The following is a 55774-nucleotide window of genomic DNA, read 5'->3' on the forward strand; positions in this document are numbered from 1 at the left end:
CGCTGCCGCGTCCACCGCAAGCCCGGCTCGCGAAATTGACGACCGCAAGATCGCCCCTCCTGGATGAGCCGGGATGGGCGACACATACGCCAAAACCGAATTTCGGTAAAGTGGAATATTTTCAGGTGAAGGGATTGACAGAGACCGACACAGGGAAACTCCATCACCGTCACCCTGAGGTGCTCGCCTCTTCGGCGAGCCTCGAAGGGCGACGGCCCGGCTGCATCGGGGCCGTTCATCCTTCGAGGCTCCCCATGCGCCGCGCTGCGTCGCATGTCTCGCGCCTCAGGATGACGGAACTGGCGAGGGTCGCTTTCATTGTTCGACGAAGCAAGGTGGCCAGGACGAGCCTCACCCCTTTCGCAACACCGGCGCGCCATCCGCCATTGTCGTCACGCCCTTCCGCTCGACGATCATCCCATAGGCATGCGGCTGGCGGTGGACGTCGAAATTGAAGGTGGTGCGCTTGTAGGAATTGCAGAGGTCGAGATCGCAGCGGGCGAGCGCCAGCTCGTCGCCCTTGGTCGTGCATCGCGCGATGATCTCGCCCGAGGGCGCGATGATGCAGCTGCCGCCGATGTGGTCGACGCCCTCCTCGACGCCGGCCTTGGCGACGCCGACCACGAAGGTGCCGTTCTGATAGGCGCCGGACTGCATGACGAGATGATTGTGAAACAGCGAGAGATCGTCATGCTCGGGCGCGGGCGGATTGTGCACCGGCGTGTTGTAGCCGATCATCACCATCTCGACGCCCTGCAGGCCCATCACACGATAGGTCTCGCTCCAGCGGCGGTCGTTGCAGATCGCCATGCCCATCACGCCGCCGAAGGCGCTGGCGACGCCGAAGCCGCGGCCCGGCTCGAAATAGCGCTTCTCCAGATGCTGAAATTTCCGCCACGGCTCGTGCTCGGCATGACCGGGCAGATGGACCTTGCGGTATTTCGAGACGATCGTGCCGCTCTTGTCGACGAGAATGGACGTGTTGTAGCGCCGGACAAGTCCGGCCTCGACCGTCAGCTCGGCATAGCCGAGGGTGAAGCCGATGTTGAACTCGCGGGCGAGATCGAACAGGCCTCGCGTCTCCGGACCCGGCATCTCGCGCTCGAAGAAACTGTCGATCTCGGCCTGATCCTCGAAATACCAGCGCGGGAAGAACGTCGTCAGCGCGAGCTCGGGATAGACGATCAGGTCGCAGCCGCAAGCCTTCGCCTCGCGCATCAAGGCCATCAGCCGGGCCACAACCTGGGTCCTGCTCTCGGTCCGGGCGATCGGGCCAAGCTGGCCGGCCGCAACATTCACAAATCTCGCCACGCGTCATTCCTTCGTTGTCCGGAGTGCCTCGAGCCCGAGCCTATCGAGCGGCGCGCCGCGCGCACAGGTCGGCTCGCCCGATCGTCGTGACGGGACACAATCAAATTCCGTGCCTGCGGGTATCATCGTGCGGACCCGCCCGGTCATTCCCGAAGATCCGGGAACTAGTTGCGGATATGCAACGGTTCCCCGCGATCTGAAGCCGGACAAAACAAACTCCCATTCCGGCCACGAACCGCTCTCACAAGACCGTGAGACGATCAGGGGAACGACGATGCGTGCACAACGCGTTTGGAAAGTGAATGGAGATGCCAGCATCGGGCGCCTCCAATCGAGATTGGACGAACTGAACAAGCGCCTGGGTCAGCTTGAAAGCCAGCATCCGGACAGCTGGAAGATCGAAGAGCTGAAAGCGAGCGCGCTCAGCCTGTCGCGCGAGATCGACGACATCCGCTGCGCCGAGGCGACGGCGGCCTTGAGCGAGCTGCTGCGGAAGTAATCGGGCCTTTCGCGATTCGCGTCCCTCGCAAGGGAACCAAGCTCCACCGCCGCCATTTCCCTGAGAGCATGGAGCACGATCACGGCCAGGCACCCGACGCGGGCCGATCTCGCACGCGGGGGGGCCGGCGCGGTATCCACGCTGGTCCTGTGCGCGACGGCGGCGCTCGCCCCCGCACGCCACTTTGCACCGTGAGTTGCACCATGAGGTCTTAGCCCCGCGAGGGATTTCGCATGACGACCGAGCCCGAGGAGCAGGTGCGGCTGCAAGGCTTTGGCGAGATGACGTTGCGCACGGCGGTCGCGACGCTGATGCAGCTCGCACCGCGCGAGCGCGCGGAGGCCGCGATCTTCCGCGTCCGCGACGGCGTGCGACTGGCGGAAAGCGAAGTCGCCGAGCTCGCCTCAAACTGGGGCATCGAACCGGCGCCGAAGGTGCGGTCGCCGCGACTGGTCCCCGAGCAGCACTGGCCCGACATGGTCCGCGGCATGGTGCGCGAGGCGCCGCTGCCGGCGCTGATGGTGGCGTTTCTGGTGGGGGTGCTGGTGGCGAGAAGGTAGCGATTGCCCCAGAGGCCGTCACGAAAAGTGCGGGCTCAGCTTGAGACGTTGACCATGGATTATTTGTAGATACAGAATCATCCATGAAGATGAACCGAACCGCCGCTAAGAAGCGCTACACCGCGAGCGATATGCGCGCGGTGAGCAATAATCCGGAGTGGACCGAGAGTGAGGTGGCGAAGGCCAAACCGTTCGACGAAGTCTTCCCTGGGATGCGCAGGGGCCGTGGCCCCAACAAGGCACCGACAAAAAAGCTGGTGTCGCTGCGATTGAGCCCCGTCGTGCTGGAGCATTTCAAGGCTTCCGGGCGCGGATGGCAGAGCCGGATTGACGAGACGCTGCTTAAGGTCGTCAAGAAGGCGCAGAAGTCGATCTAGCGCCCAAGACTAGGGCGTTACTAATCTTGGCACTCAAGCGTCGGCACAAGCGCGCTGACGATAAGAACTCATCAATGGCAAAAGCGACGATTGCTGATCTGGAGGGCGGCGCAGCATTGTGCGCCTGGTTCGAAGGCGTTCCCTCGTTTCACGATGCAACGTTGTTGCAGCTGGAGCTTCGCCAGGGCGCGTCAAGCCGGCTTGTCGCCCGCGCATTCCAGATGACGTCAGAGGTCGACGCACGCGGCCATTTCGTGCTGACCAAGCATGTCGACGTCACATTCACCATCTTCGAGTTGATCGACGTCCAGCTGTCAGACTTCACGGAAGCCGGGATCATGTTCGGGCTCGACATCGAGATCGATCCCGACGGCATGACACTAAGCTTCGAGTCCAGCTATGGCGTGCACGGCCGGATCAAGGCCAAGCGGGTCGTGGTCTCGTTTGAGCCCCGGCCGGCCGGGGCATCCTGAACCTTACAAGCCATGCCACGCGCTCACGCCCCCCTGCCCGGCCAAATCGGCCGTGGACCCGATCCCGAAATCGTTGCAGAAAGGCGTTCCGAGGCGCTGGCGGCCGGTCTGCCAAGCCTCTGGAGAACGTCGACTTTTGGAAGAATGGTCGGAGTGGCAGGATTCGAACCTGCGACCCCTGCGTCCCGAACGCAGTGCTCTACCGGGCTGAGCCACACTCCGACAAGAAGGCGGCTTATAGCGTCGGGTTTGACGCACCGCAAGCGGCCGAGATGAGGAATTTTGTCCCTGTGAAAACGGGCCTTGAAACGCTGATTTTACCGGCCGGCGCGGCCGGCGCGGAGGCTGCCGCTCGGGCCTTGGCCGCCGGCGGGCTGGTCGCGTTTCCGACCGAGACGGTCTACGGGCTCGGAGCGGACGCCGCCAACGCCACCGCGATCGCCCACCTCTACGCCGCCAAGGGGCGGCCGGCGTTCAATCCGCTGATCGCGCATCTCGCCGATATCCCGGCTGCGCGGCGGATCGGGCGGTTCGACGCGCGCGCGTTGAAGCTGGCGGAGGCGTTCTGGCCGGGGCCGCTGACGCTGGTGGTGCCGAAGATCGAGGGCTGCCCGGTGGCGGATCTCGCCACCGCCGGCCTCGACACCGTCGCGATTCGCATTCCCGCCCACCCCGTCGCGCAGGCGATCCTGCGCGCCTTCGGCGGAGCCGTGGTGGCGCCGTCCGCCAACATCTCCGGCCATGTCTCGCCGACGCTGGCTGCCCATGTCGAGAGCGACCTGGCGGGGCGGATCGACCTGATCATCGACGGCGGGCCTGTGTCGGTCGGCGTCGAATCGACCATCGTCGGCTGCTTCGAGACGGCGATGCTGCTGCGGCCCGGCGGATTGTCGCGCGAGCGGATCGAGGCGGTGCTCGGGGCACCGCTGGCGCGCCCGCCGCTGGACGCCGAAAGCGACGACAGCCAGCCGCTGGCGCCGGGCATGCTGGCCTCGCATTACGCGCCGCGCGCTCCTGTGCGGCTCGATGCGCGCGAGGTGACACCGGGCGAGGCGCTGCTGGCGTTCGGCTCCGCGCGCCTGCCTGGCGTCGATACCGCGTCGGCCGTCATGAATTTGTCGCCCACGGCTGATCTCGATGAAGCCGCCGCCAATCTGTTCGGCTATCTTCGCAGCCTGGATGCGAAGAGCCCGCGGGCGATTGCGGTGATGGCAATTCCCGAGCAAGACCTTGGCGAGGCGATCAACGATCGGCTGCGCCGGGCTGCCGTGGCGCGATAAGAAGCTTGAGAAGAGACACGAGAATGAACGTCAATACACCCGCCGTCCCTCCGCTTGCGCCCGAGCTGATCGAGCAATTCCGCAGGATCGTCGGCGAGCGTCACGCCATCACCGATGCGAACGACATCGCGCCTTACGTCACCGAGGAGCGAAACCTGTTCCACGGCCGCTCGCCGCTGGTGCTGCGCCCGGGCTCGACGGCCGAGGTCTCTGAAATCTGCAAGCTCGCCTCCGCGCACAGAATCGCGCTGGTGCCACAGGGCGGCAATACCGGCCTCGTCGGCGGCCAGACGCCGCACAATGGCGAGGTCGTGGTGTCGCTGCGGCGGCTCGACAAGATCCGCGAGGTCGACACCGCTTCCAACACCATGACGGTCGAAGCCGGCGTGGTGCTGCAGGTCGCGCAAGCCAAGGCCGCCGAGGTGGACCGGCTGTTTCCGCTGTCGCTGGGCGCCGAAGGCAGCTGCACCATCGGCGGCAATCTCTCCACCAATGCCGGCGGCACCGCCGCGCTCGCCTATGGCGTCGCGCGCGAGATGGCGCTGGGACTCGAGGTGGTGCTCGCCGACGGGCGCGTGCTCAATGTGCTGTCGAAGCTGAAGAAGGACAACACCGGCTACAATCTGCACAATCTCTTCATCGGCGCCGAAGGCACGCTCGGCATCATCACGGCGGCGACCTTAAAACTGTTTCCGAAGCCGCGGGCGGTCGAGACCGCCTATGTCGGCCTGAAATCGCCGGACGCGGCCTTGAAGCTGCTGACGATCGCGCAGAGCGAAGCCGCCAACGCGCTGACGAGCTTCGAGCTGCTGTCGCAGATGGCGGTGGACTTCTCGGTCCGCCACGGCATCGACGTGCGCGATCCGCTCGCAGAAAAACATCCCTGGTACGTGCTGATGGAATTGTCCGCAGCCAGCGACGACGCCCGCACGCCGCTGGAGACGATCCTCGGCCGTGCCATGGAGGAGGAGATCGTCGACGACGCCGTGATCGCGTCGAGCCTTGCCCAGCGCAACAATTTCTGGAAGCTGCGCGAGGAGATGTCGGCGGCGCAGAAGCCGGAGGGCGGCTCGATCAAGCACGACATCTCCGTTCCCGTCGCCGCCGTGCCCGCCTTCATCGCCGAGGCCGACGCCGCGGTGGTGAAGCTGATCCCGGGCGCGCGGCCGGTGCCGTTCGGCCATCTCGGCGACGGCAATCTGCACTACAATGTCAGCCAGCCGATCGGCGCCAACACGGCTGATTACCTCGCGCGCTGGCATGAGGTGAACGCGGTGGTGTTCGAGATCGTGCTGCGCATGGGCGGCTCGATCTCCGCTGAGCACGGCATCGGCGTGCTCAAGCGCGACGAGCTGCCCGACGTCAAGGACAAGACCGCGATCGAGCTGATGCGCGCGATCAAGGCGATGCTCGACCCGCTCGGCATCATGAACCCGGGGAAGGTGCTGTGAGCGCGCTTGCGATCGACACCATCACCGATGCCGATGTCGAGCCGGTCGTCGCACTGTGGCAGCGCTGCGGCCTGACGCGGCCCTGGAACGATCCCCATGCCGACATCGCCTTAGCGCGGCGGCGCGACAATTCCACCGTGCTGATCGGCCGCGACAACGGCGCGATCACAGCAACAATCATGGTCGGCCATGACGGCCATCGCGGCTGGGTCTATTACGTCGCGGTCGATCCCGACTGCCAGAAGCGCGGCTTCGGCCGCCTCATCATGGCCGCGGCCGAGGACTGGCTGCGCGCGGCCGGAATCCCGAAGCTACAGCTCCTGGTCCGGCGCGAGAATGCCGAGGCCCATGCGTTCTACGGCTCGCTCGGCTTCGAGCTATCGACCTCCGTGATGTTCCAGAAGTGGCTCGACGGCCGCGCCACGACGCCAAGCAACTGAGATCCCGCAATGACCATTTCCGACCGCGTCCGCATCAAGGACGTCCGCGTGCTCTCGGACGGCTGGACCACGCTGAAGACCACGACGTTCGAGTACCGGCGCGCCAGCGGCGAATGGCAGACGCAGCATCGCGAGACCTATGAGCGCGACAACGCCGCCGCCGTGCTGCCGTATAATCGCGCACGGCGGACGGTGATCCTGGTGAAGCAATTCCGCCTGCCGGCCTTCATCCGCGGCTACGACGACCTCCTGATCGAGGCGGCCGCCGGCGTCTTGGACAATGCCGAGCCCGAGCAGCGGATCCGCGCCGAGGCCGAGGAGGAAACCGGCTATCGCCTGCACCACGTCCACAAGGTGTTCGAGGCCTACATGAGCCCGGGCGCCATCACCGAGAAGCTGCATTTCTTCGTCGCCGAGTACGAGCCTGAGATGCGGGTCAGCGACGGCGGCGGCCTCGCGCACGAGGGCGAGGACATCGAGGTGCTGGAGCTTTCCATCGACGAGGCCCTGGCGATGATCGCCGACGGCCGCATCATCGACGCCAAGGCGATCATGCTGCTGCAATACGCGGCGCTGCATGTGTTCAGGTAGGTGATTTCTTCGCCTCTCCCCGCGTGCGGGGAGAGGCCGGAATTTGCAAAGCAAATTCCGGGTGAGGGGGAGCCTCCGCGAGTCTCACTGTCAGCGCCCTCGCCGAGACCCCCCTCACCCCAACCCTCTCCCCGCAAGCGGGGCGAGGGAGCGCACCCGTCGCGCGGCGAGCCATCGTGCGCTGCAATCCTGTCCTGCGCCGCTCTGCCCCCCGTTGAGCAACCCCGAAACTATCTCTAGTCTGGCCCGAACCAAGAACCAGGAGACGCGCCCATGTCCGCTCCGCGCGACGACGAATTCGGCTTTGCGCCCGACTATGATTCTCCCGTCCCCTACATGCAGCGCACGCGGGATTATTACGCGGCGATCGGCTACACCACACCGTATCGCTGGGCACACTACACCTCAGCGCCGTTCCGGCCGCTGAATAAGCCGCTGGCAAAGTCGCGCGTCACCATCATCACGACCGCCGCACCCTACGATCCCGCCAAGGGCGACCAGGGGCCGGGCGCGGCGTATAACGGCAGCGCGAAGTTTTACCAGGTCTATGACGGCGACACGTCGAAACAGCACGATTTGCGCATCTCGCACATCGGCTACGACCGCAAGCACACCTCGGCGACCGATAGCGGCACCTGGTTTCCGCTGCCGCAGCTGTTGAAGGCGTCCGCCGCCGGCCGGATCGGCGAAGTGAGCCAGCGCTTCTTCGGCGCGCCGACCAATCGCAGCCACCGCGTCACGCTCGACACCGACGCGCCGGAGATCCTGGAGCGCTGCCTCACTGATGCGGTCGACGCCGCGGTGCTGGTGCCGAACTGCCCGGTCTGCCACCAGACCACGGCGCTGGTGGCGCGGCATCTCGAAGCAGGCGGCATTCCGACCGTGATCATGGGCTGCGCCAAGGACATCATCGAGCACGCCGCAGCGCCGCGCTTCCTGTTCTCCGACTTCCCGCTCGGCAATTCCGCCGGCAAGCCGCACGACGTCGCCTCGCAGGCGCAGACGCTGGAGCTGGCGCTCAAGCTGCTGGAGAGCGCGAGCGGCCCGCAGACGACGATGCAGTCGCCGCTGCGCTGGAGCGAGGATGCATCCTGGAAGCTCGACTACAACAACGTCGCGCAACTTTCGCCGGAGGAGCTGGCGCGCCGCCGCGCCGAATTCGACAAGCAGAAGGAGATCGCGCGCGGCAACCGCGCCGCCTGACGTCCTCCGATAACCAAGACAAAAAGGGAGAGCGACGTGACGCGACCGTTCGAGGGCGTGAAGATCCTGGACTTCACGCAAGTGCTGGCCGGCCCCTATGCCAGCTACCAGCTCGCGCTGCTCGGCGCCGACGTCATCAAGGTCGAGCGGCGCGAGGGCGAGGACATGCGCCGCACGCCGCTCTCGCGGGAATGGGCCGACCGCGGGCTGGCGCCGGCGTTCCAGGCCGTCAACGGCAACAAGCGCAGCCTGACGCTCGATCTGCAGAAGCCGGAGGCGATCGCGATCGTGAAGAAGCTCGCAAGCCGCGTCGACGTCGTCATGGAGAATTTCCGCCCGGGCGTGATGGACAAGCTCGGCATCGGATATGAAGCGCTCTCGGCGATCAACCCCAAGCTGATCTATTGCGCGGTGTCGGGTTTCGGCCAGACCGGCCCGGATCGCCTGCGGCCCGGCTATGACGGCAAGATGCAGGCGCTCTCGGGCATCATGGCGATATCAGGCCATCCCGAGACCGGACCGACGCGCGCCGGCTTTGCGGTCTGCGATGTGCTGTCGGGCGCCACCGCAGCGTTCGGCGTGTCGAGCGCGCTGTATCAGCGCGACCGCACCGGCGTGGGCCAGTTGATCGACGTCTCCATGCTGGAGGCGACGCTGGCGTTTCTGTCGGGCCAGATCGCGGACTGGTCGGTCGCCGGCCATCGCCAGACGTTGTCCGGCAACCAGGCGGTGAGCCGCAGGACCACGGCAAACCTGTTCAAATGCGGCGACGGCCACATCCTGCTCGCGGTCAACAACGAGAAGCAGTACCGCGCGCTGATGGCTGCGCTCGGCCGCGAGGACACGCTCACCGATCCGCGCTTTGCCGACTGGTTTTCGCGCAACGAGAACGAACCTGCGCTGCGCGCCATCATCGAGGCGGCGCTGGCGGCACGGCCGGCGCGCGAATGGGAGACCATTCTGGAAGACGCCGGCGCGCCTTGCGCCAGTATCTGGAAGGTCGAGGAAGTCATCGACCATCCGCAAATCAAGGCGCGCGGCGCGATCCAGGAGCTGGACACGCCCTACGGCAGGCTGCGCTTTGCCGGCAGCGGCTTCAAGCTCGCCCATGGCGGCGGCAAACTCGATCGGATGGCCCCGGAGCTGGGCGCGGATACGGACGCGGTGCTGGGCGAGTTCGGATTCGGTGCGGCGGAGATCGCGGCGTTGAGGGCGAAGGAGGTCGTTTAAAACTCCGCTGCCGTAGGGTGGGCAAAGCGAAGCGTGCCCACCATCGCGCGTTGGAGAGAAAGTTCGTGGGCACGGCGCGTTGCGCCTTTGCCTACCCTACGGCACCGCGGCTTAGAACAACGAGCCCTGCCCGTCATCGGCAGGCCCGGCTGTGGCCTTCCGCCCTGCCTTCTTCGGCTTCGGCGCCTCCGCCTCCATCTCCTCCGCGCTGATCGGCAACAAGAGCTGCTCATCGTCATTGGCGACGCGGTTGACGCGGGTGGAGACCGGGTGCCAGGCGAATTCGCCGCTGCGCGGGGCGGTCATCAGCGGCAGGATCGCGTCGACCTCGTTGCCGCTGACGTCGAGCCAGCGCTCGAAATCGCGCTCGCTGATGGTGACGGGCACGCGGTCATGCAGCGCGGCGAGATCCTCGCCTGCCGCGGCCGTGACGATCGCGACGGTGTCGAGCTCCTCGCCGTTCGGCCCGGCCCAGGTCTCGAACAAAGCGGCGAAACCAAGCGGCGCGCCGTCGGCGCGGTGGATGAAGAAGGGCTGCTTGCGGCCGCCCTCCGTCTTCCACTCATAATAGCCGTCGGACGGGATCAGACCGCGCCGGCGGCGAATCGCATTCTTGAAGGCCGGCTTCTCCAGCACGGTTTCGGAGCGTGCGTTGATCAGCAGCGTAAAGCCGCGGGGATCCTTGACCCAGGTGGGCAACAGACCCCAGCGCATCAAGCGGAAATGCCGCGCGCCGTTCTCGATCAGAACGACCGGAATCGGTTGTGTCGGCGCCACGTTGTACCGGGGCGGGAAATTCGGCTGCTCGACATAGCCGAACAATTGCCGCAAGGCCGCGGGGGCCGAAGTTATGACGAAGCGTCCACACATCCCAGGCTGTCTATATAGGGTCCGTTCAGGTCCTTTTAACCCCGAACGTTAACACTGCGGCGGATGAGCTCAACGGCCTCCCAACCCGCGCGGACGCATGTACAGACGGGCCCCGAGGCCGCCGCCTGGGCCGAGCGGCTGCGCGTGGCCAATATCAACCCGCGGACCGGGCTTGCCACCGACTATCTCAACCATTTCAATGAAGCGGTGATGCTGCTGGAAATGGTTCCGGACATGCCCGAATGCGCGGACGATTTCTTGACCTGGACGCCGCTGTCCTATGCCGAGCATTTCACGGCCTCCAACTTCAAGGCGCGCGACCTCGCCATCGAGGCCTATGAGAAGGCCGATCCCAACGTGCGCGCCCAGTTCGACCACATCACCGATACCATGACCTCGATCCTGACCGCGGTCGGCTCGGCCATGCGCGAGGTCGAAAAAGATACGACCCGAATCCGCCTCGCTGAGCAGGCCGCGCTCTGGGTCAAGCCGCTGATCGCGGCCTGCGGCGGCATCATCCATGGCGGCGCCGAGGCCGACGTCGACACCATCATGGCGAACTGAGCCAGATGCTTTAAGAACAAGGTCCTTTCCCAACAGGTCCTTCAGAAAATGGCTTCGCCCGTTCAGCCCGCCCACCCCCAGCTCGCCGTCAGTGCCGCGATCTTCCGCGACGGCAAGGTGCTGCTGACCCGCCGCGCCCGTTCGCCAGCGAAGGGGTTCTATTCGCTGCCCGGTGGCCGGGTCGAGTTCGGCGAATCGCTGCACCAGGCCCTGAGCCGCGAGGTTGACGAGGAAACCGGGCTCCGAATCGAGATCGTCGGCCTTGCCGGCTGGCGCGAGGTGCTGCCCGCCGCGCCCGGCGCCGGCCATTACCTCATCATGTCCTTTGCGGCCCGCTGGGTGGCCAGGGAGCCTGTCCTGAACGACGAGCTCGACGATCACCGCTGGATCGCCCCGGACGCCCTGGCGAGCCTGGACCGCCTCAAGCTGACCGGGGGGCTGGACGAGGTGATCCAGTCCGCCGCGCGGCTGATCGGGGCCTGACCTAGCGGCGAGCTCGCTGCAACCTCTCCCGCTTGCGGGAGAGGTCGCGCCGGAGGCGCGGGTGAGGGCTTCCTCGTCTAGGGGAATTGTCCCGTTGTGGAGACAACCCTCTCCCCAACCCTCCCCCGCAGGCGGGGGAGGGAGCGCACTGCCGATGCAGCAGCTACCGTACCTTGCTTCTCCAGATGGGAGGGGGCATACACCCCGCCGATGTCCACGCGATTTCTGGCCATTTCTGTCCTGATTCTCGCCTGCGCCTGCGGCCCCACGCGGGCTCAGGACGTGGCGGCGCCGTTCGACGCCGATTTGCAGCGGCTGGCCGAGATCCTCGGCGGCCTGCACTATCTGCGCGGCATCTGCGGGTCCAACGAGGGCAACAAATGGCGCAACGAGATGCAGGCGCTGATCGATGCCGAAACCCCTTCGGGAGAACGCCGCACCCGCATGATCGCCGGCTTCAACCGCGGCTATAACGGCTTTCAGCAGACCTACCGCAGCTGCACGCCGGCCGCGACGGTGGCGATCCGCCGCTACATCGAGGAAGGCTCGAAGATCTCGCGGGATCTGACGGCGCGCTACGCGAACTGATTCTCTCTCTCCGTCATTCCGGGGCGCGACGAAGTCGCGAGCCCGGAATCCATTCATCCATCATCTCTGTGGCGCGATGGATTCCGGGCTCGCGCTGCGCGCGCCCCGGAATGACGAGACAGGATCGGCGAGGCGGGAACGCTGTCATCGACTTTGTTCACAGCCGTTAACCGTTCTTAAAGATGTGGCCTAGCGGTCGTTAACGACCGTGCTAAACCTCTCGCACAGCGCATCGCCGTGGATCGCGCCCCAGCCCTGATCGAGTTTCATGAGCCAGCCGATTTCCTACGCCCCCGCCCGCGCACCGCTGCCCGATCACGAGCAGAAGCAGGCCGCACTGAGCTATCTCAACGAGGCCTGGGCCGAGGCGCGCCATGACGGCGTCGACGGCGACTGCCTGGCACAGGCGAGCCTGTTTGCAGCCTTTGCCGAGCTGGTCGGCACCTATGGCGAGGACGCGGTCGCCAAGTTCGTCGAGGGCTTTCCGGGCCGCATCCGCAACGGCGAGTTTTCGGTCGACATCTGCAGGCAGTAGGTCCTGCCGAAAATGACCCCGCCACGCGGGCGGGGCCAGTCAACGGATGAATGACTTGGCGAACAGCTTCGCGAAGTCTGCAGGCATTGTCGCACGGAAGCCGTTTCCCCCCGACAAGCATTAGTCTCGCAATGGCCGGGAGATGTTCCTGCCGGAGTCGGGAATGCGCTCCCTCCGTCGAAATCGCCGCTCCCGAGTTTTCTCGTCTCGGGCGAGTTAATCCGTCTCGATCGGCAGCGCCGGTTCCCGCGCCCATTCGCCCATCGAGGCGTCGTACAGCGTCAGTCTGTCGTAGCCGAGCCGCGTCAGCAGGAACAGGCCGATCGTCGCCGAGATGCCGCCGCCGCAATAGACAATCACCTTCTTGTCGGGCGTGACGCCCGCAGCAGTGAATTTGGCTTCGGCATCGGCAAGCGTCGTCAAGGTCTTGTCGGCATTGACGAGCGTCGCAGCGGATACGTTGACGCTGCCGGGAACACGGCCAGGCCGGCCGTAGCGGCTCGGCTCGAGGCCGCGATGAAACTGCGGCCCGAGCGCGTTGACGATCACCGTCGAGGGATCGCCGATCCGCGCCTTCACCACTTCCTTGTCGACGAAGAAGCCGGCGCGCGGCGCGGCCTTGAAGGTCGTCGCGGGATAGCCTTTCGGTGCGCCCGTCTCGATCGGCCGTCCCTCTTCCTTCCATTTGTCGAAGCCGCCGTCGAGCACCAGCGCATCGACGCCGAGCGAGCGCAGCATCCACCAGAACCGCGTCGCCCACATCATGGTGCCGATGCTGTAGAGCACGACGGTCTTGTCCGCATCGAGGCCGTGGCGGCCGAAGGCGGCCTCCAGCTGGGCCACACCAGGCATCATGAAGAAGTGTTGCGACGAGGTGTCGGAGAACTCGCCCTGCAGGTCGAGGAAATCGGCCCCCGGAATGTGCCCGGCCGCGAAGGTCTTGTCGCCGGGCACCGCGCGGTAAGGCACGTCGCTGCCGGCGGGCACAGGTTCGTTGTAGGTCGTGCAGTCGTAGAGGCGGAGATTGGGATCGCCGAGGATGGCGGCGAGCTGCGCGGTGGTGATGAGGGCGGCTGGCTGGGACATCGGACTGCTCTCTGTCGAGGGAGTGTGGCTCTCTCCCCTCGTCATTGCGAGCGCAGCGAAGCAATCCAGGGTCTTTCAGTTGAGGGATTCTGGATTGCTTCGTCGCAAGGGCTCCTCGCAATGACGGGGATAGTGGATTCGTCCCCCGAAAGAAGCCCCTCTACGGCTTCAGCGTCTCCAGAAACCGCACCGCCTCGCCCTGCGCGGGCGTCACCAGCTCGCCCTGCCACATCACGCGGCGGCCGCGGATGAAGGTGCCGACGGGCCAGCCGGTGACGCGCAGTCCGTCATAAGGCGTCCAGCCGGCCTTGGACGCGACCCATTTGTTGGTGATGGTCTCGCTGCGCTTGAGGTCGACGATGGTGAAGTCGGCGTCGTAGCCGGCGGCGATGCGGCCCTTGCAGGCCATGTTGTAAAGGCGCGCGGGACCGGCGCTGGTGAGGTCGACGAAGCGCGCCAGAGAGAGCCGGCCCGCGTTGACGTGGTCGAGCATCAGCGGCACCAGCGTCTGCACGCCGGTCATGCCGGAGGGCGAGGCGGGGTAGGTCTTCTGCTTCTCCTCCAGCGTATGCGGGGCATGGTCGGAGCCGAGCACGTCGATGATGCCCTGCTCGATGCCGCGCCAGATGCCGGCGCGGTGATCGGCGCCGCGCACCGGCGGGTTCATCTGCGCCAGCGTGCCGAGGCGCTCATAGCATTCGGGCGCGGCCAGCGTCAGGTGATGCGGCGTCGCCTCGCAGGACGCGACGTCCTTGTGGTCGCGCAGGAATTCGATCTCTTCCTTGGTGGAGATGTGCAGCACGTGAATGCGCCTGCCGGTCTCGTGCGCGAGCTTGACCAGGCGCTGCGTCGCCATCAGCGCCGCGGTTTCGTCGCGCCACACCGGATGCGAGCGGGCATCGCCCTCGATGCGCAGCGATTTGCGGTCGTTGAGGCGGTACTCGTCCTCGGCATGGAAGGCGGCGCGGCGGCGGATCACCTGGAAGATGCGGCGCAGGCTTTCGTCGTCCTCCACCAGCAGCGCGCCGGTCGAGGAGCCGATGAACACCTTGACGCCGGCACAGCCGGGCGCGCGCTCCAGCACCGGCAGGTCCTGCACGTTCTCGCGGGTGCCGCCGATGAAGAAGGCGAAATCGCAATGCATGCGGTGATAAGCGCGCTTCACCTTGTCGGTGAATTCGGTCTCTGTCACCGTCAGCGGCGCGGTGTTCGGCATCTCGAACACGGCGGTAACGCCGCCCATCACGGCGCTGCGCGAACCGGTCTCGAGGTCTTCCTTGTGCGTCAGGCCGGGCTCGCGGAAATGCACCTGCGTGTCCATCACGCCGGGCAGGATGTGCAGGCCCTTGCAGTCGATCACCTCGGCGGCACTGCCTTGCGACAAAGGACCCAGCTCGGCAATACGGCCACCGGTGATGCCGATGTCGCGAACACCCTCGCCGTCCTGGTTGACGACGGTGCCATTCTTGAGGATCACATCGAAGCGCTGGGTCATGGCTGAAGGCCTCTCTCGTCCCCAAGCGCAGGGCTCGAGGTCTTGTCGTTTGTGCCTCGCGGGCTTACGTTCCGGAGCAACATGTCGCAAGAGATTTTCGCATGAAATCAGCGTTTCTTCCCGACCGGGGCGTGGTCAAGGTCGCGGGCGAGGACGCGCGCAACTTCCTCAACGGCCTGGTCACGACCGACCTCGACAAGCTGAAGCCAGGCCTGGGGCGATTCGGCGCGTTGCTGACGCCGCAGGGCAAGATCATCGTCGATTTCCTGATCACCGAGGTGCCCGCGGGCCATGGCGGCGGGTTCCTGATCGACTGCCCGAAAGCGCTGGCAGATAACCTCGCCACCAAGCTGAAATTCTACAAGCTGCGCGCCAAGGTCACGGTGGAAACTCTCGATCTCGGCGTGCTCGCGGCCTGGGACGGCCAGCCCGCGGCGCAGCCGGATCTTGCCTTCACTGATCCGCGCAACGATGCGCTCGGCTATCGCATCCTCGTCCCCGAGGATCTCAAGCAGAAGCTGTCCGACCTGATCGGGGCCGAACTGGTCGATGCCGCCGAATACGAGGCGCACCGCATCGCGCTCGGCGTGCCGCGCGGCGGGCTCGATTTCATGTACGGCGACGCCTTCCCGCACGAGACCAACATGGATCGTCTCGCCGGCGTCGATTTCGACAAGGGCTGCTATGTCGGCCAGGAGGTCGTCTCGCGCATGCAGCACCGCGGCACCGCGCGCACCCGCAGCGTGAAGGTGCTGCTCGACGGCGCCTCGCCCGAAGCCGGCGCGACCATCCTCGCCGGCGACAAGCCGGTCGGCACCATCGGCTCGACGTCCGGCGGCAAGGGCATTGCCCTGGTGCGCATCGACCGTGTCGCAGACGCGCTCGATGCCGGCCAGCCCCTCACCGCGGGCGGGCTCGCCTTGAAACTTGCCGACCCCGACGTCGTGCGCATTCCAACCAAGCCCTCCATCGCATGAGCCGCGCTCCCCGCCTGCATCCCGACGGCCTGACACGTTGCCCCTGGCCGGGCGATGATCCGCTCTATGTCGCCTATCACGACACCGAATGGGGCGTGCCGGAATATGACGACCGCGCGCTGTACGAGAAGCTGATGCTCGACGGTTTTCAGGCCGGCCTGTCCTGGATCACGATCCTGCGCAAGCGCGACAATTTCCGCAAAGCCTTCGACGATTTCCAGCCGGAGAAGATCGCGCGCTACACGCCCAAGAAGGTGCATGCGCTGATGAACGATGCCGGTATCGTTCGCAACAAGGCCAAGATCGACGGCGCGATCCTCAGCGCCAAGTCGTATCTCGACATCATGGAGAAGGGTCCGGGCTTCTCGAAGCTGCTGTGGGACTTCATGGACGGCAAACCCAAGGTCAACCATTTCAAGACCACGGGAAGCGTGCCCGCCTCGACGCCGCTGTCGGTGCAAATCTCGAAGGAGCTGTCCTCGCGCGGCTTCAAGTTCGTCGGCCCGACCATCGTCTATGCCTTCATGCAGGCGACAGGCATGGTCAACGACCATCTCGTCGACTGCCATTGCCACGCGACCTGCGGCAAGACGCAGCGCAAGCCGCGCCTCAGGGCCAAATGACCGCGAAGAAGACCGCGAGCGAAGCGCCGTCCCGCGCCTGGCAGCGCATGCTGTCGGGCCGGCGGCTCGATCTGCTCGATCCCTCCCCGCTCGACATCGAGATCGCCGACATCGCGCACGGGCTGGCGCGCGTCGCGCGCTGGAACGGGCAGACCACCGGCGCGCATATCTTCTCGGTCGCGCAGCATACGCTGCTGGTGGAGGCCGTGCTGCGGCACGAGATGCCGCGCGTCGATCAGCGCATGCGGCTCGCAGCCCTGCTGCACGATGCGCCGGAATATGTGATCGGCGACATGATCTCGCCGTTCAAGGCGGTGCTCGACGGCCACTATAAGGCCGTGGAAAAACGCCTGCTCGGCGCCATCCATATCCGCTTCGGGCTGCCACCGGTACTGCCGGAGGAGACCACGCAGGCCATCAAGGCCGCCGATCGCGGCGCGGCCTATCTGGAAGCGACCGAGCTTGCCGGCTTCAGCGAAAGCGAGGCAAGGCGGCTGTTCGGCAAGGATCCCGGCCTCACCGACAGCGTCCGGCGCGACTACCTGACGCCCTGGACCGCGGCGCGGGCCGAGAAGCAGTTTCTGGAGCGGTTCGGCGCGGTGTTTGCGTAGCTTCATCCCTTGGTAGGGTGGGCAAAGCGAAGCGTGCCCACGAGACCAGGCGGGATGCGCGCAATTGCGAGACGGTGGGCACGGCGCTTTGCGCCTTTGCCCACCCTACGAGCGCTTGTTATAGTCGCGGCAAAAAGGTCCGCCATGATCCACGTCTGCTCCCTCGCCGCGCTTCCCGAAACCGTCCGTCTCACCGGGGCCAGCCATGTGCTGACCGTGATGGCCAATGTCGAGCAGGTGGCGCGGCCGGTCTCCGTGCTGCCGGCCAATCATCTCAAGGTGTCGATGGACGACATCACCGAGGAGCTGGACGGATTCGTCGCACCGTCCGAGGCGCATATCGATCAGGTGCTGAATTTCGTGCGCGGCTGGGACCGCAGCGCACCGCTGGTGGTGCATTGCTATGCCGGCATCAGCCGCTCCACCGCGAGCGCGTTTGCGGCGGTCTGTGCGCTCAATCCAAACCGCGACGAACTCGAGATCGCCAGGAAGATCCGCGCGGCCTCGCCGATCGCCTCGCCGAACCGGCGCATCGTCGGCCTTGCCGACCGAGCCCTCGGCCGCAACGGCCGCATGCTGCGCGCGCTCGACGAGATCGGCCCGGGCGCGATGATGGTCGAGGGCCGTCCCTTCGTGATCGAGCTCGAATGAGAGTTGCCCGCCACAAGGCAGGTGCGCTCCCTCTCCCGCTTGCGGGAGAGGGTCGGGGAGAGGGTGTCTCCGCAGCGGGACAATCCCCTAGAGGAGAAAGCCCTCTCCCGGCGCTACGCGCCGACCTCTCCCGCAAGCGGGAGAGGTTACAGCGAGTCCGCGGCGAGACCATCGCAATCAATCATGCGATCATCGTCGCATGAGCGAGGCGCTCCTGACGCCGATCGAGATCGGCCTGACCGCGGCGATCGTCGCGATCGAGGGCCATGAGCCGCTGATCCTCACCGCGCTCGGCAGTGACGGGCTGGCCGGCCTGCCGTTCGGCCCGTTCGACGCACTCGCGCACCGCACCTTCGAGATCGGCCTGCGCGCCTGGGTCGAGGAACAGGCGGGCTTGCGGCTCGGCTATGTCGAGCAGCTCTACACCTTCGGCGATCGCGGCCGTCATGCCGAGGCCGGCGACACCGGGGCGCATATGGTGTCGATCGGCTATCTCGCGCTGACGCGTGCGGTGGATGGCGAGCTCGCAGCCAACGCGGCGAGCTTCGCGCCATGGTATCGCTTCTTCCCCTGGGAAGACTGGCGCGAGGAGCCGCCGGCGATCATCGCCCGCGACATCATCCCCGCGCTGACCGAGTGGGCCGCGGAGGAGACGCCGGAGACGACTCGCGCGCTGCCGCGCAAGGACCGCGTGCGGTTCTGCTTCGGCCTCGACGGGGCGGCCTGGGACGAAGAGCGCGTGCTCGACCGCTACGAGCTGATGTACGAGGCCGGGCTCGTCGAGGAGGCGCGGCGCGACGGCCGCCCTGCGGCATTAGCGCGCAAGACGCTGCCTCCGCTCGGGACCTCGATGCGGTTCGACCACCGCCGGATTCTCGCCACAGCGATCGCGCGGCTGCGTGCAAAACTGAAGTATCGTCCTGTCGTGTTTGAACTTTTGCCGCCCGAATTCACACTTACCGAACTGCAGCATACGGTGGAGGCGATCTCCGGCCGGCATCTGCACAAGCAGAATTTCCGCCGCCTGGTCGAAATGGAAGCCCTGGTCGAACCGACCGGGGTGATGTCGACACAGACGGGCGGACGGCCGGCGGCGCTCTACCGCTTCCGCCGCGACGTGCTCCAGGAGCGGCCCGCACCGGGCTTGCGCGTACGCTCCCGGCGCTAGATCCTGGGATTTGCGCGATCGGCCCCTGCCCGCCGGTCGCCTGGAGGCTTCATGTTCGACGGCCCGTTTGACGTCTTTGCGCTGATCATCGCGATCGTCGCCTTCCTGATCGCAATCAAGGCCTCCAGCCAGGCGGCCGAGCTGCGCCGGCGACTGAACGGGCTCGAAGAGAGATTCTACGCGCAACGGCCGGTCCAGCCGCCGCCGCTCATGCCGGTGCAGGAGCAGGCGCCCGCCTCCGCGACGATGGCCGCCGAGCCGCCGCCGCTTGCGCCTGAGTCCGAGCCGGCGCCGCCTCCGTCCGTCACCGAACAGGCGTCGCCGCCGCCGCTCGCAGCGAGCGTCTCCGCCGATGCACCGCCTCCCCTGCCTGCGTCCGCGCCTGATAGTCGAGAACCCGGCTTCGAGGAGCAGCTCGGCACGCGCTGGGTGGTGTGGATCGGCGGCCTTGCGCTCGCGCTCGGCGGCTTCTTCATGGTGCGCTATTCGATCGAGGCCGGCCTGCTCGGCCCCGGCGTACGCGTGTTCCTGGGCGGCCTGTTCGCAGCCGCGCTGCTGGGCGCCGGCGAATGGACCCGGCGCAAGGAGAGCATCTCCAACATCGCGGCGCTGCCGATCGCCAACATCCCCGCGATCCTCACCGCGGCCGGTACGGCTGTGGCGTTCGCCACCATCTATGCCGCCTACGCGCTCTACGGCTTCCTCGTGCCCGCCACCGCCTTCGTGCTGCTCGGCATCGTGGCGATGTGCACGCTCGCTGCCGCGCTGCTGCATGGACCCGCGCTCGCCGGCCTCGGCGTGGTCGGCGCCTTCGTGACGCCGGTGCTCGTCTCCAGCGGCAAGCCGGACTATTGGGCGCTCTACGTCTATCTCGCCGTCGTCACCGCCGCGAGCTTCGGCCTCGCCCGCATCCGGCTGTGGCGCTGGCTTGCGGTCACCACGATCGCCTTCGCCGTGCTCTGGCTCTTCCCCGGTCTCGACGCCGAGCAGGTCCAGGTCGCGCCGCACGCCTTCCATGTCATCGCGGGCTTCGTGCTGGCCGCGCTGCTCGTCGTCTGCGGCTTCATGTTCGGACCTGCAATCGAGGACGGCGAGATCGAGCCGATCTCGTCGGGCTCGCTCGGTGCCTATCTGTTCGGCGCGATGCTGATCGTGCTGTCGAGCGCGCATGCCGACCTGGCGCTGATCGCCTTTGCGCTGCTGGTCGGCGGCACGCTGCTCGTCGCCTGGCGCGCGCCGGCGGCGACCGGCGCGCTCGGCGCGGCCGCAGCGGCGGTCTTCATCGTGTTCGCCGAATGGGCGGTGCGCGCCAATCCTGACATGCTGGTGCTGCCGGGCGGTGCGATGTCCGGCGTCGGGCCCGGCGCGACCGACAGCTCCGTGACGTTGCATCTGGTGACGGCCGCGATTTTCGCCGCCGGCTTCGGCATTGCCGGCTTCCTCGCGCAGGGCCGCTCGAATTCGGCGATCATCCCAGTGGTGTGGTCGGCTGCTGCGGTCGCAACACCGATCGCGATCCTCGTTGCGCTCTACGCGCGTATCGCCCATCTCGACCGCTCGATCCCGTTTGCGATCCTCGCGGTGCTGCTCGCCGCGGCCTTCGGCGCGGCGACCGAGGCGCTCACGCGCCGCGAGACCCGGCCGGGCAGCATGATCGCCACCGCCTTGTTCGCAACCGGCACGCTCGGCGCGCTGGCGCTGGCGCTGACCTTCGCGCTGGAGAAGGGCTGGCTGACGATCGCGCTGGCGCTGATGTCGCTCGGCACCGCCTGGATCTCGCTGCAGCGGCCGATCCCGTTCCTGCGCTGGCTCGCCGCCATTTTCGCCGGGCTCGTCACCGCGCGCATCGCCTACGACCCACGCATCGTCGGCGACGCCGTCGGCACCACGCCGATCTTCAATTGGCTGCTCTGGGGCTACGGCCTGCCGGCGGCCTCGTTCTGGGGCGCGAGCGTCTTCCTGCGCCGCCGCGCCGACGATCCGCCGCTGCGCATGGTCGAGGCGGCCGCGATCCTGTTCACCGCGCTGCTTGCCTTCATGGAGATCCGGCACTTTGCGACCAATGGCCGGATGACCTCGCCGCCGTCACTGCTCGAATTCGCGCTGCAGGTCTGCGTCACGCTCGCAATGGCGATCGGGCTGGAGCGTTTGCGACTGAGGAGCCACAGCATCGTGCACAATGTCGGGGCGGTCGTGCTCACGGCGATTGCCGGGTTCATCAGCGTGTTCGGTCTCTTGATCCTGGAGAACCCGATGCTGCTCTCCAGCGTCAATGTCGGCGGCCTCGTCTTCAACCTGTTGCTGCTCGGCTACGCGCTGCCGGCGGTGCTGATGCTGCTGCTGTCCTATGCGGTGGCGGGCCATCGCTCCGTCGCCTACGCCAACACGATCGCTGGCGGCGCGCTGGTGTTCGCGCTGAGCTATGTGACGCTGGAGATCCGCCGCTTCTATCACGGCCCGGTGCTGCTCTACGGCGGCACCACGAGCGCCGAGCAATACACCTATTCGATCGGCTGGCTGGCGTTCGGCGTGGTCCTGCTCGGCGTGGGAGTCCTGGTCAATTCGGAGCGTGCGCGGCTGGCCTCTGCCGCCGTCATCGCGCTGACCATCCTCAAGGCCTTCGCCGTCGACGTATGGACGCTGACAGGCGTCTACCGCGCGCTGTCCTTCATGTGCCTCGGCGTCGTGCTGGTGGCGATCGGCTGGCTGTACCAGCGCATCCTGTTCCGGCGGCAGGTCGTTCCGCCGCCGGCTCCGCAGCCGAACGTGTAAAAATCAGGCCGCGCGGACCGATTGCAGGAACTGCGCGACCTCGACCTTCAGGCGGGTGCTGTCGGTCGCCAGCGACTTCGCTGCCGAAAGCACTTCACCCGAGGCCGAGCCGGTGTCGATCGCACCGCGCTGGACGTCGGTGATGTTGGACGAGACCTCCTGGGTGCCGAGGGCGGCCTGCTGGACGTTGCGCGAAATCTCCTGCGTCGCGGCGCCCTGCTCCTCGACAGCGGCGGCGATGGCCGAGGCCACCTCGGACAGCCGCTCGATGGTACCGCCGATCTCCTGGATGGCGCCGACGGATTCCTGCGTCGCGGCCTGAATCCCCGCGACCTGCGCCCCGATCTCGCCGGTCGCCTTCGCGGTCTGCTCGGCCAGCGCCTTGACCTCGGATGCGACGACGGCAAATCCGCGGCCGGCTTCGCCGGCGCGCGCCGCCTCGATGGTCGCATTCAGCGCCAGGAGGTTGGTCTGGCCCGCGATGGTGTTGATCAGCTCGACGACGTCGCCGATGCGGGAGGCCGCCTGCGACAGCGCGTTGACGCGGTCGTTGGTCCGCGCCGCCTGCTCGACGGCTTCCGCGGCCATCCGCGCCGAATCCTGCACGCGGCGGCTGATCTCGGTGATGGACGACGACAGCTCCTCCGAGGCGGACGCCACGGCCTGGACGTTGGTGGAGGCTTCCTCGGACGCAGCCGCAACGACGGTTGCGAGCTGCTGGCCGCGCTGCGCCGTACCGCTCAGCGTAGCCGCGGAGGCCTCGAGCTCGGTCGAGGCCGACGACACCGTCTCGACGACCTCGCCGATCATGGCCTCGAAATTGCGCGTGATGGCATCGACGCGGCGGCCGCGTTCGATCTTGGCCTCGGCGTCGCGCGCGGCCGCCTCGTCGGCGGCCTTCTTGGCGATCAGCGCCTCCTTGAATATCTGCAGCGCATCCGCCATCGAGCCGATCTCGGTCTTCTCGCCGCGATGCGGCACCTCGGCGGAGAGGTCTCCCTCGCCGAGCGACTGCATCGGCTTGATGATCGAGGCAATGCCGCGAGAGACGTCACGCACGAGATAATAGGCGGCGCCGATCGCGATCACGACGGAGAGGACGATGATGCCGACCAGCACGCGGAAGATCAACGCGTAGCTGTCGGCCGCCTGCTTCGTCTCCAGCTCGGCGCCCCGATTATTGAGCTCGATGCCCTTCTGCAGCAGCGGATCGGCGGCCTGGGCCATCTTCGCGACCTTGGTCTGCAACATCTCGTTGGCATCGGTCGGGAAACGGCCGACGCTCTTGCGTGACAGTGCCATCGTCTCCTGCACGCCGTTCAGATACTCGGCCCACGCCTTGCTCCATTGCTCGTAGAGTGCGCGCTCTTCCGCGACCGTGATCAGCGGTTCGTAGACCTTGCGCGTCTTCTCGATGCGCTCGCGCAGCGGCGCCATGCGTTTCTCGGCGGCGTCCTTGCCTTCGATGCTCTCCTGCATCAGGTGAAGCCGCAGGACGACGCGCAGCTCGTTGATGTCGGCCCGCATGGAGCCGAGCGCACGCACGCTCGGCAGCCAGCTCTGCGCGATCTCGACCGTGTGGGCGTTGATGTTCTGCATGGTGCCGATCGCCATCACGCCGACACCGGCGAGCGAGAGAACGAGGACCGACAACACGGTCAAGAGCTTGAAGACGATCGACAGTTTCGACATCACACAAATCCTAACGAAGCCTGGCAACGCGCACGTCGCCCGCGCCACAGTCGTCCCGATGGACGACCGAGCGGAGGTCAGTTCAACAATGCTGGCTGGTTCTTATCCCGTAAGATTGCGCCAATAATTGCAAACAGGCGTTAACAGGAAGCTACGTTGAATTACGGAACTCGGCAGCGCCGCCATCATATGTTCGGCAACCATCTGTTGCAGGACGGCGCGATCGCGCGGCGCCATTACCGCGGCACCGCCTTGGGTATCTCGAACAAGGATGGCCGGCGACTCAGGCCGCCCGCGCCGTCTGAAGGACGCGCGCGACCTGCCGAGGAATATCGCCGTCAGGCGGCGCGCACGGTGTCGAGAAACTTGCCGACCTCGAGCTTGAGGCGGTTGCTGTCGCCGGACAGCATCTGGGCGGCGGACAGCACCTGCGAGGAGGCCGAACCGGTCTCGCTCGCGCCGCGCTGCACGTCCATGATGTTGGACGACACCTGGTGCGTGCCTGCCGCCGCCTGCTGCACGTTGCAGGAAATCTCCTGCGTCGCCGCGCCCTGCTCCTCGACGGCAGCCGCGATCGTCGAGGAGATCTCCGACAGCTTCTCGATGGTGTGACTGATGTCCTTGATCGCACCGACGGAATGCTCGGTGGCAGTCTGGATGCTCGCGATCTGCTGGCCGATCTCGCCGGTCGCCTTCGCGGTCTGTTCAGCCAGCGCCTTGACCTCGGAGGCGACGACGGCAAAGCCGCGGCCCGCCTCGCCGGCGCGCGCGGCCTCGATGGTTGCGTTGAGCGCCAGGAGATTGGTCTGACCGGCGATGGTGTTGATCAGCTCGACCACGTCGCCGATCCGCGCCGCAGCGGCGGAGAGCTCCCCGACGCGGTCGGTCGTGGTGCGGGCCTGGCTCACCGCCTCGCCCGCGACGCGGGCGGATTCCTGCACCTGGCGGCTGATCTCGGTGATCGACGACGACAGCTCTTCGGTCGCCGAGGCCACCGACTGCACATTGGTGGACGCTTCCTCGGAGGCGGAAGCAACCATGGTGGTGAGCTCCTGTCCGCGCGACGCGGTTGATGTGAGCGTCGACGCCGAGGCTTCCAGTTCGGTCGAGGCCGAGGACACGGTATCGACGATCTCACCGATCGCGGCCTCGAAGCTGTCCGCGAGCTTGTGCATCTCGGCCTTGCGCTGCGCAGCCGCGATCTGGTCCTGCCTGATCTTGGCCTCGGCCTCTTCGCGCGCCTTCTGTTCTGACACGATCTTGAATTTCTCGACGGCCGCAGCGACGCCGCCGACCTCGTCCTTGCGGCCGAGCCCGGGCAGCACCACGGAGAAATCGCCGCCGGCGAGCTTGTCCATGGCCACGGTGAGCGACCGGATGGGCCGGGCGATGGTCAGGAACGACATCAGCCAGGAGCCGACGAGGACGAGCATGGCGAATGCGCCGACCAGCATCGCAAGCTGCTCGCTCGATCTCATTTGGTCAGCGGCCGCAGCATTCTTCTCTTCGGACCTAAGGTTCGCGTAATCGGCGATCTGGCTGATCAGCCCGTCCAGTTGGGCTGCGATCGGCAGCGTGAGCTCGCGCGCCATGCGAATGGCATCTTCATTGAGCTTCGCGGCGCGCGGCGCGGCGTCTGCACCGCTCGCGGCCAAGGCTTCGCCACGGACAGCGGCGATCTGCTGCGCAGCCTTTCCGTAGTCCGCGGCCAATGATCTCAGTTTCTCCATCCGGGCGCGGTTCTCGGCCTCGTGAGAAAGTCTCAGCATGGCATCGACCAGCAAGCCCATCGAGGTCTGCTGATTGCCCAGAGCCTGGATGGCCTTCTGAAGATCTGCCGCGTTGTTGGCGAGACGAAGGTCCCGCACGGCGAGTTGCATGCCGCGAACCGCAACTTCGGCCCTGATTGCGTCGCGGGCGATTTCCCGCTGCGCAAGTGCGCTCTGGCTGGTCTCGCGGACGCTGGCATTGCCGAGCATCTGGCTTGCGATCATGGCTGCAACCAGGAACACCCCGAGCGCTGAAGCAATCGCCAGCTTGGTCCCGATCCTCAAATTCTGAGCAAGGCTCAACATGGGTCTCTTCCCCCGAAGGAAATGCGCGCAGCCGAGTCGTTGTCGGCTTCCCTTGGCGTTGATCGCGCCCTTGCCCAAAAATTGAGCGCCTCACATTCCGATTTGGTTAACGAGGTCCCTCGCAGAAATACTGATTTTTACCACAAACGATTGAACTCGAAGAGAATTTCTCTCGCCTTGGTTGTAAATTGCAGCTGGAGGTCGGGTTCAGGAAGCCTTGCATCCGGCGCTCTCGCCGACGAGGCTGATGCGAAAGACCGGCTTCTTGTTCTCGTCGAGCAGCTCCATGCACCACTCGGCGTTCGGCTTCAGGCTGCGCGCGATGCCGCCGAGCAAGTTGGCGCAGACCTCCGTCATCTCGTTCCAGGCGGCCGCGCGATCCTCGAACTCGTACGGCTGGTCGGCGGCGCCGGAATAGCGACCGGTACTGATGCGGAAGAAGTACAGCGACATCGTTGAACCCTTTTATCGGGCCGCGCCCCCCGGCCGTACGCAAACTGAAGCGCGAACAACTACCAACGCATGAAAGCCGCCGTCCGTATGACTACGGCGCGGCGGCTTCGTGTTCGATGGAGGTCTTTGTCGACAAAGTGTTGCGGGCCGCCCCGCAGGGCCGTCTCACTGGGTCGAGCGGCGCAGCTCCAGCGGGGCCTCGTTCTTGGCGGGCTCGGACCTGACTTCGGCCTTCACCGGCTCGAGCCGGCTGCTCTCGACGCGCGGCGTCTCCACGCGCGCGGCGACCTCGGTGTTGGCCGGGCTGACCGACCCGGTGTGCTCCGGCCTGCGCAGCGAGCGCGGCCGCGCCGCAGCGCGCGCCATCAGCATCTGGTTGCCGCCCTGATGATGGAAGTCGCAATAGGCGAAGCCCATGCCCGACACGGAGCCGCGGAAGCTGCGATCGTCGGTCTTTTCCAGGTTGAAACAGGGCTCGAACGGAATCCCCTTGATCGAGGCGCAGACGTTCTGGCCGCGGATCTGGAGCGTATTGCCGGGCAGACGGAGATGCTTGACCGGGCCTGCGCCCGAGAACTGCACCGCACCGGCTGCGCCGAGATCGTCGAGGATGCGGCCTGCACCGCGGGTGCCGTCGAAACAGGTGAAGGCAAACACTTTGCCGGCGACGAAGCGACGGGCCTCGTCGGCGTTCATGCTTCCGGCAATGGCCGGCGCAAACGTTGCTGCCGCCGTGACAGCCCCCAACACAATACGCGCAAGCATGCTCAACTCCGAACCGACCCCCGCAGCGGGCGATGCCTTATCTCTTTACCCGCTGCTTACCATACCAACCATGGCGACATTGAAGCAGCTTGGTTGGTAAAGTCTGAACGCCGTTAGACAATTTTTACCACGATGCGGCCGCGCACCTCACCGGCCAGGATCTTCGCGCCCCAATCCGAAACCTCGGCCAGCGAAATTTCCTTAGTAATTTCAGCAAGTTTTGCCCGATCCAGATCGGATGCGAGGCGCTGCCAGGCGGCCCTTCTGGGCTCGATCGGACACATCACGGAATCGATGCCGAGAAGGCACACTCCGCGCAAAATAAACGGGGCCACGGAGGACGGCAGGTCCATGCCCGCCGCCAGGCCGCAAGCCGCGATCGCTCCGCCATATCGCGTCATCGAGAGCAGATTGGCGAGGGTGGTCGAGCCGACGCTGTCGACGCCACCGGCCCAGCGCTCCTTGGCGAGAGGTTTGGCCGGCGCCGACAGGTCGTTGCGGTCGATGATTTCGGCAGCTCCCAGGTGCTTCAGATAGTCGGCCTCCGAGGCCCGGCCGGTCGAGGCGATGACGTGATAGCCGAGCTTCGAGAGCACGGCGATCGCGACCGAGCCGACGCCGCCGGCGGCACCGGTCACCACCACCGGGCCGCTCTTCGGCGACAGGCCGTGCTTCTCCAGCGCCAGCACCGAGAGCATCGCCGTGAAGCCGGCGGTGCCGATCGCCATGGCATCGCGCGCCGAGAGCCCTTGCGGCAACGCGACCAGCCAGTCGCCCTTCACCCGCGCCTTCTCGGCATAGGCGCCGAGATGGGTCTCGCCCATGCCCCATCCGGTGCAGACCACCTTGTCGCCCGTCTTCCACTGCGGATGCGAGGAGGCTTCGACCGTGCCGGCGAAGTCGATGCCGGCGATCATCGGGAAGCGGCGCACCACCGGCGCCTTGCCGGTGAGCGCCAGGCCGTCCTTGTAGTTCAGCGTCGACCATTCCACGCGGACGGTGACGTCGCCGTCCATCAGCTCGGCTTCGTCGAACTGCGTGAGCGCGGCGGTGGTGCCCTTGTCCGCCTTGTCGATCCGGATCGCCTTGAATGTGGCCACGACTGAACTCCCTGACTTGTTTGTCGTGGATGTTTAGCCGATCAGGCCGGCTGCGCAACCGCCCGAGCCACCGGTTTCTCCACTATCGGAAGATTGATCAGCGCGGAGAGCACACCGAACAGGATCGAGAGCCACCAGATCGGCGTGTAGGAACCGAATTTCTCGAACACGATGCCCCCTAGCCAGACACCGAGGAAACCGCCGACCTGATGGCTGACGAAGGCGAAGCCATAGAGCGTGGCAAGCCAGCGCGTGCCGAACATCAGCGCCACCAGCGCCGAGGTCGGCGGCACCGTCGAGAGCCAGGTCAGGCCGGAGATCGCACCGAACGCGATCGCCGAGAACGGCGTGATCGGGAACGAGATGAAGGCGAGCGTCGCCAGCGCGCGCGTGAAGTAGATGGTCGAGAGGATGTAGCGCTTGGGCACTGAGTTCTGGAGATAGCCGACGCTCAAGGAGCCGATGATGTTGAACAAGCCGATTGCCGCGATCACCCAGCCGCCGGTTTGCGCGGAGATGCCGCGATCGACCAGGAAGGCCGGCAGATGCACGGTGATGAAGGCAAGCTGAAATCCGCAGGTGAAGAAGCCGAGCACCAGCAGCACATAGGAGCGGTGGCCGAACGCTTCGGCAAGCGCCCTGGTGAAGCTCTGCTCATCCGCGGGCGCGGCGTTCGCCGAATGTGCCACCGGCGGCGTCGAGAGTGCCAGCGACAGCGGGATGATCAGCAGCATCAGGAAGCCGAACACGGAGAGCGCCTGCTGCCAGCCGAAATTGTCGATCAGCGCGACGCCGATCGGGGCGAACAGGAATTGGCCAAACGAGCCCGCGGCGGTGCCGGCACCGAGCGCAAGACCGCGCTTCTCGGCCGGCAGGAGCTTGCTGAATGCCGACAGCACCAGGTTGAAGGAGCAGCCGGCAAGACCGAAGCCCACCATGACGCCGGCACCAATGTTGAGCGAGAGCGGCGTCGACGAGTAACGCATCAGGATCAGGCCGCCGGCATAGAGCAGCGCGCCAACGCACATCACCCGGAACAGGCCGAAGCGATCGGCCACGGCTCCGGCGAAAGGCTGCCCCAAGCCCCACAGCAGGTTCTGCACCGCGATCGCGAGCCCAAACACGTCGCGGCCCCAGGAGAATTCGTGGCTCATCGGCTGCACGAAGAAGCCGAGCGCCGAGCGCGGACCGAAGCCGAGCATGCCGATCGCGCAACCGCACAGAATGATGACGGCCGGGGTGCGCCAGTTGGAGGAACGCTGGGCCGGAGCAAGTTCGCTCGCTGATGTCGACATGGTGCTCCTCGTCTGTCATTGGCGGAGTCGCAAAGCCGCCGCCGCGAGCGTGCCATTTAATGCACTTGCATGAAAATCCCAAGCTAAAAACGGTTGCATTCCACGAGGAGCTGTCGCCGGAGCATTGCATTTCGATGTGGCCTCGAGGCATCGGCCCGGCCTGACGGAAATGTGTGCGGCCGGATCTGGCGATCCCCGGCAGAGCATGCTATGTTTGATTTGCTCAGACTGAGTATATTTAACCCGATGAAATCCGCGCTGGCCTCTCGGCCGGCATTTTCGGGCCTCATATATACTCAAATTGAGCATAATTACTTGTAAGGGAGGCTTCGATGCCGATCGCTGGAATTTACGGCCCCGACGACTTTGCCAACCGGCCCCAGGGCCAAGTCACCGCCTCCCCCCGTGCCGCACCGGCACGAACGGGAGCCGCGCTGCCGACGCCCTCACTGGCATGGACGCCGGAGGTCGCACGCGCCACCGCGCCGCTCTATGAGCGCGTGAAGCATGTGATCCCGCCGATCGAGTGGCCGCTGATGGCGCCAACGATCCTGGCGATCAACGAGCTGAAGCGCGCCCGCGGCGCGGTGATCCTCGCGCACAATTACCAATCCCCCGAGATCTTCCACTGCGTCGCAGATATCGGCGGCGACTCGCTCCAGCTCGCCGTCGAAGCCACCAAGGTGAAGGCCGGCATCATCGTCCAGTGCGGCGTGCATTTCATGGCGGAGACCTCGAAACTGCTCAATCCGGACAAGATGGTGCTGATCCCCGACGCACGCGCCGGCTGCTCGCTTGCCGCCAGCATCACCGGCGCCGACGTGCGGCTGCTCCGCGAGCGCTTCCCCGGCGTTCCTGTCGTCGCTTACGTCAACACCTCGGCCGAGGTGAAGGCCGAGGTCGACATCTGCTGCACCTCGTCGAACGCGGTGCAGGTGGTCGAGAGCCTTGGCGCTCGAAGCGTGATCTTCCTGCCCGATCGCTATCTCGCAACTTACGTGGCCTCGAAGACTGACGTGAGGATCATCGCCTGGAAGGGCGCCTGCGAAGTGCACGAGCGTTTCAAGGGCGAAGAGCTGCGTGCTTTCCGCGAGGCCGATCCCTCGGTGCAGATCATCGCGCACCCCGAATGTCCGCCGGACGTGCTGGCGGAAGCCGACTTCACCGGCTCGACCGCGCACATGATCAACTGGGTGCGTGAGCGGCGGCCGCGGCGGCTGGTGATGATCACGGAATGCTCGATGGCCGACAATGTGCGCGCCGAGCTGCCCGACGTCGAGATGCTGCGCCCCTGCAATCTCTGCCCGCATATGAAGCGCATCACGCTCGCGAACATCCTGGACAGCCTGCTGACGCTCCGTGAGGAGGTGACGATTGATCCCGCGCTCGCGGAGAGGGCAAGGCGATCGGTCGAGCGGATGATCAATCTGAAGAATTGAGTGCGAAGAGCAGCAGCACACACAGCTGTCGTCCCGGACAAGCGCAGCGCAGATCCGGGACGGCGGAGTGAACGGAGAGAATTATGACCAACAACATCCACAACCTCACCCGCACCGACGACGTCGTCATCGTCGGCGGCGGTCTTGCCGGATTGTTCTGCGCGCTGAAACTCGCGCCGCGGCCGGTGACGCTGATCTCGGCCGCACCGCTCGGACAGGGCGCCTCATCCGCATGGGCGCAAGGCGGCATCGCGGCGGCGGTGGCCGAAGGCGACACGCCGGAGGCGCATGCTGCCGACACCGTCGCGGTTGGTGGCGGTCTCGTCGATGAAGCAGTTGCGCTTGGAATTGCACGCGAGGCCATACGTCGCATTCACGATCTCCTGTCCTATGGCGTGCCGTTTGATCGCGATCTCGAAGGAAAGCTCGCGGTCGGGCGGGAAGCTGCGCACTCGGCCCGGCGCATCGTGCACGTGCGCGGCGACGGGGCGGGCGCCGCGATCATCGCGGCCTTGAGCGAGGCGGTGCGCCGGACGCCGTCGATCCGCGTCATCGAAGGACTAGTCGCCGAAGCCCTCTTGACCGGGGATGGCGCCGTCGCCGGGCTTCAATTGCGCGACGCCGGCAATCCCGCGGCGCGGCCGCTCCTGCTCGCCGCGCGCGCGGTGATGCTTGCCACCGGCGGCATCGGACATCTCTATGCCGTCACCACCAATCCGCTCGAAGCCAGCGGCTCGGGCCTTGCCATCGCGGCGCGCGCCGGCGCCGTGATCGCCGACCCCGAATTCGTCCAGTTCCACCCGACCGCGATCATGACCGGAGGCGATCCGGCGCCGCTCGCCACCGAAGCCCTGCGCGGCGAAGGCGCGACGCTGGTCAACGGCAACGGCGAGCGCTTCATGGCGGCGCGCCATCCGCTCGCGGAGCTCGCGCCACGCGACATCGTGGCCCGCGGCGTGTTCGCCGAGATCGCGGCCGGGCGCGGCGCCTTCCTCGATGCACGGGCGGCGCTGGGCGCGCGCTTCGCCGACAGGTTCCCGACCGTGCATGCGAGCTGCATCGCCGCCGGCATCGATCCGGCGAGGCAAGCCATCCCGATCGCGCCCGCCGCGCACTACCATATGGGCGGCATCGCGGTAGACGCCCGCGGCCGCAGCTCGATCGACGGGCTCTGGGCCGGCGGCGAGGTGTCGTCGACCGGCGCGCACGGCGCCAACCGGCTGGCCTCGAATTCGCTGCTCGAGGCCGTCGTCTATGCCGCGCGCATCGCGGACGACATTGCCGGCCATGTGCTCCCCTCGCCTGCCCGCCTTCCCGATGCACCGATCGCCTCGGGCGGCGGCACGCCGGATGCCGCAACCGTAAAGCGGCTGCGGGCGATGATGAGCGCCCATGTCGGCGTGATCCGCGACGATCACGGCCTTATGGAAGCCGTGCACCACTTCGCCACGCTCGAACGCGAGGCAACGAGCATCGCGCTGCGCAACATGGCAACGTCCGCCCTGCTTGTCGCCGCCTCGGCGTGGAGCCGGCGCGAAAGCCGCGGCGCGCATTTCCGCATCGACCACCCGACGGATGTTCCCGCGCTGGCGCAGCGAACGATGACCACGCTCGCCGCTGCGCGCGAGGTCGCCGAAAGCCTGAACGCGCGGCCATTGCCGCGCAGCGCCCAGCCCCCTGATCGCCTGAAGGAAGCCCCGATGACCCCGACCTCACTGCTCTATCCCGACGCCTTCATCTCGCCGCTCGCAATCGACGCGGCCGTGCAGCGCGCGCTCGACGAGGACCTCGGCCGCGCCGGCGACATCACCTCGCTTGCGACGATCCCGGAAGCAACCAGTGCCCGGGCGGTCCTGGTCGCGCGCCAGTCCGGCGTGATCGCCGGCTTGCCGCTCGCGCTCGCGACGCTGCAAAAGCTCTCGGCCGACATCGAGGTACGCGCCCATGTCCGTGACGCCGCACGCGTCGCACGCGGACAGCAGGTGCTGACGATCTCGGGCCCCGCGCGCGCCATTCTCACCGCGGAGCGGTGTGCGCTGAACTTCGTCGGCCGCCTGTCGGGCGTCGCAACGTTGACGGCGGATTATGTCGCGCGCACCGAAGGCACGAAGATGCGCATCTGCTGTACGCGCAAGACCACGCCGGGTCTCAGGGCGCTGGAAAAATACGCGGTGCGCTGCGGCGGCGGCTTCAACCACCGCTTCGGTCTCGACGATGCGATCCTGATCAAGGACAACCACATCGCGGTCGCCGGCGGCATCCGTCCGGTGCTGGAGCGCGCCCGCGCCCACGCCGGCCATCTCGTCAAGGTCGAGATCGAGGTCGACACGTTGTCGCAATTGCGCGAGGTGCTCGACACCGGGCTCGCCGACGCCGTGCTGCTCGACAACATGGATCTTGCGACGCTGCGGGAGGCCGTCAGGCTCAACGAGGGCCGCCTCAAGCTCGAGGCGTCCGGCGGGGTCACGCTCGATTCGATCGCCGCCATCGCCGCGACCGGCGTCGATTACGCGTCGGCCGGCGCCCTGACGCATTCAGCGCCGAATTTCGACTGCGCGCTGGATATCGAGGCGTGATTGGCACTCTAACGCCTCCACAACGTCATGGCCGGGCTTGTCCCGGCCATCCACGCCTTGCCACACTGCAGGGAGAACGTGGATGCCCGGGCCTTCGCCGCGCCGAAGCGGCTACGGCCGCGCAGGCGGGACAAGCCCGGGCATGACGACCTCTTTTTTTGAACGGCTACCTCCGCTCGCTCGCACCCAACTCCGCGGAGCTCTTGGCTTGCTGGGCGAGCTCGGCGGAGAGCGCGGCGGTCTGGGCCGGCGTGCCCCAGCTCGGCTCTTCGCTGCCGTCGCCCCAGGCGCGCGGGCGGTAGAAGGTGTGCACGCCGGTCTTGTACATCTTCTTCATCTCGGCGACCCAGGACGGGCGCACCCAATAGGCGTGATAGTGCGTGGATTTGCCGACCTCGGGCAGCCAGATCTGACCGTCGAGCATGGCCTTGGCGATCTTCTTGGCGCGCTCCCACATCTCGGGCTCGCGGATCACGTCGGTATTGTTGTCGCAGGCAAAGGTGAACTGGCAGGCGAGATGACGATGCTTGTTCTGATAGACCGCGCCGCACACGGTGTCCGGATATTTGCCGGAGAACACGCGGTTCATCACCACTTGCGCGACGGCCATCTGGCCGCGGACGGCCTCGCCGCGGGACTCGAAGTAGACCGCTTCGGCAAGGCACTTCTCGGACTTGGCGCGCGACTTGTCGTCGAGCGCGAGCCGTTCCGCCGGCGACCTCGTGCGCTGGTTGTCGGCATTGACCTCGCCCTTCGGCGCAACGCTCTCGCCGCTCTCGACGTCCTTGGCAATCTCCACTGTGGGCGGCGTCAGCGCGGCCGTCACCTTCATGTCGGGATCGGGCATCACGATCAGCGGCTCGGCGCCGGGTTGCCAGCTCTCGATTCTCTCCAGATTGCCGCCGAGCGAGGAGCTGCCGAAGAACAGGTTCGAGGTCTTGACGCTGAAGGGATCGCGCGACGGCGCGGGCGCCGTTGCAGACCGCTTGAACGCCTCGAGCGGCGCGGTCGCGAGCGCGCGCGCGGCGTCGCTGGCCTGCGGCGCGTTGGTGTATTGCGGCAGCGGCGGCGCGCGCAGCGCTTCCTGAAGCTCGGGGTCGAGCGCAGCCGCTGATTCCGGCGACATCGGCCGTGGCAGGGCGGCGGTCTTGGCGCCGAACACCGAGCTGTTCGACGTCGCAGGATCTTCCTGCGCCGGTGCTGCCGCGGGCGCGGCCGTCTCCGGAGCCTCGCCCGGTGTAACAATTGCGAGGCGATCGCCCTTCATGGAGCGATCGACCTTGGGAAAATCGGACGCCTGATAGCGCGGCGCGGTCTGCAGCGCCGGATTGCGGCTGATCGCGCCGGTGACGTCGCGGACATCGAGGCTCGCGAGGCGCGCCATCGCGCTCTGCGGAACCGAGGTGCCGATGGGGCGCGAAAAACTGTAGGTCGCGAGCTGGATCGAGGACGCCGCGGAGAACACCTGCTTCTGCCAACGCTCGGCGACGCCGGGTTGACGCGCCAGCAAAGAAGCAATGTCCTGATAGCCGGTCTCTCTCGGCATCAATGCGAAGATGCAGAGACCGATGCCGAAGGACGCGAACCGCGCGCCCTTCGGATGGTTACGCAACACTGACATCAACACGCTCACGCTACGCTTACGCCAGAAAAATCGAGCCGCAGTACATCCGTGCAATTCGATCTTTATCGTAAGTATCCAATTTAGGTTGCCGGGGCGTTAATCGGCGTTGCGCGTGCAGCACACTCAAGCGAACACAGGTGTTTTCACGGGGCGATGCTGCGCGTTGGTAAATGCGTCGTCACGTGAAGCGGTAAACAACCGGTCAACGCGAATGGTGAAGGAACTCTTGACGGCGCGTATCATGGCGGGGCGCGCGAGTGGTTCCCGGCGTTGCGCAAAGCGCGTCCGCATCACCACCGGTGTCATGCTCTGCGAAAGCGGGGCATCCAGTACGCCGCGGCTTCTCGATTCAATCAGTGCTGCCTCGGCGTACTGGATCGCCCGGTCGAGCCGGGCGATGACAGCGAGTGTGTGGCGAGCGCGTCCCACGATCTCCGTCATTGCGAGCGCAGCGAAGCAATCCAGAGTCTTTCCGCAGAAGCAGTCTGGATTGCTTCGTCGCAAGGGCTCCTCGCAATGACGAGAGGAGAGACCGTCGCTCAAAATGAAAGAGGCGGGGTTTTGGCCCCGCCTCTTTTGCATTCACATCTGCGCTCGACTTACGCCTGGCTTGCGATCTCCTTGCCGAGCGCGGCTTGTGCGGCGGCAAGGCGGGCGATCGGCACGCGGTAGGGCGAGCAGGAGACGTAGTCGAGACCGATATGGTGGCAGAAGGCGACCGAGGCCGGATCGCCGCCGTGCTCGCCGCAGATGCCGACCTTGAGCTTCGGACGCGTCTTGCGGCCGCGCGCGACGCCGATCTTGACCAGCTCACCGACGCCCTCCTGGTCGAGCGCGATGAAGGGATCGACCGAGAGGATGCCTTTGGATACGTAGGTCCCGAGGAAGCTCGCCGCGTCGTCGCGGCTGATGCCGAAGGTGGTCTGCGTGAGGTCGTTGGTGCCGAACGAGAAGAACTCGGCCGACTGCGCGATCTCGCCCGCGAGCAGACAGGCGCGCGGCAGCTCGATCATGGTGCCGACCTGATAGGCCAGCTTGGTGTTGGTCTCGCGCATCACGGCCTGTGCGGTGGCATCGATCCGCGCCTTGACGAGATCGAGCTCGGCCTTGGTCGCGATCAGCGGCACCATCACCTCGAGGCCGACGGCCTTGCCGGTGCGCTTCTCGGCCTCGACCGCCGCCTCGAAGATCGCACGCGCCTGCATCTCGGCGATCTCCGGATAGGCGATCGCGATGCGGCAGCCGCGGAAGCCGAGCATCGGATTGAACTCCGAGAGCTCGCGCGCGCGGTCGGCGAGGCGCCGCGGGTCGGTGTTCATGGCGCGCGCCACTTCCTCGACCTCGGCGTGGGTGTGCGGCAGGAACTCGTGCAGCGGCGGGTCGAGCAGGCGGATCGTGACGGGCAGGCCCTTCATGATCTCGAACAGCTCGACGAAGTCGGCGCGCTGCATCGGCAGCAGCTTGGCGAGCGCGGCGCGGCGGGACTGCTCGTCCTCGGAGAGGATCATCTCGCGTACCGTGCGGATGCGGGTCTCTTCGAAGAACATGTGCTCGGTGCGGCAGAGGCCGATGCCTTCCGCGCCGAACTTGATCGCGGTGCGGGCGTCGTCCGGCGTGTCGCCGTTGACGCGGACGCCGATCTTGCGGACCTGATCGGCCCAGTTCATCAGCGTGCCGAACTCGCCGGACAGCTCCGGCTCGATCATCGGCATGCGGCCGGCGAGCACCTGGCCGAGCGAGCCGTCGATGGTGATGACGTCGCCGGTCTTGAAGGTGCGCGAGCCGATGCTCATGGTGCCGCGGCCGTAATCGACGCGGATGGTGCCGCAGCCGGAGACGCAGGGCTTGCCCATGCCGCGGGCGACGACCGCCGCGTGCGAGGTCATGCCGCCGCGCGTGGTCAAGATGCCTTCGGCGGCGTGCATGCCGTGGATGTCTTCCGGGCTGGTCTCGATGCGGACCAGGATCACCTTGCGCCCATCGGCCTGAAGCTTGGCCGCTTCATCCGAGGAGAACACGATCTCACCGGAGGCCGCGCCGGGCGAGGCCGGCAGGCCGGTCGCGATCACGTCGCGCTTGGCGTTGGGATCGATGGTCGGATGCAAGAGCTGATCGAGCGACGACGGATCGATCCGCGTCACCGCTTCCTTCTTCGAGATCAGGCCTTCATTGGCGAGCTCGACCGCAATGCGCAGCGCGGCTTTCGCGGTGCGCTTGCCGCCGCGGGTCTGCAGCATCCACAGCTTGCCCTGCTCGACCGTGAACTCCATGTCCTGCATGTCGCGGTAGTGCTTTTCGAGCAGCGTGTAGATCCGCGTCAGCTCCTTGAAGGCCTCCGGCATCGCCGATTCCATCGACGCCTTGTCGGAACCCGATTCCTTCCGCGCTTCCTCGGTGATGTCCTGCGGCGTGCGGATGCCCGCCACCACGTCCTCGCCCTGCGCGTTGATCAGGAACTCGCCGTAGAGCTTGCTCTCGCCGGTCGAGGGGTTGCGGGTGAAGGCAACACCGGTCGCCGAGGTCTCGCCCATGTTGCCGAACACCATGGCCTGCACGTTGACCGCGGTGCCCCAGGATTCCGGAATGTCGTGCAGCTTGCGGTAGGTTACCGCGCGCGCATTCATCCAGGATGAGAACACCGCACCGATCGCGCCCCAGAGCTGGTCGTGCGGATCCTGCGGGAAGTCCTTGCCGGTCTCGCGCGCGACCGCGTCCTTGTACTTGCCGACCAGATCGACCCAGTCGTCGGCGGACAGATCGGTGTCGAGCGTATAGCCCTGGCTGTCCTTGAAGGTGTCGAGGATCTCCTCGAAGTGATGATGCTCGAAGCCGAGCACCACGTCGGAGTACATGGTGATGAAGCGGCGATAGCTGTCATAGGCGAAGCGCCGGTCGCCCGACAATTCGGCCAGCGCTTCCACGGTCTGGTCGTTGAGGCCGAGGTTGAGCACGGTGTCCATCATGCCCGGCATCGAGGCGCGCGCGCCGGAGCGCACCGAGACGAGCAGCGGGTTCCTGGTGTCGCCGAAGATCTTGCCGGTCAGCTTGCCGACATGGTCGAGCGCCTTCTCAACCTGCGCCTGCAGCTCCTTCGGATAGGTCTTGCCGTGGGCGTAGAAGTAGGTGCAGACCGAGGTCGGGATGGTGAAGCCCGGAGGCACCGGCAGGCCGAGATTGGCCATCTCGGCGAGGTTGGCGCCCTTGCCGCCGAGCAGGTCGCGCATCTCCGTCCGGCCTTCGGCCTTGCCGTCGCCGAACGTGTAAACCCATTTGCCGGCCTTGGCCGCGGCTGGCGCCGCCTTCGCGGGCGCAGCCTTCTTCGGAGCGGGCCTGGCAGCGACCTTCGGCAGAGCCGCCTTGGTCACAGCCTTTGCCGCCGGCTTTGCTGCGGGCTTGGCAACAGCTTTGGCGACCGGCTTCGGCGCGCTCTTGGCCAGCGCCTTGCGGGCCGGCGGCGCGGCCTTCGCGGCGGCGGAGGACTTTGATTTCGCTGGCATTTTCGCTGGGATTTTCTTGGGCTTCGAGGCGGCTTTGGCCATAGCTTGCACACAACCTGCGAGAGGAATGGGAAATCGCGGGCCTTACACCACTTTGGGCGGGCCCGCGCAAGTCGGACAGTTCCGAAAAGTGAACGCCTAGAAGCGGAGCCACTTCAGGAGCCCAAGCCCGATCGCGCCGTTCACGATGAGGAAGATCGCGACGATCAGGTTCAGAAGCCGCGGCATGATCAGGATGAGCACACCCGCAATCAACGACAGGATCGGCGAAATGTGGGCGACGGTGATGTGCATGAACTATCTTTCTGTGGAGGGGGGCGAATCGCGGGCGGATCATATCCCTCCCGGTTCCGCGAGTAGAGACGCGCAACGGGTGATGCAGGTTCCGGCGCCCACGAAAACTGCCTGAAATTGCCGCGAATGCGGCAGGGCTTTTCCCGGAACATTGCCAACACGCATGCATTGGCAACCGGTCGCGCCACTTGCGCGTCCGAACCATCACCTCGAAGGAGTTGTCCATGCGGAACAGGATTCTTGCTCTTGCAGCGCTCGCGGCCGCGATCGGCTCGCCTCTGGCGGCGCAGGCGCAAACCAGTGTCACCGTCGGACGCGCGCCCGCCGTGGTCGACAGCGGCCCAACCATCGCAGTCGAGCAGCGGCCGGCTTTCCGCGATTACGTCGTCGAACAGCGTGTGCCGGCCTTCAGCATTCCCGATCGTGTCGTAGTCGGCACCACCTTACCCGAGGCGGGCGTCACCTATTATGACGTTCCGCAACGTTTCGGCGCCACCACCTATCGCTACACCGTCGTGAACGGCGAGACAGTGCTGGTCGAGCCGCGCTCGCGCCGCATCGTCGAGGTGCTGGACTGAGACCGACCAAGTGAGTTCGACTAGATGTCCGGCGCGTCACATCAGGCTGGCGCGAGCAGTTCAATCGGACATCAGGCCCCGCCCGGTCTTCCCCCCGCCGGGCGGGGCACTTTTGTGCGCGGTTGTCATTCCGGGGCGCGCGAAGCGCGAGCTATGGTGCGCACTTGCGCACCTGAGAATCCATCGTGCCACACGTGATGAGGAAAAATGGATTCCGGGCTCGCGCCAAATGGCGCGCCCCGGAATGACGGTTGTGCTTGTTGCGCTACTGCGCCTCAATCCTGGATCTTCGAGAAATCCGCCACCGCACGCGTGGCGCTGCGGATCTCGTTCAGCAGCTTCAGCCGGTTCTCGCGCACCTTGGCGTCGTCGTCGTTGACGCGAACCTTGTCGAAGAACGCATCGACCGGCGGACGCAGCTTGGCCATCGCGCTCATCGCGGCGGCAAAGTCTTCCTTGGCGACGGCGGCGCCGGCTTCCGCCTTCACTTCGTCGATCGCCTTCGCCAGCGCCTTCTCCTCAGTGAGGCCATAGAGCGCGGCATCGGGTGCGCCGTCGAAGCTGCGCTTATCCTTCTTCTCCTCGATCGCAAGGATGTTGCTGGCGCGCTTGGTGCCGGCGAGCAGGTTCTTGCCGTCGTCAGTGTCGAGGAATTTGCCGAGCGCCTCGACGCGGCGGACGATCATCAGCAGGTCGTCCTGGCCGCCGAGCGCGAACACGGCATCGACGAGATCGTGCCGCGCCCCCTGCTCGCGAAGCTGAACCTTGAGGCGGTCGGCGAAGAAGGCGAGGAGGACCGGAGCGAATTCAATCGGGCTTGCTACTGATTTTATCTCGTGGTCCTCAAGCAAGGTCACGACAAACGTCTGAATCACTTTCCACAAATTGAGACGGATCTGATTCTCAAGAATCAGCCTGATCACCCCCAGCGCCGCGCGGCGCAGCGCGTACGGGTCCTTGCTGCCCGTCGGCTTCTCGTCGATGGCCCAGAATCCGACGAGCGTGTCGATCTTGTCGGCGAGCGCCACCGCGACGCTGACCGGATCGGTCGGCACGCGATCGGCAGGGCCTTGCGGCTTGTAGTGCTCCTCGCAGGCGGCGGCGACGGAGGCATCCTCGCCCTGGGCAAGCGCGTAGTACTTGCCCATCAGGCCCTGCACCTCGGGGAATTCGCCGACGACCTCGGTGAGCAGGTCGGTCTTGGCCAGACGCGCAGCACGCGTGGTCTTGGCGACATCGGCGCCGACCAGCGGCGCGATCTCCGCGGCGAGGCGCTCGATGCGCTTGATGCGCGCGGCCTGGGTGCCGAGCTTCTCGTGGAACACGATCTGCTCGAATTTCGGCAGACGCTCCTCGAGCTTCGTCTTCAGGTCGGTCTCGTAGAAGAACTTCGCATCCGACAGCCGGGCGCGAATGACGCGCTCGTTGCCGGCGATGATGGTCGCACCACCATCGCTCGCCTCGATATTGGCGACCAGGATGAACTTGTTGGCGAGCTTGCCCGTATTGGGATCGCTGACCACGAAGCATTTCTGGTTGTTGCGGATGGTGGCGCGGATCACTTCGCCCGGCGTCGCCAAAAACTCCGGCTCGAACGAGCCCATCAGCACGACCGGCCATTCGACCAGGCCTGCGACCTCGTCGAGCAGGTTCTGGTCCTCGACCAGCTCGAAGCCTTGCGCGAACGCGAGCTGCTTGGCGTCGGTGAGGATCGCGTCCTTGCGGCGCTCGGGGTCGAGCACGACCTTGGCGTTGAGCAATTTTGCTTCGTAGTCCTCGAAGCGGCGCACCTGAATCGGCGCCGGCGCGAGGAAGCGATGGCCGTACGTGGTCTGGCCGGTCTCGATGCCGTCGACCGAGAACTTCACGACGTCAGGCTCTTCGGTCTCGAGCCCGAACGTCGCGGTGATCGCGTGCAGCGGACGCACCCAGTTGAGCGAGCCGGGCTTGCCCGAACGCGCGCCCCAGCGCATCGATTTCGGCCAGGGGAAGGTGCGGATGATGACGGGCAGGATTTCGGCGAGCACGTCGATCGCATCGCGGCCGGGCTTCTCGATCAAGCCGATGTAGAAATCGCCCTTGGGATCGCGTTGGATTTTTGCCTCGTCCAGCGACTTCAATCCGGTCGCCTTCAGGAAGCCCTGCACGGCCGCATCGGGCGCGCCGAGTTTCGGGCCGCGTCGCTCGGTCTTCAGATCGGGCTGGCGCGCCGGGATGCCGTGCACGGTGAGCGCGAGGCGGCGCGGCGTCGCGAACGCCTTCGCGCCCTCGTAAACGAGGCCTTCGGCGACGAGCTTGTCGGTGACCAGGCGGCGCAGATCGTCCGCCGCCTTGGCTTGCATGCGCGCGGGAATCTCTTCGGAGAACAGTTCAAGCAAAAGATCGGGCATCAGGCCGCTCCGCCCGCTTCAGTATGGATCCAGGCCTCGCCGCAGGCTTTTGCCAGCTCGCGCACGCGAAGAATGTAGCTCTGCCGCTCGGTCACCGAGATCACGCCGCGCGCGTCGAGCAGGTTGAAGACGTGGCTCGCCTTGATGCACTGGTCGTAGGCCGGCAGCGCCATCAGGTGCTGCTTCCGATTGCCGCCTTCGCGCCAGCCGGCGTCGAGATATTTCTTGCAGGCCGCTTCCGCCATCTTGAACTGCTCGAACAGCATCGCGGTGTCGGCATACTCAAAATTATGCCGCGAATATTCCTGCTCGGCCTGCAGGAAGACGTCGCCATACGTGACCTTCTGATCGCCATCGCGGCCGTTGAAATTGAGGTCGTAGACGCGGTCGACGCCCTGCACATACATCGCGAGGCGCTCGAGCCCGTAGGTGAGCTCGCCCGCGACCGGCGCGCATTCGAAGCCGGCGACCTGCTGGAAATAGGTGAACTGGCTCACCTCCATACCGTCGCACCAGCACTCCCAACCGAGGCCCCAGGCGCCCAGCGTCGGGCTCTCCCAATCGTCCTCGACGAAGCGGATGTCGTGCACGGCGCTATCGATGCCGATCGCGGCGAGCGACTTCAGGTACAGCTCCTGAAGGTTCGGCGGCGACGGCTTCATGATCACCTGGAACTGGTAGTAGTGCTGCATCCGGTTCGGATTCTCGCCGTAACGGCCGTCCTTGGGCCGGCGCGAGGGCTGCACATAGGCGGCGTTCCAGGGCTTCGGCCCGAGCGCGCGCAGCGTGGTCGCCGGATGGAAGGTGCCCGCGCCCATCTCCATGTCGTAGGGCTGCAGGATCACGCAGCCCTGCTCGGCCCAGAACCGCTGGAGCGCGAGGATGAAGCCCTGGAACGAGCGTTCCGGGCGCATATGGGCGGGCAAGGAGGCGTCCATCGTCAGATCAGGCTCTCGCGGGGGGTTTTGAATCGCGCGGGACCGTATCGACGGCGGGGGTGGGAATCAAGGCAAAGGGGGCGGATTCGGCCGTCATTCCGGGGCGCCCGCAGGGCGAGCCCGGAATCCATTGCGCCGCTCGCTCCGTGGTTCGACGATTCCGGGTTCTCGCTTCGCGAGCCCCGGAATGACGATTGAGCGGAGTGCCCCTAACCCGGCCTGTACGCTCCGGTCACGGGGTCACGTTTCAGCGTCTGGATATCCCCCACGTGGGCGGTCTCGGCGACGCGCGACAGGCGCATCTCCTCCAGCTCCTGGTTGATTTTGACAGCGGTCTTGTAGGCCCAGCGGACCACGGCAAGCCCACCCAGCACGCCCGCGAAAGCGACGAACGGCGGCATCGGTCGATCCTTGTCTAGTGCTCAGCCCCCGTGAGCATTCTCGCGCAGTCCGGGCCGCGCCGCAATTGGCATGGCGAGGGGCGAAATGGCGCGGGACGGCGCCGGCTAGAACCCGAATTTCGCCCAGATCGCCCGCGTCTCGACCGCCGAGATCAGATCGTCCGGCAGCCCGGCCATCGTTTCCAGCGCCGAAAGCTGCCCGGCGCCGGGCGATTTCCGTCCCAGGAGACCGGACAGCAGCCCGGTCGGCTGCGCGATCACGGGGGTGAGAACCTTCTCGCCATAGCGGGCACGAAGAGTTGAGCGCAGATCGCCGATGCTGTCGGCAAGTCCCAGCGCGACCGAACTGTCGCCGGCCCAGTATTCGCCCGTGAACAGCGTATCGTCCGAGCCCTTGAGGCGCGCACCGCGGCTCTCCTTCACCAGCGAAATGAAGATCTGGTGGATCTCGCGCTGGATCGCCTTCAGCTTGGCGACGTCGTCCGGATTTTCGGGCAGGAACGGGTCGAGCATCGCCTTATGCTCGCCTGATGTGTAGAGGCGCCGCTCGATGCCGAGCCGCTTGATCGCCTCCTGGAAGCCGAAGCTGCCGCCGACCACGCCGATCGAGCCGAGGATCGATGAGGGATCGCAGATGATCTCGTCGCCGGCGCAGGCGATCATGTAGCCGCCGGAGGCCGCAACGTCCTCGACGAACACCAGCACCGGCAGCTTCTTCTCCGCCGCGAGCTGCTTGATGCGCAGATAGATTTGGCGCGACTGCACCGGCGAGCCGCCGGGCGAATTGATCACCAGCGCCACCGCCTTGGCGTGACGATACGAGAACGCGCGCTCAAGCACCCTGGCGATTCCCGCAAGCGTCAGACCCGGGCGCAGCGGCGTCACCGCTCCGATCACACCGGAGAGCCGCACCACCGGCACCACCGTGGTGCCGGGGCGGAAGCGCGCCGGCAGATATTGCATGAGCTTGTCGGCTAGGCCGGAACTCTCACGATCGCTCAATTGTTCGGCCATGCCATTACCTCTGATTAACCATTTCTTATCACGCGAGTGTCATTGAAAGTGCCTGGAACGTGTTTTGCAGAATACCCGTTGGGAAGCTGCAATAGACGGCGGAGGAAACGCCATGAAGATCTATCTGCTGTTGCTGCTGATCGGTGCGCTTTTCACGGCGATTCGCTTCACATCTGCGCCAGAGCAGCAGACGGAATCGCTGCCGCAGTAAGCCATCACGGTTCCAGCGGCAACGCCGCCCGTCCCTCCAGAATAGCTTTCACCTCATTCCTTGGCACATTTGATTCGTCGTTGAGCATGAGGCCCGGCAGCAATCGCGTCGGGGCCCGGCCACCTTTGACCGCACGCACCAGCACGCGGATCGCGGGCCGCCCCGCTTCGCCGTGAACCGGCAGGATCGAGAGGCTGCCGAAGCCGCGCGACAATGCCGCCAGGACATCGGCGATGCCATCCGCACGCCAGATCAATGTCAGCACGCCGTTCGATCGGAGGATGCGGCGCGCTGCATGCACCCACGCATGCAGAGTCTCCTCCGTCGCCACATGCGCGATGTGACGCGCCTGATCGGGTGAGCCGCGATGCCGAGCCGAATCGTTGAAGGGCGGATTCATCAGCACCACGTCGACGCTGTCGGGCGACAGTTCGTTCGACGCAAAGGCCTCGGCACCGGCCGTGACGTCGAGCACGATCGTCTCGGCGGCAATCGCATTTGCCGCCGCGTTGCCGCGCGCGAGCTCGGCCAGCTCCGGATCGATCTCGACCAGGCTGAGGGCGATACCAGGGACGCGGCGGGCAAGCGCCAGCCCGGCCGTACCGACGCCGGCTCCGAAATCGACCACGCGATCTCCGGGGCGGGCCTCGGTTGCCGCCGCGAGCAGGATGGCATCATGCCCGGCGCGATGGCCGGACCGCTTCTGCTTCAGGCGCAACTGTCCGCCGAGAAAGGCGTCCTCGGTAATATCTGCCGCCTCACTCATCGCCGCGCAGTTCGTGGCTGAGGCCGGCTTGGGTGAGGAGTTCCCTCGCCTCCTGGGCGTCGTCCTCATGGACGAGGATCCGCCGCGGCAGGATACCGAGCGAGCCCTCGATGATGCTCATGTTCTGGTCGAGCACCAGATGATGGATATTGGCGCCATCGAGCAGCGCACCGATCGCCGACACCAGCACCATATCGTTGGTCCGCACCAGTTCACGCAAATCGCAGGTCTCCTGCCTGAAAACGGGGCAACGGCAAATGTCAATGGTTCCGCAGCACTTGCCGCATCCGCCGCCAGTTTCTATTGTCTTTCCGTCAGAATAGCCCTTCCGGGGCAAATATTGGAGACCGGCGTGGCCGTCATCGTACCTTTCGAAACTCCCGGCGCGTCGATCGAACAGCTCGTTGCCCTTGTCGCCCCTGACATGGAGCGCGTCAACGCCACGATCCTGTCGCGGACCGGTTCCGACGTGACCATGATCCCGGAAGTCGCCAACCATCTGATCTCCTCCGGGGGCAAGCGGCTGCGGCCGATGCTGACGCTCGCCATGGCCAACCTCGCCGGCTACACCGGCGACGGCCACATCAAGCTCGCTGCCTCCGTCGAGTTCATGCATACCGCCACGCTCCTGCACGACGACGTCGTGGACGAGAGCGAGATGCGCCGCGGCAAGCTGTCGGCGCGCATGCTCTGGGGCAACGAGGCGAGCGTCTTGGTCGGCGACTTCCTGCTCGGCCAGGCCTTCCGCATGATGGTCGAGGTCGGCTCGCTCCGCGCGCTCGACATCCTCTCCGCGGCGGCCGCCACCATCGCCGAGGGCGAGGTGATGCAGCTTGCCGCCGCCAAGAACACCGCGACCACCGAGGACGAATATCTCGCCGTGATCCGCGGCAAGACCGCCGAGCTGTTCGCCGCCGCCTGCGAGGTCGGCCCCGTCATCGCCAACCGCCCGAAGGCCGAGCAGACCGCCTGCCGCTCGGTCGGCATGAATCTCGGCATCGCCTTCCAGCTCGTCGACGACGTGCTCGACTATGGCGGCAAGAGCGCCAAGCTCGGCAAGAACACCGGCGACGATTTCCGCGAGGGCAAGATCACGCTGCCCGTCGTGCTCGCCTTCCGCCGCGGCAACGACACCGAGCGCGCCTTCTGGATCCGGGCGCTGGAGCGCGGCGAGATCGGCGACAGCGATCTCGATCACGCCCTCGGATTGATGAACAAGCACCGCGCGCTGGAGGATACGTTGAGCCGCGCCCAGCACTACGGCGCCATGGCCGTCGACGCGCTGGCGCTGTTCCCGTCCTCGCCGATGAAGAGCGCGCTGGAGCAGGTGGTGGCGTTCTGTCTGGCGCGGTCGCACTGAGCGCGGCGCTTCGGCCGCACGCGCAATCCGCTCTTGCTCTGTAATTCGCCCCGACATCCTGAGGCGCGACGCCTGTGACGCAACGCGTCCCGGGCCGAGCCTCGACGGATGCACGACCGAGGCTGCAGCCGGGTCGTCGCCCTTCGCGGGCCGCTGAAGCAGCGGCCGCCTCAGGGTGACGGTGATCGACTGGAGCGCGCAGCGACGCTTCGGCGGGTGAATGCCAGCGTGATCTTCCGCCGCATGGATTAAACGAGGGGGCGTTCGAACCTGAAGACTTGCAATCGCGGTCCGCTGCGCTACGAAAACAGGATGATCGAAACCAATATCTGGCTGTTCCTGGCCGCAGCCTGTCTCATCGCCGCCGTTCCCGGCCCCGGCATCTTTTACGTCGCGGCACGAACCTTGTCCGAGGGCCGCGCCAGCGGCTTTGCCTCGACCGCGGGCACGGCGCTGGGCGGGCTGGTTCATGTGGTGGCGGGCAGCTTCGGCATCTCCGCAATCATCCTCGCCAGCGCCGAGCTGTTCGCCGCCGTCAAATTCGTCGGCGCGCTCTATCTGGTCTGGCTCGGCATCAAGACGTTTCGGAGCGCCGGCCAAGCGCTGTCGCTCGAGAGTGAGCCTGTCGGCGACGAGCGCGCGTTCCGCGACGGCGTGCTGGTCGAGGCGCTGAACCCGAAGACCGCCGCGTTCTTCCTCGCCTTCATTCCGCAATTCCTCGATCCCGCGGGATCGAACCCCACCCTGCAATTCATCATGTTGGGTGCGATCTCGGTGGCGTTGAACACGCTCGCCGATGTCGTCGTGGTGCTGATGGCCTCCGCAACCCGCACGCAGCTGATCGGACGGCCGCATCTGGTGCGGCGTCTCGCCCAGGGCTCCGGCGTCTTCATCGCGGGCCTCGGCCTGTCGCTTGCATTGGCGCGGCGGCCGGCCAATGGCTAGCACCCCGCAGAGCCGCTTCTATGAATCGCACGGCCTGCGGCTGCATTACGCCGATTGGGGCAATGAGAGCGCGCCGCCCCTCATCCTGGTTCACGGCGGCCGCGATCATTGCCGGAGCTGGGACGTCATCGCCCGGTCGTTGCAGCCGCATTTCCACGTGATCGCTCCGGACCTGCGCGGCCACGGCGATTCGGACTGGACCAAAGGCGGCAGCTACGCCCTGACCGAATATGTCTACGATCTCACCCAGCTCGTCCGCGTCATCGCAGCGCCTCAGGTCACTCTGATCGGCCATTCGATGGGCGGCATGGTGAGCCTGATCTTTTCAGGATCATTCCCTGAACAGGTCTCGAAGCTGGTGGTGCTCGACGGCGTGACCATGCTGCCGGACACGCCGAAGCCGGCGGCGCATGAGCGCATCGGCAAATGGGTCGGCCAGCTCGACAGGCTGCACGACCGCACGCCCCGCCGCTACGCGACCCTCGAAGACGCTGCGGCGCAGATGGTGCTTCACAACAAGCGGCTCGCCCGCGACCTCGCGCTGCATCTCGCCACCCACGGCGCACGACAGAATGAGGACGGCAGCTACAGCTGGAAGTTCGATCCGTACCAGCGGGCATCGGCGCCGCACCGGCTCTGGCCGGACGATCACGTCGCGCTGTGGTCACGCATCGGCTGCCCGACCTTGCTGCTCAATGCCGGCGAAAGCTTTCTCGCCGGCGCCAGGGCCGCAGGCCTGGAGCGTTATTTCCGAGAGGCGCGCGTCGAGACCATCGCCGGTGCGGGCCATTGGCTGCAGCACGACAAGCCGCGGGAGGTGCTGGGCGAGATCAGGCGGTTTCTGGGACTGGCTGAGGACAACGGCTAGCTCAACTGCGGTAGGGTTGGCAAAGCGAAGCGTGCCCACCACTCTCATCGCGCATCTTGGATGGACGTGGGCACGGCGCTGTGCGCCTTTGCCCACCCTACGGCACTACGCAGCGTCGCTACTAGCTCAACGTCCCCGCATGCACCCACCAGCCGGGGTGATCGCGACGAATCCTTTCCGCGGCGGCATGCGCTTCGTTTGCTCCGCCATAGATCGCAAAGCAGGTCGCGCCCGAGCCGGACATCCGGGCGAGCTTGACGCCGGCGGAGTCGCGCAAGGCCTCCAGCACCTCGCCGATCACGGGCTGGATGCGCAGCGCAGGCGCTTCGAGATCGTTGGGAACGCGTTCGAGCACTGCGACCCAATCGGCTATCGATCCGCCCTCTTCCGGCCAGGCCGGAGCGCGGATGACGTCGGTGACGCCGACCAGCAATTCACCGTTGCGCAGCCCCAGTGCCTGGAACACGTCCTTGGTCGCGACCGGCACGCGCGGATTGACCATGACGCAGGCCATGCTGGGCAGCGCGAGCGGCAACAACTGCTCGCCGACGCCGGTCATGTCGCAGGCGCGCGAGATGAGGCACACCGGCACGTCGGCGCCGGTCGCGAGCGCGACCTTCTGAACGCGGGGATCGTCGAGCGAGAGATCGTTGAGACGCGCCAGGAGCCGCAGCGCCGCCGCAGCGTCGGCCGAGCCGCCGCCGATGCCGGCGGCCACCGGCAGCACCTTGTCGAGCGCGAACGCGCCGAGCTTCAGGCCAGGCACCGCCTCGGCGAGCAGCCTGGCGGCCTTGACCACGAGATTGTCGGACGTCTCCCCGCAGGCCGCGGCCAGCGGCCCGGTGGTGGTGAGCTTCAGCTCGCCGCCCGGCTCCAGCGACAGCCGGTCGGCGCAGTCGGCAAACGCGACCACGCTTTCGAGATCATGATAGCCGTCGGCACGACGGCCGACCACGCGAAGGCTCAAGTTGACCTTGGCCCGCCCTTCTTCGATCAACGCCGGCATCGGCGACACGCCCCCAACTTCGCTCAGACTAGCCGCCCCTACCGTCGTCCTTCTTCTTGTCCGCCTGCGCGGCCGAAGAGTTCGAATTGTCGTCGGCGAGACCATTGGCGATCTTGGCCTCGATCTTCGGCAGCTCTTCCGGCTCGGGCTTGAGATCGCGGGCGTGCGACCACTGGAATTTGGCTTCGAGCGTGCGGCCGACGCGCCAATAGGCGTCGCCGAGATGGTCGTTGATGGTGGGATCCTCGGGCTTGAGGTCGATCGCGCGCTCGAGGTTCTTCACCGCCTCGTCGTAATTGCCGATGCGGTAATAGGCCCAGCCGAGGGAATCGACGATGTAGCCGTCGTCGGGACGCTGCTCGACGGCGCGCTTGATCATCTTCATGCCTTCGTCGAGGTTCACGCCCTGGTCGATCCAGGAATAGCCGAGATAGTTGAGGACGTGCGGCTGGTCGGGCTGCAGCTCGAGCGCCTTCTTCATGTCGACCTCGGCCTTGGCCCACTGCTTGGAGCGCTCCTGGCAGATGCCGCGGTAATAGTACCAGACGCTGTTGGCCTTGTCGTTGCCGGCCGGCAGCACGTCGATGCCCCGCGAATAGGTCGCGCCGCAGTCGCCGAACTTCTTGCGGCCGCGCTCGATGTTGCCGAGCGCCATGATGGCTTCGAGATCCTTGGCATCCTCCGCAGTGACGCCCTTGAGGATCTTGATCGCCTCTTCCGTGCGGTCGGCGGAATCGAGATCGATGGCCAGCTGAATCTGCGCGTTGCGCTTGAGCGGCGAGGTCGCGGGCACGCGCTCATAGACCTTGATCGCCATCTGCGGCCGCTTCACCGATTCATAGAGATCGGCGAGCGAGAGCAGCGCCAGCGGATGCGTCGGCTGCAGGTAGAGCGAGAGCTGGAGATAGACCAGCGCCAGATCCTCGCCGCCGCGGCGGGTCAGCGTGGCGCCGATGCCGTAGAGCGCTTCGGCGGCGCCGGCCTGCGCGGAATCGACCAGCGGCGGCATCTTCTTGCCGGCCCTGGTTTCGCGCAGGCCTTCCTGGATCAGCGGATGGCGCGCGAGCTTCTTGTCGAAGGCCTGATAGACATTGGTCGCGGCAGCCGAGTCCTTGTTGCGCGACAGCCAGCGGCCATAGGCCTCGGTCACGCGCAGCATGGAATCGTCGAGCTTGTAGGCGCGCTCGAAGCGCGTGCCGGCGTCCTTCTCCTTGCCGGAGAGTTCGAGGATCATGCCGGCGTGAAGATCCTTGAACAGCGGATACCATTCCGGACCTGCCAGCTTGTCGATGGTGGCGACACCGCCCTTGGCATCGCCCGCACCATAGGCGGCCCATCCCGACAGCAGCGTGGCGACGAGATCGGTGATCGGACCGCGGATCGACTGGTTGATGTTGGTCTGCGCGGCCGCGTACTTCTTCACCTTGAGATCGTGGACGCCGACGACGAGACGCGCGACGCGGTTGGTCTTGTCGATGGTGAGGATGCGCTCGGCGAGCTTGACCGCTTCGTCGATGTCACCGTCGGCGACCGACGAGATGAAGGCGCGGTCGAGCAGCTCATTGTTCTTCGGATCGGTGCGCAGGGCCGAACGGTAGAATGCGGCAGCGGAAGCCGCGTCGCGCTCGACGCTGGCGTGACGGGCGGCGAGATAGCTGCCGGCACCGGTCAGCGACTTCAGATCGTTTCGGGTCGGAAACTGCGCCGCCGAGTCGGACGGATGGTCCGGCGTCTGCGCCAGCACCCTGCCGGGGACGGTCGCGATCGCTGTGCCCATGAGGGCAATGGCGGCAACAGTCCAGCGGTTGAAACGATTTGAAAACATCAGGGCTCGCCTTGAGTTGGTAGTGCCTGGGTTGCAGCAAAGGGCCGTATCGCATGCGAAGGCGGCCGGAGGCATCCGGACCCGGAACCGTTGGGCCGACAATGCCGCTTTTGGCGCTTCGCCGCAAGGATTCGGACCTGACGCCCGCCTCCGAAAGGCCCAAATCGGCCAAGTCACCGGTCAGGAGCAGCCCCAAGACGCCGCTACTATGGCCTTATCGTGGCCGCGACCCGTCGTCGCGCCCCCGTGCTCACGCGAACGTGCGTCGGATCACTCCGTGATCAGACCCGCTTGCTTCGTCGCCCTTACATCGCCTCGTAGTTCGGGCCGCCGCCGCCCTCCGGGGGAACCCAGGTGATGTTACCGTTGGGATCCTTCACGTCGCAGGTTTTGCAGTGGACGCAGTTCTGAGCGTTGATCTGGAAACGCGGACCCGATCCCTCCTCGATCCACTCATAGACGCCGGCGGGGCAATAGCGATTCGAAGGACCGGCGAAGACGTCGTGCTCGGAAGCCTTCTGCAGGTTCATGTCCGTGACCTTCAGATGGACCGGCTGGTCCTCCTCATGGTTGGTGTTGGACAGGAACACGGAGGACAGCTTGTCGAAGGAGATCTTGCCATCCGGCTTCGGGTAGTTCTTCGGGGCGTGGCTCTTCGCCGGCTCGAGCGTGGCGCGGTCTTGCTTGGCATGTGACTGGGTGCCGAACAGCGAGGCGCCGAACAGCGTGTTGCACCACATGTCGAAGATGCCGAGGCCGGCGCCGATGAAGGTGCCGAACTTCGACAAGAGCGGCTTGGCGTTGCGTACCGGGTAAAGGTCCTTGCCGACGACGGAGTCGCGCCACGCGTTCTCGTATTCGACGAGCTCGTCGTTGGCGCGGCCCGCAGCAAGTGCGGCATTGACATGCTCGGCGGCGAGCATGCCGGTGCCCATCGCATTGTGCACGCCCTTGATGCGCGGCACGTTGACGAAGCCGGCGGCGCAGCCGATCAGCGCGCCACCGGGGAAGCTAAGCCGCGGCACCGACTGGTAGCCACCTTCGGTGATGGCGCGGGCGCCATAGGCCAGCCGCTTGCCGCCTTCGAGCGTGGCCCGCACCGCGGGATGGTTCTTGACGCGCTGGAATTCGTCGAACGGCGACAGATAGGGATCGTTGTAGTTGAGATGGACGACAAAGCCGATCGACACCAGGTTCTCGTCGTAATGGTAGAAGAACAGGCCGCCACCGGTATCGTTCTTCAGCGGCCAGCCGACCGCATGCTGGACCAGACCCTTCTGGTGCTTGGCCGGATCGATCTGCCAGACCTCCTTGAGGCCGATGCCGAATTTCGGCGGCTCGCTCTTGGCGTCGAGCGCGTATTTCGCGATGAGCTGCTTGGACAGGCTGCCGCGGGCGCCTTCCGCGAACAGCGTGTACTTGCCGAGCAATTCCATGCCGCGGGTGAAGGAGTCCTTCGGCTTGCCGTCACGGCCGATACCCATGTCGCCGGTGGCGATACCCCTGACGTTGCCCGCCTCGTCATAGAGCACCTCGGCTGCGGCAAAGCCCGGATAGATCTCGACGCCAAGCGCCTCGGCCTTCCGCGCCAGCCAGCGGCAGACATTGCCGAGCGAGCCGATATAGCAGTGATGGTTGTTCATCAGCGGCGGCATGATGAAGTTCGGCAGCTTGATCGCGCTGGTCTCGGTGAACCAGAAGAAGCGGTCGTCCTTGACCTCAGTCTTGAGCGAGCAATCGGGATCCTCGCGCCAGTCCGGGATCAGCTTGTCGAGCCCGGCCGGATCGATCACTGCACCGGAGAGAATATGCGCGCCGACCTCGGAGCCCTTCTCCACCACGACGACGTTGAGATCGGCGTTGAGCTGCTTCAGCCGGATCGCGGCCGACAGACCCGAGGGGCCGGCGCCGACGATGACGACGTCGAATTCCATGGATTCGCGCGGGGGAAGTTCTTCGGTGCTCATCTGATCTCAGCCCTTGAGACGGTCCTCGGTCGTTTGCGCCCCCTTGTTTCCGATTTTTCCGGGCAGGACAACAGCGGAAATGCATTTCGCTGGGATGCAAGGCGCCCCAAACTGATATAAAAGTCTGACTTTCCAGATGATCCCCGAACCCGCACCCACCGTCCGAGAGCTTCTTGCCTTCTATCTGGAGGCCGGTGTCGATTGCGCGCTCGCCGAGGAACCGATCGACCGCCTGGCGGAATTGGATGCTCCGCCCGCGGCCCCGCGCGCGGCAGCTGCGATCGAGGTGCCGCGGCCGCTCGCCGCGCCGGCGGTGATGCGCGGCGAGGCCGCGCCTGCTCCCGACGTCGCCATCGCCTCCGCGCGCGAGGCTGCACGCACCGCGCCGACGCTGGAGGCGCTGCGCGAGCTGATGCAGAATTTCGAGGGCTGCGCGCTGAAGCACACCGCGACGCGGCTGGTGTTCGCCGACGGCAACCCGCAGGCGCGCATCATGTTCGTCGGCGAGGCGCCGGGCCGCGACGAGGACATCGAGGGCCTGCCCTTCGTCGGGCGCAGCGGCAAGCTGCTCGATCTCATGATCGGCGCCATCGGCCTCAACCGCAGCACCGCCTACATCGCCAACGTGATTCCGTGGCGGCCGCCCGGCAACCGCACGCCGACGCCGCAGGAGACGCAGATCTGCCTGCCATTCATCCAGCGCCATATCGAGCTGGTGAATCCGGATGTGCTGGTGACGCTCGGTAACCCCTCGACGCAGACGTTGCTGGGAACGCGCGAGGGCATCATGCGCACCCGCGGACGCTGGTTCGACTACGAGACAGGGGCGCGCACCATCCGGGCGCTGCCGACGTTCCATCCCGCCTATCTGCTCCGCTCGCCGTCCTACAAACGGCTGGCGTGGCAGGATCTGCGTGCGATCGCCAAGGTGCTGGCGGAAGGCGCGGTGTAACTACACCCACGCCGTCATTCCGGGGCTCGCGAAGCGAGAGCTATGGTGCGCAATTGCGCACCTGAGAATCCATCGAGCGGCAGAGCTAATGGATGAATGGATTCCGGGCTCGCGGCTTCGCCGCGCCCCGGAATGACCCTCCCCTACGTCCCCTTCGGCCGCACGATGGCCCAGCCGATGCGCAGCAGCTGCTGGCGTCCGGTCACCAGCCATTCGAACGCACGCGGCACTTCCGGCACGATGCCGGGAAAGCGTTTGAGAATGTCCGGCGGCGGCGTGCCGGCGGTGTCGGAGGCGCGCCAGACCACGACGCCGCCGGTCTCGTTGAATTTGGCCTGATTCATCCACGGCGTGCGCGCAGGGTCGGCGTCGATGAAAAGATGCGGACGACCGGAATGCAGCGTGATCAGGCTCGCAAGCTGTGTCTCGCCCGCAACGGCGCGCAGGCGATGGTTGGTGCGGCGGGCAAAGCTGTCGTCGAAGAAGTCCGAGATTGCGCGCGCGGGCATCGAGGTCGCGATCTCGCCCGTGCCGGTCCAGGGCAGGAGCAGGACGCCCAGGACGACGCCGATGGCCGGGGCCACGACGGCCGCGGCCCACACCATGCGCAGCATCCGCGCGCGGCGCATCGCAATGAGATCGCCGGCCGCGACCACCACGGCCAGCCCGGACGTGACGAGGACGACGCCGGCGCCGCCGACGACGTATTCGAGCCCGAGCAGGCCGGAGATCAGCACCCCGCCCAGCACCGGGGCGAGTGCGAAGAAATAGACGAAGTTGCGCGCCAGCGGGTCGACCGGCGGCCGGTAGATGATCGGCGGCTCCTCGCCCTTGCCGGCAAACAGTCCGGTGTTGAGGAAGGTCAGCGCCGGGATCGCGGCGGCCCCGAGCACGAGGCCGCCGAGCAGCCAGGCCGCATGCAGGGCGCGGGCACTCAACTCCGCAACTTGCGGCAGGGCCGGCATCGCAAGCGTCTCCGCCCGCATCAGCCAGACCGCATAGGGCAGCGCCAGCACCGCGACGACGATCAGCGCGAACAGCGGATCGAGCGCGCGCAGCGTCCGGCGGCCGCCGCCGGTCGAGACCGCGAACACGACGAGCAGCAGCAGCAGGAAGATCGCCGCGGGCGTCGTCAGCAGCAACAGGCCGGCCTCGATCGACCAGGCGAACCAGGCATTGCCGCGGCGCTGGCCGATGATCTGCCAGGAGTGCAGCAGCAGCAGCGCCCACAGCGGCCGGGCCAGCACGAGGGGTCCGAAGTCGAGCGCCGAGGAGGAGAAGGCGAGCACCGTCATGGTCAGCAACACGCTGAGCACCGCCTGCTGCGAGCCGACCACGGCGCGGGACAGATGATAGAGCGCGATGAAAGTCGCGATCTCGCAGAGCTCGGCCAGCACATAGACGCCGAACATGTGGCCACCGGCGGCGCGATAGGCGATGTCGGCGAGCCAGACCGGCAAGGGCGGCCCGAGGTCGGTGCCGACCTGGTATTCGCGTCCGAAAGCCAGCAGCGTCGCCAGCGTGCCGGGCGGGCTGCGGTAGAACACCAGCGCCACGAACAGCCACATCAAAGCCTGCAGCAGCACGGCGATCCAGACGATCAGCCGCGGCCGGGCGCGAATGAGCTCGATGACCAGGGAGGTAAACCGCATGCAACGCCCGAAAGATGCAGCCAACCCGTCCAGCCGGCCCTATTCGCTCACGACTACTTTGATAAGGGGCGTCGCCGGTCGTGGCAACTTCGGTGTGCTCGCTCTCCCCGTTCTTACGCGGAGAAGGTGGGGTGAGGGGCTGCATCCGCAAAGACAGTACGAGTTGGACTCGCGGAGAGTCCCCCTCACCCGGATTGCATCTTCGATGCAATCCGGCCTCTCCGCGCAAGCGGGGAGAGGCGCCGCCGCGAGA

At 66.2% G+C, this 55774-nt stretch carries 51 protein-coding genes, 1 tRNA gene and 1 pseudogene; 28 read left to right on the forward strand and 25 right to left on the reverse strand.

Annotation, left to right across the window (positions count from 1 at the left end):
- Nucleotides 1–351: 351 nt before the first annotated feature.
- Nucleotides 352–1311, reverse strand: coding sequence for an N-carbamoyl-D-amino-acid hydrolase (locus D6B98_RS28615; RefSeq protein WP_126260387.1), 960 nt, complete (start codon nucleotides 1309–1311; stop codon nucleotides 352–354).
- A 274-nt stretch (nucleotides 1312–1585) separates the two neighbouring features.
- Between D6B98_RS28615 and D6B98_RS28620 the strand changes: the two genes are divergently transcribed.
- The 4 genes from D6B98_RS28620 to D6B98_RS28635 all read left to right on the forward strand — a co-directional run bounded on the left by D6B98_RS28620 (nucleotide 1586) and on the right by D6B98_RS28635 (nucleotide 3220).
- Nucleotides 1586–1810, forward strand: coding sequence for a hypothetical protein (locus tag D6B98_RS28620; protein ID WP_126260388.1), 225 nt, complete (start codon nucleotides 1586–1588; stop codon nucleotides 1808–1810).
- 233 nt (nucleotides 1811–2043) lie between these two features.
- Nucleotides 2044–2370, forward strand: coding sequence for a hypothetical protein (locus tag D6B98_RS28625; RefSeq protein WP_126260389.1), 327 nt, complete (start codon nucleotides 2044–2046; stop codon nucleotides 2368–2370).
- Between the two features lie 89 nt (nucleotides 2371–2459).
- Nucleotides 2460–2747 (forward strand): BrnA antitoxin family protein, encoded by a 288-nt coding sequence (locus D6B98_RS28630; protein ID WP_126260390.1) that lies wholly within the window; start codon nucleotides 2460–2462, stop codon nucleotides 2745–2747.
- A 74-nt stretch (nucleotides 2748–2821) separates the two neighbouring features.
- Entirely contained in the window at nucleotides 2822–3220 is a 399-nt protein-coding gene (locus D6B98_RS28635) for a hypothetical protein (RefSeq protein WP_126260391.1), read from the forward strand.
- A gap of 145 nt (nucleotides 3221–3365) precedes the next feature.
- On the opposite strand, the gene D6B98_RS28640 is transcribed toward D6B98_RS28635, so the two are convergent.
- Nucleotides 3366–3442: transfer RNA gene (locus tag D6B98_RS28640), tRNA-Pro, on the reverse strand.
- Nucleotides 3443–3510: 68 nt separating this feature from the next.
- Here D6B98_RS28640 and D6B98_RS28645 point away from each other — a divergent pair.
- The 6 genes from D6B98_RS28645 to D6B98_RS28670 all read left to right on the forward strand — a co-directional run bounded on the left by D6B98_RS28645 (nucleotide 3511) and on the right by D6B98_RS28670 (nucleotide 9415).
- Nucleotides 3511–4500, forward strand: a complete 990-nt coding sequence (locus tag D6B98_RS28645) for an L-threonylcarbamoyladenylate synthase (protein ID WP_164718929.1) — start codon at nucleotides 3511–3513, stop codon at nucleotides 4498–4500.
- A 23-nt stretch (nucleotides 4501–4523) separates the two neighbouring features.
- Complete coding sequence (locus D6B98_RS28650; protein ID WP_126260393.1) at nucleotides 4524–5951, forward strand: FAD-binding oxidoreductase; 1428 nt, start codon at nucleotides 4524–4526, stop codon at nucleotides 5949–5951.
- Nucleotides 5948–6391 (forward strand): GNAT family acetyltransferase, encoded by a 444-nt coding sequence (locus tag D6B98_RS28655; protein ID WP_126260394.1) that lies wholly within the window; start codon nucleotides 5948–5950, stop codon nucleotides 6389–6391. Before D6B98_RS28650 ends, D6B98_RS28655 begins: the two co-directional genes overlap by 4 nt.
- Before the next feature lie 9 nt (nucleotides 6392–6400).
- Nucleotides 6401–6982, forward strand: coding sequence for an NUDIX hydrolase (locus D6B98_RS28660; RefSeq protein WP_126260395.1), 582 nt, complete (start codon nucleotides 6401–6403; stop codon nucleotides 6980–6982).
- Nucleotides 6983–7255: 273 nt separating this feature from the next.
- Complete coding sequence (locus D6B98_RS28665; protein WP_126260396.1) at nucleotides 7256–8185, forward strand: glycine/sarcosine/betaine reductase selenoprotein B family protein; 930 nt, start codon at nucleotides 7256–7258, stop codon at nucleotides 8183–8185.
- 36 nt (nucleotides 8186–8221) lie between these two features.
- The gene (locus D6B98_RS28670; protein ID WP_126260397.1) at nucleotides 8222–9415 is read left to right on the forward strand and encodes a CaiB/BaiF CoA transferase family protein; all 1194 of its coding nucleotides are present in this window, start codon (nucleotides 8222–8224) and stop codon (nucleotides 9413–9415) included.
- Between the two features lie 111 nt (nucleotides 9416–9526).
- Here the strand turns inward: D6B98_RS28670 and D6B98_RS28675 are convergent, their stop codons facing one another.
- Nucleotides 9527–10285, reverse strand: coding sequence for an SOS response-associated peptidase (locus D6B98_RS28675; protein WP_126260398.1), 759 nt, complete (start codon nucleotides 10283–10285; stop codon nucleotides 9527–9529).
- 63 nt (nucleotides 10286–10348) lie between these two features.
- Between D6B98_RS28675 and D6B98_RS28680 the strand changes: the two genes are divergently transcribed.
- From D6B98_RS28680 to D6B98_RS28700, 4 genes are all read left to right on the forward strand, one after another.
- Nucleotides 10349–10849 carry a hypothetical protein gene (locus tag D6B98_RS28680; RefSeq protein ID WP_028134936.1) on the forward strand — a complete coding sequence of 167 codons (501 nt, stop codon included), beginning with the start codon at nucleotides 10349–10351 and terminating at the stop codon, nucleotides 10847–10849.
- Nucleotides 10850–10897: 48 nt separating this feature from the next.
- Nucleotides 10898–11332 carry an NUDIX hydrolase gene (locus D6B98_RS28685; protein ID WP_126260399.1) on the forward strand — a complete coding sequence of 145 codons (435 nt, stop codon included), beginning with the start codon at nucleotides 10898–10900 and terminating at the stop codon, nucleotides 11330–11332.
- 210 nt (nucleotides 11333–11542) lie between these two features.
- Nucleotides 11543–11920 (forward strand): TIGR02301 family protein, encoded by a 378-nt coding sequence (locus D6B98_RS28690; protein ID WP_126260400.1) that lies wholly within the window; start codon nucleotides 11543–11545, stop codon nucleotides 11918–11920.
- A gap of 268 nt (nucleotides 11921–12188) precedes the next feature.
- Nucleotides 12189–12455, forward strand: a complete 267-nt coding sequence (locus D6B98_RS28700; protein ID WP_028134933.1) for a hypothetical protein — start codon at nucleotides 12189–12191, stop codon at nucleotides 12453–12455.
- Between the two features lie 216 nt (nucleotides 12456–12671).
- Here the strand turns inward: D6B98_RS28700 and D6B98_RS28705 are convergent, their stop codons facing one another.
- On the reverse strand, nucleotides 12672–13541 hold the full coding sequence (locus tag D6B98_RS28705) for a sulfurtransferase (RefSeq protein WP_126260401.1): 870 nt from the start codon (nucleotides 13539–13541) through the stop codon (nucleotides 12672–12674).
- Nucleotides 13542–13701: 160 nt separating this feature from the next.
- The gene (locus D6B98_RS28710; RefSeq protein WP_126260402.1) at nucleotides 13702–15036 is read right to left on the reverse strand and encodes a dihydroorotase; all 1335 of its coding nucleotides are present in this window, start codon (nucleotides 15034–15036) and stop codon (nucleotides 13702–13704) included.
- A 101-nt stretch (nucleotides 15037–15137) separates the two neighbouring features.
- Between D6B98_RS28710 and ygfZ the strand changes: the two genes are divergently transcribed.
- The 6 genes from ygfZ to D6B98_RS28740 all read left to right on the forward strand — a co-directional run bounded on the left by ygfZ (nucleotide 15138) and on the right by D6B98_RS28740 (nucleotide 21838).
- Nucleotides 15138–16013 carry a CAF17-like 4Fe-4S cluster assembly/insertion protein YgfZ gene (gene ygfZ / locus D6B98_RS28715; protein ID WP_126260403.1) on the forward strand — a complete coding sequence of 292 codons (876 nt, stop codon included), beginning with the start codon at nucleotides 15138–15140 and terminating at the stop codon, nucleotides 16011–16013.
- On the forward strand, nucleotides 16010–16636 hold the full coding sequence (locus D6B98_RS28720; RefSeq protein ID WP_126260404.1) for a DNA-3-methyladenine glycosylase I: 627 nt from the start codon (nucleotides 16010–16012) through the stop codon (nucleotides 16634–16636). Before ygfZ ends, D6B98_RS28720 begins: the two co-directional genes overlap by 4 nt.
- Nucleotides 16633–17247, forward strand: a complete 615-nt coding sequence (locus D6B98_RS28725) for a YfbR-like 5'-deoxynucleotidase (RefSeq protein ID WP_126260405.1) — start codon at nucleotides 16633–16635, stop codon at nucleotides 17245–17247. The genes D6B98_RS28720 and D6B98_RS28725 overlap by 4 nt, the downstream gene beginning before the upstream one ends.
- A 144-nt stretch (nucleotides 17248–17391) precedes the next feature.
- The gene (locus D6B98_RS28730; protein WP_126260406.1) at nucleotides 17392–17898 is read left to right on the forward strand and encodes a tyrosine phosphatase family protein; all 507 of its coding nucleotides are present in this window, start codon (nucleotides 17392–17394) and stop codon (nucleotides 17896–17898) included.
- 199 nt (nucleotides 17899–18097) lie between these two features.
- Nucleotides 18098–19066 carry an NUDIX hydrolase gene (locus D6B98_RS28735; RefSeq protein ID WP_126260407.1) on the forward strand — a complete coding sequence of 323 codons (969 nt, stop codon included), beginning with the start codon at nucleotides 18098–18100 and terminating at the stop codon, nucleotides 19064–19066.
- A 51-nt stretch (nucleotides 19067–19117) separates the two neighbouring features.
- A complete protein-coding gene (locus D6B98_RS28740) occupies nucleotides 19118–21838 on the forward strand; it encodes a DUF2339 domain-containing protein (protein ID WP_126260408.1) in 2721 nt (906 codons plus the stop codon).
- A gap of 3 nt (nucleotides 21839–21841) precedes the next feature.
- Here the strand turns inward: D6B98_RS28740 and D6B98_RS28745 are convergent, their stop codons facing one another.
- The 6 genes from D6B98_RS28745 to D6B98_RS28770 all read right to left on the reverse strand — a co-directional run bounded on the left by D6B98_RS28745 (nucleotide 21842) and on the right by D6B98_RS28770 (nucleotide 29218).
- On the reverse strand, nucleotides 21842–23530 hold the full coding sequence (locus D6B98_RS28745) for a methyl-accepting chemotaxis protein (protein WP_164718930.1): 1689 nt from the start codon (nucleotides 23528–23530) through the stop codon (nucleotides 21842–21844).
- 338 nt (nucleotides 23531–23868) lie between these two features.
- A complete protein-coding gene (locus D6B98_RS28750) occupies nucleotides 23869–25605 on the reverse strand; it encodes a methyl-accepting chemotaxis protein (protein WP_126260410.1) in 1737 nt (578 codons plus the stop codon).
- Between the two features lie 207 nt (nucleotides 25606–25812).
- Nucleotides 25813–26058 (reverse strand): DUF6894 family protein, encoded by a 246-nt coding sequence (locus tag D6B98_RS28755; RefSeq protein WP_126260411.1) that lies wholly within the window; start codon nucleotides 26056–26058, stop codon nucleotides 25813–25815.
- A 165-nt stretch (nucleotides 26059–26223) separates the two neighbouring features.
- Nucleotides 26224–26823, reverse strand: coding sequence for a hypothetical protein (locus D6B98_RS28760; RefSeq protein WP_126260412.1), 600 nt, complete (start codon nucleotides 26821–26823; stop codon nucleotides 26224–26226).
- Between the two features lie 113 nt (nucleotides 26824–26936).
- The gene (acuI, locus tag D6B98_RS28765; protein WP_126260413.1) at nucleotides 26937–27923 is read right to left on the reverse strand and encodes an acrylyl-CoA reductase (NADPH); all 987 of its coding nucleotides are present in this window, start codon (nucleotides 27921–27923) and stop codon (nucleotides 26937–26939) included.
- Between the two features lie 41 nt (nucleotides 27924–27964).
- Complete coding sequence (locus D6B98_RS28770; protein WP_126260414.1) at nucleotides 27965–29218, reverse strand: MFS transporter; 1254 nt, start codon at nucleotides 29216–29218, stop codon at nucleotides 27965–27967.
- A 332-nt stretch (nucleotides 29219–29550) separates the two neighbouring features.
- Here D6B98_RS28770 and nadA point away from each other — a divergent pair, with 332 nt between their 5' ends.
- The 3 genes and pseudogenes from nadA to nadC all read left to right on the forward strand — a co-directional run bounded on the left by nadA (nucleotide 29551) and on the right by nadC (nucleotide 33233).
- Nucleotides 29551–30657, forward strand: a complete 1107-nt coding sequence (gene nadA, locus D6B98_RS28775; protein ID WP_126260415.1) for a quinolinate synthase NadA — start codon at nucleotides 29551–29553, stop codon at nucleotides 30655–30657.
- A gap of 83 nt (nucleotides 30658–30740) precedes the next feature.
- A pseudogene (locus D6B98_RS40690) lies at nucleotides 30741–32333 on the forward strand (L-aspartate oxidase); the annotation flags it as partial.
- Between the two features lie 24 nt (nucleotides 32334–32357).
- Nucleotides 32358–33233, forward strand: coding sequence for a carboxylating nicotinate-nucleotide diphosphorylase (gene nadC, locus D6B98_RS40695; RefSeq protein ID WP_135167794.1), 876 nt, complete (start codon nucleotides 32358–32360; stop codon nucleotides 33231–33233).
- 166 nt (nucleotides 33234–33399) lie between these two features.
- Here the strand turns inward: nadC and D6B98_RS28790 are convergent, their stop codons facing one another.
- From D6B98_RS28790 to D6B98_RS28805, 4 genes are all read right to left on the reverse strand, one after another.
- Nucleotides 33400–34854 (reverse strand): cell wall hydrolase, encoded by a 1455-nt coding sequence (locus D6B98_RS28790; protein WP_164718932.1) that lies wholly within the window; start codon nucleotides 34852–34854, stop codon nucleotides 33400–33402.
- 126 nt (nucleotides 34855–34980) lie between these two features.
- Nucleotides 34981–35298 (reverse strand): hypothetical protein, encoded by a 318-nt coding sequence (locus D6B98_RS28795; RefSeq protein ID WP_164718933.1) that lies wholly within the window; start codon nucleotides 35296–35298, stop codon nucleotides 34981–34983.
- Between the two features lie 158 nt (nucleotides 35299–35456).
- A complete protein-coding gene (ppdK, locus tag D6B98_RS28800) occupies nucleotides 35457–38396 on the reverse strand; it encodes a pyruvate, phosphate dikinase (protein WP_164718934.1) in 2940 nt (979 codons plus the stop codon).
- Between the two features lie 96 nt (nucleotides 38397–38492).
- Nucleotides 38493–38648, reverse strand: a complete 156-nt coding sequence (locus D6B98_RS28805; protein ID WP_008562090.1) for a DUF3096 domain-containing protein — start codon at nucleotides 38646–38648, stop codon at nucleotides 38493–38495.
- 224 nt (nucleotides 38649–38872) lie between these two features.
- On the opposite strand from D6B98_RS28805, the gene D6B98_RS28810 reads away from it, so the two are divergent.
- Nucleotides 38873–39226 (forward strand): DUF1236 domain-containing protein, encoded by a 354-nt coding sequence (locus tag D6B98_RS28810; protein ID WP_028134910.1) that lies wholly within the window; start codon nucleotides 38873–38875, stop codon nucleotides 39224–39226.
- Nucleotides 39227–39501: 275 nt separating this feature from the next.
- Here the strand turns inward: D6B98_RS28810 and glyS are convergent, their stop codons facing one another.
- The 6 genes from glyS to D6B98_RS28840 form a co-directional block, all read right to left on the reverse strand.
- Nucleotides 39502–41616, reverse strand: coding sequence for a glycine--tRNA ligase subunit beta (gene glyS / locus D6B98_RS28815; protein ID WP_126260419.1), 2115 nt, complete (start codon nucleotides 41614–41616; stop codon nucleotides 39502–39504).
- On the reverse strand, nucleotides 41616–42554 hold the full coding sequence (locus tag D6B98_RS28820; RefSeq protein ID WP_126260420.1) for a glycine--tRNA ligase subunit alpha: 939 nt from the start codon (nucleotides 42552–42554) through the stop codon (nucleotides 41616–41618). The genes glyS and D6B98_RS28820 overlap by 1 nt, the downstream gene beginning before the upstream one ends.
- Nucleotides 42555–42763: 209 nt before the next feature.
- On the reverse strand, nucleotides 42764–42955 hold the full coding sequence (locus D6B98_RS28825) for a hypothetical protein (protein WP_126260421.1): 192 nt from the start codon (nucleotides 42953–42955) through the stop codon (nucleotides 42764–42766).
- Nucleotides 42956–43060: 105 nt separating this feature from the next.
- Entirely contained in the window at nucleotides 43061–43969 is a 909-nt protein-coding gene (locus tag D6B98_RS28830; protein WP_126260422.1) for a S49 family peptidase, read from the reverse strand.
- Between the two features lie 215 nt (nucleotides 43970–44184).
- Nucleotides 44185–44946 carry a tRNA1(Val) (adenine(37)-N6)-methyltransferase gene (locus tag D6B98_RS28835; RefSeq protein WP_126260572.1) on the reverse strand — a complete coding sequence of 254 codons (762 nt, stop codon included), beginning with the start codon at nucleotides 44944–44946 and terminating at the stop codon, nucleotides 44185–44187.
- Nucleotides 44939–45166 carry a putative signal transducing protein gene (locus tag D6B98_RS28840; RefSeq protein WP_126260423.1) on the reverse strand — a complete coding sequence of 76 codons (228 nt, stop codon included), beginning with the start codon at nucleotides 45164–45166 and terminating at the stop codon, nucleotides 44939–44941. The genes D6B98_RS28835 and D6B98_RS28840 overlap by 8 nt, the downstream gene beginning before the upstream one ends.
- A gap of 132 nt (nucleotides 45167–45298) precedes the next feature.
- Between D6B98_RS28840 and D6B98_RS28845 the strand changes: the two genes are divergently transcribed.
- The 3 genes from D6B98_RS28845 (at nucleotide 45299) to D6B98_RS28855 (ending at nucleotide 48119) form a co-directional block, all read left to right on the forward strand.
- Nucleotides 45299–46306 carry a polyprenyl synthetase family protein gene (locus D6B98_RS28845; protein ID WP_126260424.1) on the forward strand — a complete coding sequence of 336 codons (1008 nt, stop codon included), beginning with the start codon at nucleotides 45299–45301 and terminating at the stop codon, nucleotides 46304–46306.
- A gap of 312 nt (nucleotides 46307–46618) precedes the next feature.
- The gene (locus D6B98_RS28850) at nucleotides 46619–47251 is read left to right on the forward strand and encodes a LysE family translocator (RefSeq protein WP_126260425.1); all 633 of its coding nucleotides are present in this window, start codon (nucleotides 46619–46621) and stop codon (nucleotides 47249–47251) included.
- Nucleotides 47244–48119 carry an alpha/beta fold hydrolase gene (locus D6B98_RS28855; protein ID WP_126260426.1) on the forward strand — a complete coding sequence of 292 codons (876 nt, stop codon included), beginning with the start codon at nucleotides 47244–47246 and terminating at the stop codon, nucleotides 48117–48119. The genes D6B98_RS28850 and D6B98_RS28855 overlap by 8 nt, the downstream gene beginning before the upstream one ends.
- Before the next feature lie 121 nt (nucleotides 48120–48240).
- On the opposite strand, the gene D6B98_RS28860 is transcribed toward D6B98_RS28855, so the two are convergent.
- The 3 genes from D6B98_RS28860 to D6B98_RS28870 form a co-directional block, all read right to left on the reverse strand.
- Nucleotides 48241–49125 carry a 4-(cytidine 5'-diphospho)-2-C-methyl-D-erythritol kinase gene (locus D6B98_RS28860; RefSeq protein WP_164718935.1) on the reverse strand — a complete coding sequence of 295 codons (885 nt, stop codon included), beginning with the start codon at nucleotides 49123–49125 and terminating at the stop codon, nucleotides 48241–48243.
- Between the two features lie 28 nt (nucleotides 49126–49153).
- Nucleotides 49154–50950, reverse strand: coding sequence for a tetratricopeptide repeat protein (locus tag D6B98_RS28865; RefSeq protein WP_126260428.1), 1797 nt, complete (start codon nucleotides 50948–50950; stop codon nucleotides 49154–49156).
- Nucleotides 50951–51255: 305 nt separating this feature from the next.
- Nucleotides 51256–52917 (reverse strand): electron transfer flavoprotein-ubiquinone oxidoreductase, encoded by a 1662-nt coding sequence (locus tag D6B98_RS28870; protein ID WP_126260429.1) that lies wholly within the window; start codon nucleotides 52915–52917, stop codon nucleotides 51256–51258.
- Nucleotides 52918–53053: 136 nt separating this feature from the next.
- Here D6B98_RS28870 and D6B98_RS28875 point away from each other — a divergent pair, with 136 nt between their 5' ends.
- The gene (locus tag D6B98_RS28875; protein WP_126260430.1) at nucleotides 53054–53869 is read left to right on the forward strand and encodes a uracil-DNA glycosylase; all 816 of its coding nucleotides are present in this window, start codon (nucleotides 53054–53056) and stop codon (nucleotides 53867–53869) included.
- Between the two features lie 143 nt (nucleotides 53870–54012).
- Here the strand turns inward: D6B98_RS28875 and D6B98_RS28880 are convergent, their stop codons facing one another.
- On the reverse strand, nucleotides 54013–55521 hold the full coding sequence (locus tag D6B98_RS28880; RefSeq protein WP_126260431.1) for a glycosyltransferase family 39 protein: 1509 nt from the start codon (nucleotides 55519–55521) through the stop codon (nucleotides 54013–54015).
- Nucleotides 55522–55774: the final 253 nt, after the last annotated feature.

It is taken from the genome of Bradyrhizobium sp. LVM 105 (genome assembly GCF_003957705.1).
GTDB classification, from domain to species: domain Bacteria; phylum Pseudomonadota; class Alphaproteobacteria; order Rhizobiales; family Xanthobacteraceae; genus Bradyrhizobium; species Bradyrhizobium frederickii.

What these genes read in the sequence shown, in the direction of transcription:
- D6B98_RS28880 (WP_126260431.1), bottom strand. Translation starts at nt 55,521, where the DNA reads ATGCGGTTTACCTCCCTGGTCATCGAGCTCATTCGCGCCCGGCCGCGG.
- D6B98_RS28635 (WP_126260391.1), top strand. Translation starts at nt 2,822, where the DNA reads ATGGCAAAAGCGACGATTGCTGATCTGGAGGGCGGCGCAGCATTGTGC.
- nadA (WP_126260415.1), top strand. Translation starts at nt 29,551, where the DNA reads ATGCCGATCGCTGGAATTTACGGCCCCGACGACTTTGCCAACCGGCCC.
- D6B98_RS28745 (WP_164718930.1), bottom strand. Translation starts at nt 23,530, where the DNA reads ATGTCGAAACTGTCGATCGTCTTCAAGCTCTTGACCGTGTTGTCGGTC.
- D6B98_RS28685 (WP_126260399.1), top strand. Translation starts at nt 10,898, where the DNA reads ATGGCTTCGCCCGTTCAGCCCGCCCACCCCCAGCTCGCCGTCAGTGCC.
- D6B98_RS28665 (WP_126260396.1), top strand. Translation starts at nt 7,256, where the DNA reads ATGTCCGCTCCGCGCGACGACGAATTCGGCTTTGCGCCCGACTATGAT.
- D6B98_RS28795 (WP_164718933.1), bottom strand. Translation starts at nt 35,298, where the DNA reads ATGACGGAGATCGTGGGACGCGCTCGCCACACACTCGCTGTCATCGCC.
- glyS (WP_126260419.1), bottom strand. Translation starts at nt 41,616, where the DNA reads ATGCCCGATCTTTTGCTTGAACTGTTCTCCGAAGAGATTCCCGCGCGC.
- D6B98_RS28620 (WP_126260388.1), top strand. Translation starts at nt 1,586, where the DNA reads ATGCGTGCACAACGCGTTTGGAAAGTGAATGGAGATGCCAGCATCGGG.
- D6B98_RS28870 (WP_126260429.1), bottom strand. Translation starts at nt 52,917, where the DNA reads ATGAGCACCGAAGAACTTCCCCCGCGCGAATCCATGGAATTCGACGTC.
- D6B98_RS28810 (WP_028134910.1), top strand. Translation starts at nt 38,873, where the DNA reads ATGCGGAACAGGATTCTTGCTCTTGCAGCGCTCGCGGCCGCGATCGGC.
- D6B98_RS28750 (WP_126260410.1), bottom strand. Translation starts at nt 25,605, where the DNA reads ATGTTGAGCCTTGCTCAGAATTTGAGGATCGGGACCAAGCTGGCGATT.
- D6B98_RS28680 (WP_028134936.1), top strand. Translation starts at nt 10,349, where the DNA reads ATGAGCTCAACGGCCTCCCAACCCGCGCGGACGCATGTACAGACGGGC.
- D6B98_RS28720 (WP_126260404.1), top strand. Translation starts at nt 16,010, where the DNA reads ATGAGCCGCGCTCCCCGCCTGCATCCCGACGGCCTGACACGTTGCCCC.
- D6B98_RS28855 (WP_126260426.1), top strand. Translation starts at nt 47,244, where the DNA reads ATGGCTAGCACCCCGCAGAGCCGCTTCTATGAATCGCACGGCCTGCGG.
- D6B98_RS28735 (WP_126260407.1), top strand. Translation starts at nt 18,098, where the DNA reads ATGAGCGAGGCGCTCCTGACGCCGATCGAGATCGGCCTGACCGCGGCG.
- D6B98_RS28710 (WP_126260402.1), bottom strand. Translation starts at nt 15,036, where the DNA reads ATGACCCAGCGCTTCGATGTGATCCTCAAGAATGGCACCGTCGTCAAC.
- D6B98_RS28625 (WP_126260389.1), top strand. Translation starts at nt 2,044, where the DNA reads ATGACGACCGAGCCCGAGGAGCAGGTGCGGCTGCAAGGCTTTGGCGAG.
- D6B98_RS28820 (WP_126260420.1), bottom strand. Translation starts at nt 42,554, where the DNA reads ATGGACGCCTCCTTGCCCGCCCATATGCGCCCGGAACGCTCGTTCCAG.
- D6B98_RS28725 (WP_126260405.1), top strand. Translation starts at nt 16,633, where the DNA reads ATGACCGCGAAGAAGACCGCGAGCGAAGCGCCGTCCCGCGCCTGGCAG.
- D6B98_RS28835 (WP_126260572.1), bottom strand. Translation starts at nt 44,946, where the DNA reads ATGAGTGAGGCGGCAGATATTACCGAGGACGCCTTTCTCGGCGGACAG.
- D6B98_RS28790 (WP_164718932.1), bottom strand. Translation starts at nt 34,854, where the DNA reads ATGTCAGTGTTGCGTAACCATCCGAAGGGCGCGCGGTTCGCGTCCTTC.
- D6B98_RS28650 (WP_126260393.1), top strand. Translation starts at nt 4,524, where the DNA reads ATGAACGTCAATACACCCGCCGTCCCTCCGCTTGCGCCCGAGCTGATC.
- D6B98_RS28755 (WP_126260411.1), bottom strand. Translation starts at nt 26,058, where the DNA reads ATGTCGCTGTACTTCTTCCGCATCAGTACCGGTCGCTATTCCGGCGCC.
- D6B98_RS28805 (WP_008562090.1), bottom strand. Translation starts at nt 38,648, where the DNA reads ATGCACATCACCGTCGCCCACATTTCGCCGATCCTGTCGTTGATTGCG.
- D6B98_RS28700 (WP_028134933.1), top strand. Translation starts at nt 12,189, where the DNA reads ATGAGCCAGCCGATTTCCTACGCCCCCGCCCGCGCACCGCTGCCCGAT.
- D6B98_RS28860 (WP_164718935.1), bottom strand. Translation starts at nt 49,125, where the DNA reads ATGCCGGCGTTGATCGAAGAAGGGCGGGCCAAGGTCAACTTGAGCCTT.
- D6B98_RS28865 (WP_126260428.1), bottom strand. Translation starts at nt 50,950, where the DNA reads ATGTTTTCAAATCGTTTCAACCGCTGGACTGTTGCCGCCATTGCCCTC.
- D6B98_RS28730 (WP_126260406.1), top strand. Translation starts at nt 17,392, where the DNA reads ATGATCCACGTCTGCTCCCTCGCCGCGCTTCCCGAAACCGTCCGTCTC.
- D6B98_RS28850 (WP_126260425.1), top strand. Translation starts at nt 46,619, where the DNA reads ATGATCGAAACCAATATCTGGCTGTTCCTGGCCGCAGCCTGTCTCATC.
- D6B98_RS28825 (WP_126260421.1), bottom strand. Translation starts at nt 42,955, where the DNA reads ATGCCGCCGTTCGTCGCTTTCGCGGGCGTGCTGGGTGGGCTTGCCGTG.
- D6B98_RS28875 (WP_126260430.1), top strand. Translation starts at nt 53,054, where the DNA reads ATGATCCCCGAACCCGCACCCACCGTCCGAGAGCTTCTTGCCTTCTAT.
- ygfZ (WP_126260403.1), top strand. Translation starts at nt 15,138, where the DNA reads ATGAAATCAGCGTTTCTTCCCGACCGGGGCGTGGTCAAGGTCGCGGGC.
- D6B98_RS28630 (WP_126260390.1), top strand. Translation starts at nt 2,460, where the DNA reads ATGAACCGAACCGCCGCTAAGAAGCGCTACACCGCGAGCGATATGCGC.
- D6B98_RS28760 (WP_126260412.1), bottom strand. Translation starts at nt 26,823, where the DNA reads ATGCTTGCGCGTATTGTGTTGGGGGCTGTCACGGCGGCAGCAACGTTT.
- ppdK (WP_164718934.1), bottom strand. Translation starts at nt 38,396, where the DNA reads ATGGCCAAAGCCGCCTCGAAGCCCAAGAAAATCCCAGCGAAAATGCCA.
- nadC (WP_135167794.1), top strand. Translation starts at nt 32,358, where the DNA reads ATGACCCCGACCTCACTGCTCTATCCCGACGCCTTCATCTCGCCGCTC.
- D6B98_RS28690 (WP_126260400.1), top strand. Translation starts at nt 11,543, where the DNA reads ATGTCCACGCGATTTCTGGCCATTTCTGTCCTGATTCTCGCCTGCGCC.
- D6B98_RS28705 (WP_126260401.1), bottom strand. Translation starts at nt 13,541, where the DNA reads ATGTCCCAGCCAGCCGCCCTCATCACCACCGCGCAGCTCGCCGCCATC.
- D6B98_RS28740 (WP_126260408.1), top strand. Translation starts at nt 19,118, where the DNA reads ATGTTCGACGGCCCGTTTGACGTCTTTGCGCTGATCATCGCGATCGTC.
- D6B98_RS28770 (WP_126260414.1), bottom strand. Translation starts at nt 29,218, where the DNA reads ATGTCGACATCAGCGAGCGAACTTGCTCCGGCCCAGCGTTCCTCCAAC.
- D6B98_RS28675 (WP_126260398.1), bottom strand. Translation starts at nt 10,285, where the DNA reads ATGTGTGGACGCTTCGTCATAACTTCGGCCCCCGCGGCCTTGCGGCAA.
- D6B98_RS28830 (WP_126260422.1), bottom strand. Translation starts at nt 43,969, where the DNA reads ATGGCCGAACAATTGAGCGATCGTGAGAGTTCCGGCCTAGCCGACAAG.
- D6B98_RS28660 (WP_126260395.1), top strand. Translation starts at nt 6,401, where the DNA reads ATGACCATTTCCGACCGCGTCCGCATCAAGGACGTCCGCGTGCTCTCG.